The organism is Dialister succinatiphilus YIT 11850 (genome assembly GCF_000242435.1).
Classification (GTDB): domain Bacteria; phylum Bacillota; class Negativicutes; order Veillonellales; family Dialisteraceae; genus Dialister; species Dialister succinatiphilus.
Genome location: NZ_JH591189.1, coordinates 241849 through 282263, shown reverse-complemented (window position 1 = coordinate 282263; position 40415 = coordinate 241849). Strand labels below are relative to the sequence as shown.

General features: G+C 50.4%; 39 protein-coding genes and 2 tRNA genes. 3 read left to right on the top strand and 38 right to left on the bottom strand.

Going from position 1 to position 40415, the window contains the following annotated elements; translation table 11 throughout:
* Positions 1-201: hypothetical protein (locus HMPREF9453_RS12315; RefSeq protein ID WP_222859649.1), on the top strand; the 201-nt coding region annotated here is incomplete at its 5' end.
* A gap of 17 nt (positions 202-218) precedes the next feature.
* Here HMPREF9453_RS12315 and HMPREF9453_RS10150 read toward each other — a convergent pair.
* Both HMPREF9453_RS10150 and HMPREF9453_RS10145 read right to left on the bottom strand, forming a co-directional pair.
* Positions 219-1355 (bottom strand): alpha/beta hydrolase, encoded by a 1137-nt coding sequence (locus HMPREF9453_RS10150; RefSeq protein WP_008858509.1) that lies wholly within the window; start codon positions 1353-1355, stop codon positions 219-221.
* A gap of 18 nt (positions 1356-1373) precedes the next feature.
* Positions 1374-1856, bottom strand: coding sequence for a flavodoxin family protein (locus tag HMPREF9453_RS10145; RefSeq protein WP_050805675.1), 483 nt, complete (start codon positions 1854-1856; stop codon positions 1374-1376).
* A 127-nt stretch (positions 1857-1983) separates the two neighbouring features.
* On the opposite strand from HMPREF9453_RS10145, the gene HMPREF9453_RS10140 reads away from it, so the two are divergent.
* Positions 1984-3447, top strand: coding sequence for an ISLre2-like element ISDsu1 family transposase (locus tag HMPREF9453_RS10140; protein WP_008860474.1), 1464 nt, complete (start codon positions 1984-1986; stop codon positions 3445-3447).
* Positions 3448-3696: 249 nt separating this feature from the next.
* Here the strand turns inward: HMPREF9453_RS10140 and HMPREF9453_RS10135 are convergent, their stop codons facing one another.
* The 31 genes from HMPREF9453_RS10135 to HMPREF9453_RS09985 all read right to left on the bottom strand — a co-directional run bounded on the left by HMPREF9453_RS10135 (position 3697) and on the right by HMPREF9453_RS09985 (position 35421).
* Positions 3697-4578: a LysR family transcriptional regulator gene (locus HMPREF9453_RS10135; protein WP_008860473.1), complete on the bottom strand. Its 882-nt coding sequence runs from the start codon at positions 4576-4578 to the stop codon at positions 3697-3699.
* A 21-nt stretch (positions 4579-4599) separates the two neighbouring features.
* Positions 4600-4962, bottom strand: coding sequence for a DUF488 domain-containing protein (locus HMPREF9453_RS10130; RefSeq protein ID WP_008860472.1), 363 nt, complete (start codon positions 4960-4962; stop codon positions 4600-4602).
* A gap of 171 nt (positions 4963-5133) precedes the next feature.
* On the bottom strand, positions 5134-6747 hold the full coding sequence (gene groL / locus HMPREF9453_RS10125) for a chaperonin GroEL (protein ID WP_008860471.1): 1614 nt from the start codon (positions 6745-6747) through the stop codon (positions 5134-5136).
* Positions 6748-6779: 32 nt separating this feature from the next.
* Positions 6780-7061 (bottom strand): co-chaperone GroES, encoded by a 282-nt coding sequence (gene groES / locus HMPREF9453_RS10120; RefSeq protein ID WP_008860470.1) that lies wholly within the window; start codon positions 7059-7061, stop codon positions 6780-6782.
* A gap of 199 nt (positions 7062-7260) precedes the next feature.
* Positions 7261-8187 carry a UDP-N-acetylmuramate dehydrogenase gene (murB, locus tag HMPREF9453_RS10115; RefSeq protein ID WP_008860469.1) on the bottom strand — a complete coding sequence of 309 codons (927 nt, stop codon included), beginning with the start codon at positions 8185-8187 and terminating at the stop codon, positions 7261-7263.
* Positions 8184-8540, bottom strand: a complete 357-nt coding sequence (locus tag HMPREF9453_RS10110; RefSeq protein WP_008860468.1) for a YlbF/YmcA family competence regulator — start codon at positions 8538-8540, stop codon at positions 8184-8186. The genes murB and HMPREF9453_RS10110 overlap by 4 nt, the downstream gene beginning before the upstream one ends.
* A complete protein-coding gene (locus HMPREF9453_RS10105) occupies positions 8527-9036 on the bottom strand; it encodes a tRNA (cytidine(34)-2'-O)-methyltransferase (RefSeq protein WP_008860467.1) in 510 nt (169 codons plus the stop codon). Before HMPREF9453_RS10105 ends, HMPREF9453_RS10110 begins: the two co-directional genes overlap by 14 nt.
* Before the next feature lie 18 nt (positions 9037-9054).
* The gene (locus tag HMPREF9453_RS10100; RefSeq protein WP_008860466.1) at positions 9055-9456 is read right to left on the bottom strand and encodes a hypothetical protein; all 402 of its coding nucleotides are present in this window, start codon (positions 9454-9456) and stop codon (positions 9055-9057) included.
* 151 nt (positions 9457-9607) lie between these two features.
* Positions 9608-9949, bottom strand: coding sequence for a 50S ribosomal protein L19 (gene rplS / locus HMPREF9453_RS10095; RefSeq protein ID WP_008860465.1), 342 nt, complete (start codon positions 9947-9949; stop codon positions 9608-9610).
* A 311-nt stretch (positions 9950-10260) separates the two neighbouring features.
* Positions 10261-11463, bottom strand: a complete 1203-nt coding sequence (rpoD, locus tag HMPREF9453_RS10090) for an RNA polymerase sigma factor RpoD (protein WP_008860464.1) — start codon at positions 11461-11463, stop codon at positions 10261-10263.
* 273 nt (positions 11464-11736) lie between these two features.
* A tRNA-Arg gene (locus HMPREF9453_RS10085) sits at positions 11737-11813 on the bottom strand.
* 7 nt (positions 11814-11820) lie between these two features.
* Positions 11821-11896 (bottom strand) — tRNA-Pro (locus HMPREF9453_RS10080).
* Between the two features lie 460 nt (positions 11897-12356).
* Positions 12357-12791 (bottom strand): Holliday junction resolvase RuvX, encoded by a 435-nt coding sequence (gene ruvX, locus HMPREF9453_RS10075; RefSeq protein WP_008860463.1) that lies wholly within the window; start codon positions 12789-12791, stop codon positions 12357-12359.
* Positions 12788-13987: a DUF3084 domain-containing protein gene (locus HMPREF9453_RS10070; protein WP_008860462.1), complete on the bottom strand. Its 1200-nt coding sequence runs from the start codon at positions 13985-13987 to the stop codon at positions 12788-12790. Before HMPREF9453_RS10070 ends, ruvX begins: the two co-directional genes overlap by 4 nt.
* A 227-nt stretch (positions 13988-14214) precedes the next feature.
* Positions 14215-15300, bottom strand: coding sequence for an LptF/LptG family permease (locus tag HMPREF9453_RS10065; protein ID WP_008860461.1), 1086 nt, complete (start codon positions 15298-15300; stop codon positions 14215-14217).
* Positions 15301-15331: 31 nt separating this feature from the next.
* The gene (gene lptB, locus HMPREF9453_RS10060; RefSeq protein ID WP_008860460.1) at positions 15332-16054 is read right to left on the bottom strand and encodes an LPS export ABC transporter ATP-binding protein; all 723 of its coding nucleotides are present in this window, start codon (positions 16052-16054) and stop codon (positions 15332-15334) included.
* The gene (locus tag HMPREF9453_RS10055; protein ID WP_008860459.1) at positions 16051-16902 is read right to left on the bottom strand and encodes an LptA/OstA family protein; all 852 of its coding nucleotides are present in this window, start codon (positions 16900-16902) and stop codon (positions 16051-16053) included. The genes lptB and HMPREF9453_RS10055 overlap by 4 nt, the downstream gene beginning before the upstream one ends.
* Positions 16899-17444, bottom strand: a complete 546-nt coding sequence (gene lptC, locus HMPREF9453_RS10050; RefSeq protein WP_008860458.1) for an LPS export ABC transporter periplasmic protein LptC — start codon at positions 17442-17444, stop codon at positions 16899-16901. The genes HMPREF9453_RS10055 and lptC overlap by 4 nt, the downstream gene beginning before the upstream one ends.
* Positions 17441-18427 carry a lysophospholipid acyltransferase family protein gene (locus HMPREF9453_RS10045; protein WP_008860457.1) on the bottom strand — a complete coding sequence of 329 codons (987 nt, stop codon included), beginning with the start codon at positions 18425-18427 and terminating at the stop codon, positions 17441-17443. The genes lptC and HMPREF9453_RS10045 overlap by 4 nt, the downstream gene beginning before the upstream one ends.
* Positions 18428-18473: 46 nt before the next feature.
* Positions 18474-19007 carry a KdsC family phosphatase gene (locus tag HMPREF9453_RS10040; protein WP_008860456.1) on the bottom strand — a complete coding sequence of 178 codons (534 nt, stop codon included), beginning with the start codon at positions 19005-19007 and terminating at the stop codon, positions 18474-18476.
* Positions 19007-19978, bottom strand: a complete 972-nt coding sequence (locus HMPREF9453_RS10035; RefSeq protein WP_008860455.1) for a KpsF/GutQ family sugar-phosphate isomerase — start codon at positions 19976-19978, stop codon at positions 19007-19009. Before HMPREF9453_RS10035 ends, HMPREF9453_RS10040 begins: the two co-directional genes overlap by 1 nt.
* A 166-nt stretch (positions 19979-20144) precedes the next feature.
* Positions 20145-20987 (bottom strand): 3-deoxy-8-phosphooctulonate synthase, encoded by an 843-nt coding sequence (gene kdsA / locus HMPREF9453_RS10030; RefSeq protein ID WP_008860454.1) that lies wholly within the window; start codon positions 20985-20987, stop codon positions 20145-20147.
* Entirely contained in the window at positions 20984-21715 is a 732-nt protein-coding gene (gene kdsB / locus HMPREF9453_RS10025) for a 3-deoxy-manno-octulosonate cytidylyltransferase (protein WP_008860453.1), read from the bottom strand. The genes kdsA and kdsB overlap by 4 nt, the downstream gene beginning before the upstream one ends.
* A complete protein-coding gene (gene lpxK / locus HMPREF9453_RS10020) occupies positions 21712-22821 on the bottom strand; it encodes a tetraacyldisaccharide 4'-kinase (protein ID WP_008860452.1) in 1110 nt (369 codons plus the stop codon). The genes kdsB and lpxK overlap by 4 nt, the downstream gene beginning before the upstream one ends.
* Positions 22818-24140, bottom strand: coding sequence for a 3-deoxy-D-manno-octulosonic acid transferase (locus HMPREF9453_RS10015; RefSeq protein ID WP_008860451.1), 1323 nt, complete (start codon positions 24138-24140; stop codon positions 22818-22820). Before HMPREF9453_RS10015 ends, lpxK begins: the two co-directional genes overlap by 4 nt.
* 137 nt (positions 24141-24277) lie before the next feature.
* Entirely contained in the window at positions 24278-26062 is a 1785-nt protein-coding gene (locus HMPREF9453_RS10010; protein WP_008860450.1) for an ABC transporter ATP-binding protein, read from the bottom strand.
* Entirely contained in the window at positions 26052-27191 is a 1140-nt protein-coding gene (gene lpxB, locus HMPREF9453_RS10005; protein WP_008860449.1) for a lipid-A-disaccharide synthase, read from the bottom strand. Before lpxB ends, HMPREF9453_RS10010 begins: the two co-directional genes overlap by 11 nt.
* Positions 27188-28012 carry an LpxI family protein gene (locus tag HMPREF9453_RS10000; protein ID WP_008860448.1) on the bottom strand — a complete coding sequence of 275 codons (825 nt, stop codon included), beginning with the start codon at positions 28010-28012 and terminating at the stop codon, positions 27188-27190. Before HMPREF9453_RS10000 ends, lpxB begins: the two co-directional genes overlap by 4 nt.
* Before the next feature lie 494 nt (positions 28013-28506).
* Complete coding sequence (gene sstT / locus HMPREF9453_RS09995) at positions 28507-29766, bottom strand: serine/threonine transporter SstT (RefSeq protein WP_008860447.1); 1260 nt, start codon at positions 29764-29766, stop codon at positions 28507-28509.
* Between the two features lie 308 nt (positions 29767-30074).
* A complete protein-coding gene (locus tag HMPREF9453_RS09990; protein ID WP_008860446.1) occupies positions 30075-33503 on the bottom strand; it encodes a pyruvate carboxylase in 3429 nt (1142 codons plus the stop codon).
* A gap of 967 nt (positions 33504-34470) precedes the next feature.
* Positions 34471-35421, bottom strand: coding sequence for an L-lactate dehydrogenase (locus tag HMPREF9453_RS09985; RefSeq protein ID WP_008860443.1), 951 nt, complete (start codon positions 35419-35421; stop codon positions 34471-34473).
* 222 nt (positions 35422-35643) lie between these two features.
* Between HMPREF9453_RS09985 and rd the strand changes: the two genes are divergently transcribed.
* On the top strand, positions 35644-35808 hold the full coding sequence (gene rd / locus HMPREF9453_RS09980; protein WP_008860442.1) for a rubredoxin: 165 nt from the start codon (positions 35644-35646) through the stop codon (positions 35806-35808).
* A 46-nt stretch (positions 35809-35854) separates the two neighbouring features.
* Here rd and HMPREF9453_RS09975 read toward each other — a convergent pair whose 3' ends face one another.
* The 5 genes from HMPREF9453_RS09975 to tyrS all read right to left on the bottom strand — a co-directional run bounded on the left by HMPREF9453_RS09975 (position 35855) and on the right by tyrS (position 40077).
* On the bottom strand, positions 35855-36502 hold the full coding sequence (locus tag HMPREF9453_RS09975) for a hypothetical protein (protein WP_008860441.1): 648 nt from the start codon (positions 36500-36502) through the stop codon (positions 35855-35857).
* Positions 36503-36852: 350 nt separating this feature from the next.
* Complete coding sequence (locus HMPREF9453_RS09970) at positions 36853-37461, bottom strand: hypothetical protein (RefSeq protein WP_008860440.1); 609 nt, start codon at positions 37459-37461, stop codon at positions 36853-36855.
* A gap of 104 nt (positions 37462-37565) precedes the next feature.
* A complete protein-coding gene (locus HMPREF9453_RS09965; protein ID WP_008860439.1) occupies positions 37566-38267 on the bottom strand; it encodes a tRNA threonylcarbamoyladenosine dehydratase in 702 nt (233 codons plus the stop codon).
* The gene (locus HMPREF9453_RS09960) at positions 38267-38638 is read right to left on the bottom strand and encodes a VOC family protein (RefSeq protein WP_008860438.1); all 372 of its coding nucleotides are present in this window, start codon (positions 38636-38638) and stop codon (positions 38267-38269) included. The genes HMPREF9453_RS09965 and HMPREF9453_RS09960 overlap by 1 nt, the downstream gene beginning before the upstream one ends.
* 191 nt (positions 38639-38829) lie before the next feature.
* Positions 38830-40077, bottom strand: a complete 1248-nt coding sequence (gene tyrS, locus HMPREF9453_RS09955; RefSeq protein ID WP_008860437.1) for a tyrosine--tRNA ligase — start codon at positions 40075-40077, stop codon at positions 38830-38832.
* Positions 40078-40415 lie beyond the last annotated feature (338 nt).

Sequence of the window (40415 nt, the reverse complement as noted above, 5' to 3'; positions counted from 1 at the left end):
ATTGCATTTTCACTCCAAATTTCTCCAGTTTTTGTTATAATATCCATGAGGAAAGCCCTTTCTTTGTTTTATTTGTGCACGGAAATTATAACATTTCCACTCAAGGGGAGGCTTTCCTCTTTTATTGTTTCTGGAAAATTCCCCTACCGAGTAAAATTTTACACTAAGGAAAGAGAAAAATGGCTGCTTCCCTCCCCCTGATTTCTCTGCGCTCTTCATCACCCCAGGTACTTGTGGAAGAAGGCGGCGATTTTGTCAAAGGGAATCTTGTCCATGTTGTCATAAAGGTCTGTGTGGCTGGCACCGGGAACGATAAGGAGTTCCTTGTTGTTTCCTTTCAGTTTCTTGAACGCATCTTCCGAAAAATAACGGGAATGGGCTTTTTCACCATGAATCATGAGGACAGGGCTTTCGATTTCGTCCGCATAGGTCAGAAGAGGCATATTCATGAAGGACAGGGCACTGGTCAGGTTCCATCCGTCATTGGAGTTAGGAGACCGGGGATGATAGCCTCTCTTTGTTTTGTAATAGTCATAGTAATCCTTCACAAACTGAGGCGCATCTGCCGGAAGAGGATCTACCACACCGCCGTCTCTCTTGTAGTTTCCATTTCTATAATCCAGGGTTCTCTCTTCATTAAGGACCTTCCGTCTTTCCATTCTTTCCTTCTTTAAAAGACTCTGGTTCTTTTCATAGTCGAAATAGCCATTGGCAATCACCCGGCTCATATCGTACATGGTGGATGTAACGGTGGCTTTGATTCTTGTATCCATAGCCGCGGCATTCAATGCCATGCCGCCCCAGCCGCAGATGCCTGCAATACCGATTTTATCCGGATTCACATCGTCGCGGCTGGAGAGATAATCCACCGCTGCCGAGAAATCTTCCGTATTGATGTCCGGACTGGCCACATTTCTGATTCTGCCGCCGCTTTCGCCGATAAAGGATGGGTCAAAAGCCATGGTTAAAAATCCCATTTCCGCCAGCTTCTGGGCATAGAGACCTGCCGCCTGTTCCTTGACGGCACCGAAGGGGCCTGCCACAGCCAGGGCCGCCATTTTCCCTTTCCTGTTTTTCGGCATGTACAGGTCTGCTGCCAGGGTTATGCCATAGCGGTTATGGAAGGTGACCTTGGAATGGTCTACCTTGTCACTTTTGGGAAAGGTTTTGTCCCAGGTATCAGTGAGCTTCAGCGGTTCCTCTCCCTGCCAGGGAGTCGTAGAAATCCGGCGCACCCCGTTTCCCTTTTCTCCCTGGCTGTTCACATCGGCAGCCTCCGCCGTCATTACAGAGCCTGCCAGAGCAAGACCGGCCAGGGCAAGAATCATCCATTTTATCTTCTTTACATTTTTCATTCTGTTTTCTCCCTTGATTTATTGCACATGCATGCCAGCTACGAAGGCTTCATGAAGCTCTTTATGATTTTCAATATCTCCTGCCTCCGTCACGCCGCCGGCAAATACCACACCTGCCAGGCGGGACTTGGGGAAACAGTCAATCCAGCCGGTCAATCCGGAAATGGCTCTTTCCGGTGTATGGGGGTTGTCATCAGCTGCAGCCATCAGAAGGTATACATCCCGGAAATGGTATTCCTGCGGAAACAGGGGATTGCACCGATCCAGCAGAGTCTTCAGCTGTCCGCTGATTCCGTAGTAATAGATGGGCGTAGCAAATACCACCACATCGGCATTCCCTATTTTTTCGCAGAGAACCGCCCCGTCATCCTTCTGGTAACAGCGAAATGTTTTCTGGCAGGACAGACATCCGGTGCAGAATCCCAGCTTCCTGCCTGCCAGGGAAATCAATTCCGTTTCATTTCCTGCCTTTTCTGCTCCCTGTGCAAAAGCAGCTGCCAGCCTTTCTTAGTGTAAAATTTTACTCGGTAGGGGAATTTTTCCAGAAACAATAAAAGAGGAAAGCCTCCCCTTGAGTGGAAATGTTATAATTTCCGTGCACAAATAAAACAAAGAAAGGGCTTTCCTCATGGATATTATAACAAAAACTGGAGAAATTTGGAGTGAAAATGCAATAGGAGCAGTCATTTCTATCATCAAGGAATCTGATGATTCTATTGAGTCTGAAAGGAAGTTATCTCATTGGCTCGAAGAAATGAACTGTCAGCTTATAGCTATGGCTCTGGAGCGTATTGACGCGGAGCTGTATCAGATTTACAGGTCACAGGGGTGGCGTGTGGCGCGCCGGGACTCCCGGACGATTTACTGTCGCTATGGAGAGCTGACCTATACCCGAAGACTTCTGCAGAAAGATGGGAAGAGCTTCTATCCCCTGGACCGCAAAATGGGCTTTGAGCCCAGAAAACACTACAGCATGGGAATGATTGAGCGGATTGTCGAGGCTGTCGCAATTACCACATCTCGCAGTGCCAGCGAACTCCTGCAAAGCCTGGCAGGGATTACCATCTCCCATCAGTCCGTTATCTCACTCAAGAATTATGCCGGTAAGAAGGCAAAGGCTTACGAAAAAGCATTGGCAGAAGAGGAAAAGGTTGAAAAGCCGACACAGCCGGAAATTATAGCGATTGAAGGAGATGGAATTGTACTCAAGAACAAGGAGAAAGGCGGCGTTTCGGAAGTGCACCGCCTCCAGGTATATGAGGGAGTCAGGGAAAATGGCAACAGGACAGAACTGGTAGGACTTCGCTGCTTTGCATCTACCAGCAGGAAAGAACTTTTTGCAATGGTAAGAAGCTATCTGCTTGGGCACTATGACCTGTCTAAGACCACAGTGTTGTCGAATGGGGATGGAGGGTCCGGATACCAGTTTCAGGACTTTGAGCGAATGGTAGAAGGCTGCCTGGATCACCAGCACTTCCGCGACTGCTATCATGTGCATGAAAAGATCCGGAACCGGCTCAGCTTCTGCAACAAGGAACTGGTAGACCACATTATCCGAGAGCTTCACCGGACCGACAATATTATGAAACGGATTCCGGTATGGATGGACACTGCCCGGAGCTGCGCCCGAACAGAGGCGGATTTGGAGGAGGTAGACAAGCTGCAGAGCTATCTGGAGAGAAATGCTCCCTATATCTCCAGCCTGAGTCAGCGCGGCATCCATACAGAGATTCACCTGGGGACTGCAGAAACAAATCACCGGTTCTACAGCTATCGCATGAAGCGGCAGGGACGGAGCTGGTCCAGCGAGGGAATGGAGTGTATGGTTTGGGTATTGACCGCCCGGAAGAATAAAACACTTACAGCAGCTCTCCTGTACCATGCTAATGGGAAAAGCTACAAAAAGATGGATAGAGCCATGCACAAGGCTGCGGTGCAGACAGAGCGTAAAATCGCCCAGAATGTCCGGAGTGAGGCGCAGAAGCGTAAAATGAGAAACTATAGGCCAGGATGCCTGGAGGGGCGTATAGGCGTTTATGGAGCTTCTTCTTCACCAATGGGGAGACTGGCCAGAGCTATACAGAAATACTGATAAAACCGAAGCCACGGAGATAGTAATCATCGACAGTCAAATGAATTACCGAGGAAAACTTGACACTTACCCAGCCTTTCTGAATTGCTGTTCCTTCGCAGACTGGATGATATAATGATTACCTTTTTACCCACAAAAATACCTCCTGCCTTATCATGAAATCTATAGACTTTCTACGATTTCATTATAAGCAGGAGGTTTTTCAATAGCTAATGCCTGTTTATTTCAGTTGACCATGCCCATAAAGCATTATGAAAAGCAGCTCTCCATCCTCTCTTTCAGCAATTCCGCTGCTTTGGAAAGAAGGCGTCCTTTTTTCCATATGATGAAGTTACCACTGAATAAAGCGGGAATAAAGGGGCGGAATACAAGGTTCGGACGGAAATCGGTACCACAGGGGACGAGCCCTTCAAAAGTAATCATGCTTCCCAGCCCCTGCTCCACGAGAAACGACGCATTATAAGCCAGATTGTAAGTAGCTGCCACGGTGAGGGCGCTGTAATCCCCCATCCACCGCTGGATCTCATTTCGAGAGGTAAGCTGGGCTGACACAATCAGCGGTTCCTTCTTGAGATCCACTGCCCGGATGCCCGGTTTGGCTGCCAGCGGATTATCTTTCCTCATAATCAGGCCCCATGTATCCCGATGAGGCAGCTGGATATAGTTATAATCTTCCGGAGGCTGACTGCGGCAGAGAAGGGCAAAATCCAGGAGTCCCCTTTCCAGATAATCCAGTGACTGTTCACCGTTTCCACTTAAAAGATGCAGATGGATATCCCTGTACTGCTGAAGTACCGGCGCCAGAGCCGATATGACATCACTCACCGCTTCCGTTTCGCCGCTTCCCACATACACATCGCCGGCTATGGTTTCCCCCAGATGGGAAAACTCATAGACCGTCCGTTTTTCCAGCGCCATGATTTCCTCAGCTCTGGCTTTAAAAAGAACGCCCGCCTCGGTCAGTGCAATCCTTCTCTTCCCCCGTACAAAAAGGGGTGCCCCCAGTTCCTCCTCCAGCTCCCGCAGCTGCCGGGAAAGGGTGGGCTGGGTCAGATGCAGCCGGTCTGCGGCCTTTGTAATATTTCCTTCCTCCGCCACTGCCAGGAAGTACTTCATAACCCTTAATTCCATGGTATCTCCTCATCCTGTGTTTTACGAAAGAGCTTGTTCCAGAAAATGCTGCAGCACCACGGCCTGGTTATGTTCTCTGTCCCTGGCTCCATAGAGAAGAGTCACCCTGCCCTCCTTAAGATGGCTTTTCACCAGGGAAAGAAAATCCTCCTTTCCCGGATTATGATCCAGCTCCTGCAGATACTTTTTCCTGAATGTTTCGTATTTTTCCGGATCATGGCCGAACCATTTCCGAAGCTCCGAAGAGGGAGCCATGTCTTTGGCCCAAAGGTCCAGTGCCGCTTTTTCCCTGGAAATGCCCCTCGGCCACAGCCGGTCCGTCAGAATCCTGTATCCATCCGATTCTTCCGGACTTTCATATACCCGTTTCAACTGTATGTCCATAGTCAAGACTTCCTTTCATGCTCCTATTGTATCATGGTTTATAAAAGGAAAATGTGACGGCCGCAAAATTTTCGTTTTTCCGGAAAATCCGGTTACAAAAAGACTGTGAAACCATAGGTTCATGATTTCACAGTCTTTTTTACATACTACATGGTCTGATGATGAATCAGATTACATCATTCCACCCTGGGGCATAGGAGGCATAGCCGGTTTTTCTTCCGGAATATCGCCTACTACAGCTTCCGTGGTGAGAACGAGGGCGGCAATGGATGCTGCATTCTGCAGTGCGCTTCTGGTTACTTTAGCCGGGTCTACAATGCCTGCTGCCAGCATATCTTCATACTTATCTTCTGCTGCATTGTAGCCGATGCCGTCGCCTGCTTCTTTGACCTTTTCAGCTACGATAGCGCCTTCCAGACCTGCGTTGTCAGCAATCTGGCGTACAGGAGCTTCGATAGCATGACGAACCAGGTTCACGCCGGTCTTTACGTCCCCTTCTGCTTTGATGGAATCAAGGCTGCTCTGGATATCCAGGAAGGTTGTGCCGCCGCCGGCAACGATACCTTCTTCTACAGCAGCTCTGGTAGCATTCAGAGCATCTTCAATGCGGAGTCTCTTATCTTTCATTTCTACTTCAGTAGCTGCGCCTACTTCGATGACAGCAATGCCGCCGCTCATCTTAGCCAGACGTTCCTGGAGTTTATCTTTATCAAACTGGGAAACAGCTGCCTTGTACTGTTCACGGATCTGTTCCACTCTGTGTTTGATGGCATCCTTGTCACCGGCACCGCCTACGATGGTGGTGTTGTCCTTGGTGATACGGATCTGATGAGCAGTGCCCAGGTCATCCAGGGTTGCGCTCTGGAGCTTGCGGCCCATATCATCGGAAATCACATGGCCGCCGGTGAGGATGGCAATATCTTCCAGCATAGCTTTGCGGCGATCGCCGAATCCCGGAGCTTTGACAGCAGCGCATTTCAGAGTGCCGCGGAGTCTGTTCACTACCAGGGTAGCCAGTGCTTCGCCTTCCACATCTTCAGCAATAATCAGGAGTTCCTTGCCGGAGCGAGCAACCTGTTCCAAGAGCTGGAGCAGATCCTGCAGCATGTTGATCTTCTTGTCGGTAATGAGGATGTATGGGTTATCCATGACGCATTCCATCTTATCCGGGTCAGTTACCATGTATGGGGAGAGGTAGCCGCGGTCGAACTGCATGCCTTCTACTACCTTCAGGCTGGTGCCCATGGTCTTGGAATCTTCTACTGTAATAACGCCGTCGTTGCCAACTTTTTCCATAGCGTCAGCAATGAGGCCGCCGATGGTCTTATCAGCAGAGGAAATGGAAGCAACCTGAGCAATGGCTTCCTTAGTCTTTACAGGAACAGCCTTCTTCTTGATTTCATCTACAAGAACTTTCACTGCTTCTTCAATGCCCTTCTTCAGGACCATGGGGTTGGCACCGGCAGCTACGTTTCTCATGCCTTCATGAATCATGGACTGAGCCAGGAGGGTTGCAGTGGTGGTGCCGTCGCCGGCTACATCATTGGTCTTGGTGGCTACTTCTTTAACAAGCTGGGCACCCATGTTTTCAAAGGGATCCTTCAGTTCGATTTCACGGGCAATGGAAACACCGTCGTTTACGATGTTCGGAGCGCCGAATTTCTTATCAAGAACCACATTGCGGCCTTTCGGTCCCAGGGTAATCTTGACTGCATTAGCCAGCTGGTCAACGCCCTTCAGAAGAGCTGCGCGGGCTTCTTCATTATAAAGTACTTTTTTAGCCATTTATATCACTCCTAAGATTTGAAAACTAAAAATTAAAGAATAGCGAGGATATCTCTTTCAGCAAGAAGCAGGTATTTTTCACCGTCTTCATCAATATCTACACCGGAATATTTAGCAAAGAGCACATGGTCTCCTACTTTGACTTCAAAAGGAAGACGGGTACCATTGTCCAGCACTTTGCCGGAACCGATAGCCATCACTGTACCTTTCTGGGATTTTTTCTGAGCTGTATCCGGAATCAGGATTCCGCCTTTGGTCTTAGTTTCTTCTTCATCAACTTTAACGAGAACACGATCTGCCAATGGTTTTAACATGTTTATTCCTCCTTTGACTATTAGCACTCACTAGCATCGAGTGCTAACTTACTTTTCTATAATACATAACTTTTCTCAAAAATGCAAGTCCTTTATTAAAAAAAAATCATAGCCAAAAGAGACATACAAAAAGAACCGGCTCACAAAGCCGGTTCTTTTTGTATGTGGCCCCTGATTCCATAAAGGAACCAGTGACTCCTTATCTTTCCTGTTTGACCCCTTCACCAAGGATCCGCACATCCAGGGGTACGTGGATATGGTAATTGTCCATAATCCGCTTCTGCACTTCATGGAGCACTGCCAGTACATCCTTGCAGGAAGCGTGGCCGTTATTCACCACAAAATCCGGATGCTTGGTAGACACCTGGGCATCTCCGACGGAGAAGCCGATAAGACCGCAGTCCTTAATCATGGGTCCCACATGGTATCCCGGCGGACGGAGGTACATGGTGCCGGCGCTCCTCTTTTCCAGAGGCTGCTTGGTTCTTCTGGAAATCTGGTGTTCCGTCATGTTCCTCTTGATTTCATCAGCATTGCCCGGTGCCAGATGGAGCTTGGCCCCCACAATGATATCACCGTTATGCATGAAAACGCTGTCACTGTCGCCATAATGGAGATCATCCCATCCATAGGTACGGTCTTCCGTGCCGTCACTGGAAATGGTATACACTTCCTCCACCACGTTCTTCATCTGACTGCCGTAGCCGTTGGCATTCATGAATACAGCGCCGCAGAGGGTGCCAGGAATACCCACAGCCCATTCAAAACCTTTGAGGCTGTTCTTTTCCGCAAAGCGGGAAATGGTGCCGGTGCCTACGCCGCCCATGGCAGTAATCCAGGTTTCATGACAGGTCATGTCCTGCTTCAGACGGCTGGTGCACACCGTAATCCCCCGGATGCCCAGATCCGACACCAGAAGGTTGGAGCCGCCGCCGATAAAAGTGACGGGAATGCCCTCCTCATGAGCTTTAGAAAGGACCTTCTTCAGTTCCTCCGTGGTCTGGGGCATGACAAAGCAGTCTGCCGGTCCGCCGATGCCATAAGTGGTGTGGCGGTTCATAGGTTCATCCAGCTTGTACTGCCGTTCAGTTAAAATTCCATCAAGAAATGCTTTCCAATCTGTCATTGTTTATTCAGTTCCAATACATCCATACCCTGCGCCATTGCATCGGATACAATCTTCTGCAAATCCGCAGCTACCTGATTCCAACGGATAAATGCCTGGAGATATTCCTGGGCATTGCTGTTGTTGCTTACCAGAACAGCCAGCTCCTGCAGATGCTGGTAGCTGTCCTCGTCTTCCTTCTGTCCTGCCAGTTTGGCATAATCAGCTTTCATCTGGGCCATGATATATTCCTTCACCATTTTCCTGGCTTCCTCATCACCCTTGATCTTTTCAGCTGCCGCAGTCAAACGTTTCATTTCATCGCTTTCCTTGATGGCCCTTGCCAGATCATAAGCTGCATCATACGTATTCATGGGTGTCCCTGCCTCCTTTAAACAACCGGCCGCTTTCCTTCAAAAGATGGGGGAAACCGGTCTGCCTCAGTGCTTCCAGTGCCACAATGGCCACCGCGTTGGATAAATTGAGAGAACGGGCTTCTTCAATCATGGGAATCCGGATACAGTCCTCCCGGTGGGCCAGGAGCATATCCTCCGGAAGCCCTTTGGTTTCCTTGCCGAATACCAGCACATCATCTTCCCTGAAGGATACCTGGGTGTAGGCCTTCACGGCCTTGGTGGTATTGTAATAAAAATGATGGCCCTTCAGCATCCGTTCCACCGATGAAAAATCGGGATGCACATGAACCTCCAGAAGGTCCCAGTAATCCAGGCCCGCCCTTTTCAGATGCTTGTCATCAATGGAAAATCCAAGGGGTTCCACCAGATGAAGAGTCAGATGCTCCGCTGCGCAGAGGCGGGAAATATTTCCTGTATTGCCCGGAATTTCCGGCTCCACTAACACAATATGCATAGATATCCTTTCATGAAATCAGAAATAGCTTCCATATCGATCGCGATACTTGTCCACCTGCTCTCTTCCGCCATAAAATTTGAATGTTTTCGGTTTCTGTTTGCGGTAGGAAATCTGATAAATGGGGCCCACATCCAGTCCATTCACCGCAATGCGGTAAATGTTGTAATGGAATCCATCGCTCTTCTGGGGAACCGGAAGGCCTACAGCCTCTACCCCCTCATTAAAAGTAAACGCCGGCTCATAGTCCTTTGCCAGGAAACGGGCGGGATCAAGCTCCTCCTTCGTCAGAGGATCCGCCATTTCCACTTCCACCGTCAGCTCATCCACCACGAATACATTCTTTATTTTATTAGCAGAAACAGGCAGTACCATTCCTAAAGATAATAAGACTGCCGGAATGACATATTTATATTTCATAGGTTCCTCACTTATAAAATACCAAAACCCTGTGCCCTCCCTGCACTTTTACTATTCTATCACATCCGGGCAATGAGAAAAACAGAGGTCCATGAATAGAGTCTATTTTTTCCAATAAAAAAACTGCAGCAGCGCTGCAGTTTTTTTACCATTATTTTCTTTCCTTGATTCTAGCTGCTTTACCGGACAGGCCGCGCAGATAGAACAGTTTAGCACGACGAACAATGCCGCGGCGCTTCACTTCAATCTTTTCCAGACGGGGAGAATGAACCAGGAATGTTCTTTCAACGCCTACGCCGTAAGAAATACGACGAACGGTGAAAGTTTCTCTTACGCCGGCATTTTTACGGGCAATCACGATGCCTTCAAATACCTGTACACGTTCAGTCTTTCCTTCGACGACCTTTACATGAACTCTGACGGTGTCCCCCGGGCGGAATTCAGGAATGTCATTTCTGAGCTGTTCATTTTCCAGTGTTTCAATAATGTTCACGATCTTTTCCTCCTTCTCACAAGACATTCATGCCGATCGCTTTTGGCAGAGGACTGTCCAGACTAACAGTAGCATTGTATCATACTTTTTCTTCCATTGCAATGAAAAAGCAGGTACTTTGATGCTGAATGCTTGAATATTATACTACAGGAAACACAGAAAAGCCAGTGGAAAATCATTTCAGAAACCGGATTCATGAAGACACTCTGCGGCCCGACCTGCCAGGAGCTTTATGCCGATGACTCTTCGGGAATGCCATACGCACCCGCTGAAAAAAAGAGCCGTGCCCTTTCCGGCACAGCTCTTCTCCCTTACAGTCCTGCCATGGGCATGGCCTGTTTTTTCAATTTTTTCAGCGCTTTTCCTTCGATCTGGCGGATACGTTCGCGGGTGACGCCAAAGTGCTTGCCTACTTCCTCCAGCGTACGGGGCGTACCATCATCCATGCCGAAGCGGAGTGCCAGGACGCCTTTTTCCCTTTCTGTCAGGGTATCCAGCATCTTGTAGACCTGTTCTCTTCTCATGGTAGCTGCTGCTTCATCTTCCGGAGACGCCGTCTTCTGGTCTTCGATGAAATCGCCTAAATGGGAATCTTCCTTTTCACCGATTGGCGTTTCCAGGGAAATGGGATCCTGGGCTGCTTTCTTGGCTTCCCGGATTTTTTCCACACTGATGCCCATTTCCTTGGACAGTTCCTCATTGGTGGCTTCCCGCCCATGTTCCTGCAGGAACCGGCGGCCTACACGGTTCATCTTATTAATGGTTTCCACCATATGTACCGGCACGCGGATGGTGCGGGCCTGATCAGCAATGGAGCGGGTAATGGCCTGACGAATCCACCAGGTGGCATAAGTAGAGAATTTATAACCCTTGGTGTAGTCAAACTTGTCCACTGCCTTCAGAAGACCGATATTCCCTTCCTGAATCAGATCCAAGAAAGGCATGCCGCGGCCCGGATATTTCTTGGCAATGGACACCACCAGACGAAGATTGGCATTGGCCATTTCCTTCTTGGCAGCCCTTGCTGCTTCTTTCTCCTCCGGAGTGGCATCCTTCTTCTTGCCCTTTTCGATAATCTTTGCCAGGTTCATTTCCTGTTCTGCACTGAGCAGGGGATTGGCACCACATTCGCGAAGATAAAGCCGTACCGGGTCGCTGACACCGCCGGCAGCTCCATAATCAGCCTCTTCCGTTTCTGCTGTATCGGAAGAGTTCCAGTCCTTATCGCCTTCCAGACCGTCTTCTTCGTTTTCAAGAATCATTTCTTCGGAGAGATCATCATCATCTCCGTTGAAATCAGCCTCATCCGGCTCTCCTGCGTCTTCATCTTCATCATAAACGAGATCGATATTGTGTTCATGAAGAAGATTAAAAATCCCATCCAACTGTTTCTGTGTCAATGATTTTTCTTTTGTGAAACGGATGATTTCATTATATGGAAGATTACCATCCGCATTGACCCGTTCCTGCAGTTCCTTTAGCCACTGTGCAAGCTGTGCTGCCTTAGCTGCCAAATTAGGGACACCTCCTCAAACATTCCAATATGTTTTACAATATACATCTGTCAGGGAGCTTCTATATGATTGTTTCCTGCTTCCTCGGAAGCCTTTTATGAAATAGCCCGCCCTGTTTTTCTTAAGTTAGACTACAATGATACTCTACTAATAGAAAAAAATCAATAGAGAAAATATATTCCCCATAACAATAGAAAGGAGGCGCAGGCATTTTCAAAAAGCCTGCCCTCTTCCCTTCATGAAAAAAGCATTCCTTCCGGAATGCTTTTCTGCTGGTGACCCAGGAGGGATTCGAACCCACGACCCACCGCTTAGAAGGCGGTTGCTCTATCCAGCTGAGCTACTGAGCCATATGTATGGTCGGGGCAGCCGGACTCGAACTGGCGACCCCCTGCTCCCAAAGCAGGTGCGCTACCAACTGCGCTATGCCCCGTGACACTTAGATATTTTATTACATCTCTCCCATTTCGTCAAGAGGAAAAATGAGAAATATGGGTGAACCCGTTTCCTGACAAGTTGACTTGCCCTGCTCCTATGACGGATGGGAAACTGCTCGCAAAGGGTTTCCTATGGTGATGATTGCCAAAGTTCCCACGGCGGATGGGAAACTATTCGCGAAAGGTTTCCTATGGCAATGATTCGCCGTGTTCCCACGGCGGACAGGAAACTGTTCGCAAAGGGTTTCCTATGGCAATGATTCACAATGCCCTCATGCCGGGCTGGAAACTGGTGGCGAAAAGTTTCCTATGGTGATGATTGCCAAAGTTCCCACGGCAGATGGGAAACTATTCGCGAAAGGTTTCCTATGGCAATGATTCGCCGTGTTCCCACGGCAGGCAGGAAACTGTTCGCAAAGGGTTTCCTGTTGTAATAATAGCCCTGTTCCCCCCCGTCTACACCTTTCTGTGCCCCACATCTTCCGCTTTCACATGACCCAGGTAGATATTCCCAATAATCCAGGCCACATAGTCATCCACCGGCACGGGAATGGTGCGCATGCCCTCGGGAATGAGACGAGCCAGGCCTTTGGGGGGATGGTCTTTTCGATACCACTGCTCTCCCATTTCGGTGGTATATTTTTCATCCACCAGAATCACAGGGATATCCCTATCCATAGCCTGGAGCAGTTTCTCACTCCGTTCCTTCATTTCCCGGTGGCGGGTGCCGTTACCCATGATGAGGGCCCGGGGGGTGAAGGAAGAGAGGAGCTTTGCTATTTCTTTTTCATAGTTTTTTGTGGGAATCACTTTCTTCACCACCAGGCTGCCATCTTCCTCTACCACGGCGCAGCCCGTCTTATCCCTGCCCGGATCAACTGAGAGTATCATGGATTTCCATCCTTCCTGTCCACCCGTACGTCAATGAGGAGGGGCCCCTGGGAGTAGATATCCCTTCTGGCGGTGACGGTAAGTACGCACTGACCGCCGTATTCCTTCACCTTCTGGATCACGTCAATCAGCTCCTGTCCTTCCAGCACGCCTACATTGCCGGTAATGGGGTCCGGCAGCACGCCTTTGGACTGGGCATAGCGGTTCAGATCCTTCAGGAAACGAAGCACCTGGAGTTCATAGTTTTTAATATTCTGGTAAGCATCCAGGTTTCCGCGATAAATCGTTTCCCCTCTGCTGAAGATAAGGCGGTTGTCATGGATATCAAAGTCTACAATCAGTCTTTCACCGCGGATCAGATTCTGGGCTGCCACAATCCGGACCAGTTTCTTGTTCTTTGCTCCGGTGATTTCCTGGACGGCGCTGTCAAAATCGGCCTGGCTGATACGGACCAGGTTGGCATTTTCATCGGTAATGTTCATCTGCTGCTTCAGCATGTTGTTAATATCGTTCAGCACACTTTCCAGCACATGGGCTGCCTGATCCCTTGTCATGTTTTCGTCCACCGTAACACTGGTAAGCACCTGGCCTGCCTGCATGACCACCTGTCCTTCGCGGAGGGCATAAATATTTTCCAGAAGGGTTTTCTTTTCCTGGTTCAGGGTATGAATGTTGCTGCTCAGATCTTCCTTTGTTTTCTCCAGATCCCGGATTTCCGCAGCAGACCGTTCCACACCGGCCTTAGCTTCATCATAGGCATCCTGCACAGAAGAGAGTTCCTGTTCCATATAAATGCGCTGGCTTTCCACCCGATCCAGTTCCTTCGACGTTTCTTCCGATTTCTTTGTCACATCTTCATATTCTTTATTCCGGGCTTCCAGCTGGAGCTTTCCCTTTTCCAGTTCCCGGTTCTTCACCTTGATTTCCTGGTTCAGATCATTCATCCGGGTCTGCAGTTTGGACAGGCCAAAAAGAGCCACCCTCACATTTTCATTCACCACGGCCATGACAGCCACGGTGGAAAAGGAAATGAGTACGCCCGAAATAATGGTAACGATGACTGATGTATATTTAGGCCGGAGTCCGAAAAGAGTCATCCTTTTTTTGCCTACCTTGGAGCCGATACGGTCTCCCAGGAAGGCAATCACCCCGCCCATGACAATGAGGACAAGAAATATGGCGGCCCCTATAAACATGAAACTCCTCCTTCCCTTTCATTTGATCTGAAACTTATATCTCAGCAGAATCTTATTTTATTATACCGTTTTTTCTGCTTTTATGAAATACCGGTATGCAAAAGGTAAGGGGAATCGTGGTTTCCTATGGAGGCGATTCGCAGTATCCCCATGCCGGACAGGAAACTGGCTGCGAATGGTTTCCTTCCATGAAAAAAGAGCCGCAGGTGTTCCCACGACTCTTTCTTTTATTTATCTACTCGATGAATAAGCCAGCAGCCTGTGAAGAGGGCAATAAGGTTCGGCAGCCATACGGCCAGGGTGGCCGGCATGACGTGGCCTTTTCCCAGAGCTTCCAGGAAGGTCATAATGGCGTAGTAGAGGAAGATGATGACTACGGAAAGGCCAAAGCCGATGGAGGAGGAGGATCTCTGCTTCTGTACGCCCAGGGGAGCTCCTACGATGGCGAAAACGAAGCTGGCCATGGGGAGGGAGAAGCGGCGGTGCACTTCCATCATAATGGGAGTCGTATCCGCATGGGCTGCAGCATAGGCCTTCTTGGTCAGGAGCAGTTCGCGGATGGTCATTTCATCATAGTTTTTCTTTTCCTTCGGAATATCTTCCGGTGCCTGGGCATAGGGGATTTCCTGACGGTCAAAGTGCATCATGCGGTCCACACCGTCGCCGGTGAGGTCATAGATGATGCCGTCGTTCATAATCCATACGCCGTTTTTCCAGATGGCCTTGGGGGCATTTTCCACCCGGGTCACTTCTTCATTCTGGAATTCCTGGACCGTAATATTTTCCAGTTCCTTTGTAGCCGGATTGTACCGTCTTGCATAGAGCAGGTGAACGATTTTCCCATTCTGCACATCCCGCACCACCACATGGTCCGTGACGCCGGGATTGAAGTTCTTCTTGATTTCCGTGTTCAGCACATATTCATATTCCCGATTCGTCCAGGGCACCACATATTCATTGAATGCCACGGCACAGAGGCTGATGAAGAGGGAAAGAATGAATACCGGCGCTGCCAGCCGAAGGAAGCTCTGGCCGGAGGAGCGCATGACGATAAGTTCGCTGGAGCCGGACAGTCGGGAGAAGCACATAAGCGCGCCCAGAAGGACTGCCATGGGGAAGGTGTATACCACGATCCGGGGCAGTGCGAGGATAAAGATTTTAAGGGCGGAGACAGGGGATGCGCCGTATTTTGTTACGTAGCTTGCAATCTTTAAAAGGGTGTCCGCCCCCAGAAAGATGGCTGTAAAAGCTGCAACGCCGAAAAGAAAGGGCCCGAGAAATTCTTTTAATGTGTATTTGTCCAAAAGTCTCATCAGAATTTCCCTCCCTGATTGGTTGAATCTGTCATAAGCTGAAATTTTCCCCCAAGTAGAATTTCTTCGCCACCGGATTGACGGCAATTTCATCAGCCTTTCCTTGAAGAAGGATCTTTCCTTCCGAAAGGATATAGGCATTATCCACAATGCGCAGAGTTTCCCGCACGTTATGGTCGGTAATCAGAATGCCGATGCCCCTGGTTTTCAAATGCATCACTACGCTCTGGATATCTTCCACGGCCAGGGGATCCACCCCTGCGAAAGGTTCATCCAGAAGGATAAAGGCGGGGTCCATGGTCAGGGCCCTGGCGATTTCTACGCGGCGCCGTTCGCCGCCGGAGAGGGCATTCCCCTGGGTGTCTTTCACATGGCCGATATGGAATTCGTCCAGAAGGGCTTCTGCCTTTTCTTTCCTCTGGGCCGGGGTCAGTTCTTTTCTCGTTTCCAGAAGGGACATGAGGTTTTCCCATACGGTCATCTTCCGGAACACCGAGGCTTCCTGCGGCAGGTAGCCGATGCCGAACTGATGGCGCTTGTAGATGGGCATGCCCACCAGGGAGGTACCGTCTACGGTAACGTCTCCTTCGTCGGGCTGGATAATGCCTACGATCATGTAGAAAGTGGTGGTCTTGCCTGCGCCATTAGGGCCCAGAAGGCCCACGATGGTTCCCTGCTCCACTTCCACATTCACATGGTCCACCACAGTTCTTTCCCCATATCGTTTGATGAGATTATGTGTTTCTATCTTCATTTGCTGTCCCTGGTCTCCAGAGGAGCCCCGGCTTCTTCAGGCCGTCCTGCAATAGGAGTGGCTGCCGTTACCGGTCCCTGAGGCACACTTCCCGTGTTAGAGGAAGAGCCGCTGGTACCGGAGGTGCCTTCCGTGCTTCCTGTATTGGTAATAACGATGGTGCTTCTTCCTGTCGTTTCAACCACCTTATCCTCATCCCGGAGCACCAGTTCCGGTCCGGTGAAGGAATTGCCGTTCTGGTTCACCCAGGCATTGCCGGAAAGCACCAGTTTGCCATCAGTACCTTCTCTGCCGGTTCTTGTATAGACGGCCTCATCACCATAGCCTACAGCATTATGAAGGCTGCTGGTCAGGTTTACCCCGCCGGTGGCTACGACCTTGACCTGTTTCAGGTTGCCCTCGATATGAGGAGCTTCCAGAGTGCCATCGGGAGAGGAAAGATAGCCATTCCCCTCGATTTTTCCAAATCCCGTATCCGGGTTATACATGACGTCGTCTCCCTTCAGGGTACGGTTTTCCGCCCCGTCATGGAAATCAACGCTTCCCATGCCCCGGGCCGTCTTATCCTGATAGAGATACATGCGGTCTGCAGAAAGGGTGGTGGCCTCTTTTACATAACGGACGCCTCCTTCCAGGTAAGCGCTCCTGTCTTCAAAATGGTATTCGCCCTGGGCGCCGGTAATGGTGGCACCCTGGTTGGCATGGATCACCACGTCGCCTTTGGCGGTAACCACCTTTGTTTTTCCATCATAGGTCAGCACATCTGCCGTAATATCGTCGGCCATAACGCTTCCAAAAGCGCCTGCAGAAATAGCCAGCGCTGCCAGCGCCGTATATAAGAATCTCACTTTGCCCCCTCCTCTTCTGCCAGTTTTGCATGTCCTCTGGCGGTAATTTTCTGAAGGACCCGATCCGCATCAAACTCATCAGCAGTCAGTACCTTTCCATCCTTCTTGACCACGAAAGCCTTATCTGTGGAAAGGATATCCTTATTTCCATCGTAGGTCAGGTTTTCGGCATAAAGCTCTTCGCCATCCCTGCCATACCCTTCTACATTTCCTTCAATATAAACGGTTTTGGCACCGCGGTCAATCCGGCCCTTATCAGCCTTCAGGTGGAGTTCATCGCCATCTTTCATAAAATCGCCTTCCACCTGCTCCATATCAATAAAATTCTGGTCCTTGCTCACCGTTGCATGGCCTGCCTTGAAACGCCATACAATCTTGCCATCCTTTGTTTCCTTCACGTCGGAATTATGAAATTCAATGGACGGAGCGGAGGAAGAAGCAGTGTTCATACCCTTGTTATCATCTTTAAAGAGGAAATAAATGCCTGCTGCGAGCAGGAGTATGATTACCACAATCAGAATCAGATTCCGGTTCTTTTTCATTCCTTTCCTCCTTTGGTTTCGTTCCAGTCTTCAGCCATGCCGGATGCAAATTTTTTCTTGTCTTCCGGAGCCAGTTCATTATACATTTTAATCTTTCCCGGCCTTGTCCAGAACAGGTGCTGGAACCACAGCCAGTCTTCAGGATGTTCTTTGATGAAGGACTCCATGATGGAAGCCATTTTCTGGGAATTCCGGAGGAGATCCCCCTTCCTGTCTCCCGTGTCTTCGTAGTAGAAATGTTTTCCTACACAGATGGTATGGCCCCTCCCGCCCGGATTTCTTATGATGAAAATAGGAACAATGGGGGCTTTGAATTTTTTGGCAAATACCGCCGGTCCCTGGGGGAAGGAGAATACGCGGTTCATAAAAAGCACCGGTACCCCCACCTTATTTCCATCCTTATCGGAAAGGAATCCCAGAATATGGTTCTTTTTCATGGACCGGGCTGCGGCAATCATTTCATAGCCTCCCGTGCCGGTGAGGTAAATGTGCTGTCCCGCCATGGCCCGATAGCTGTTGATCATCTTCATCAGTGCATCGTCGGACTGCTTTTTACCGATGGCCGACGTATCATAGCCGTGAAGGGCCAGACCTGCGCCCAGCCACTCCCAGTTCCCCATGTGGGCCGTAAGACCGACAATGCCCTTTCCTTCCGCGTAGGCCGCTTCCAGATATTCAGGATGGTCGATTTTCACATAATCGTCGATATGGTCCTTCTCCCGGCATAAACGGGGCATGTAGAGCATTTCCATGGCCGACATGCCGATATGCTCATACACCTTCTGCAGCAGTTTTTCCGCTTCCGGACGAGAGACGCCAAGTCCAATCATGATCTGCCGGATTCCGCGTTTCTTCTGTTTTGCTATGCGGTTCATAATGCAGGGCCCCAAAAAGCGCCCGATGGCCAGGATACGGTCGTAGGACATGGAGCAGAGAAGACTGCTGATTCCCTTCAATATCCCGTAACGTACATTGAATAACATGGCTTCACTTCTTTCCGGAAAACTTAATCATTATATCCTGAGGATACTACTGTGAAACAGTATCCTGCTTCTTTCTATAGGAATCCACGGCTTCCTTCCAGCGCCCCTGGGTTTTCATCACTTTTTCAATAAACTCCCGGGCTGCGCCTTTTCCTCCCTGGCAGGAGGAAATAAAATCTGCCGCCTTTTGCACTTCCTTCACTCCGTCTTTGGGGCAGGCGGAAAAGCCGGCCTTTTCCATGAGAGGCAGATCATTCAGGTCATCTCCCATGTAAGCGGCTTCGTCCCAGGAAAGTCCACAGGTTTTCAAAAGGCCTTCCATGGCCTTCACTTTGTCTGCAACACCCATGAGGACGAAATCCACAGCCAGCTCTTTCCCCCGGTTTTCCACAATGGGACTCTTCCTTCCGGTAATGAAACCGGTGATATAGCCCATGCGATGGGCCAGGGCAATGGCCAGGCCGTCCCTGGCGTGGAAAATCTTGGAAATTTCTCCCTTTTCTCCCATGACCAGGTACCCCGGCGTCAGAGTGCCATCCACATCAAAAGCAATGAGCTTGATTCTTTCCGCCTTCTTCATCACATAACCCCCTGCTTGAGGAGATCTGTAATGTGGATCATGCCGATGGCCTTTCCCTCATCATCTGTCACAGGAAGCACCGTAATGGGATGAGGCCGGTGCTCTTCCATCTTGTGGAGCCCTTCGGCTGCCAGCTTTTCCTTGTGAATCACCTGGGGGTTCACGGTCATCACCGCATCCACCGGAAGGGACAGGAAATCCACTCCCTTCTCCAGGCCCCGCCGTACGTCGCCGTCGGTCATGAGCCCTTTCAGGCATCCTTTTTTGTCCACCACGGACACGGCGCCCAGACCCTTATCAGTCATGACGAAAAGGGCATCTTTCACGGAAGCGGTTTCCTGAATCAGCGGATTTTCTTCGCCTTTGTGCATCACCATTTCCACCGTCAGAAGGAGCTTTTTCCCCAGAGAACCGCCGGGATGGAAAATAGCAAAATTATCAGCAGTGAAATGGTGCCTTTCCATCAGGCATACGGCCAGCGCATCTCCCAGAGCCAGGGCAGCAGTGGTGGAGCTGGTAGGCGCCAGTCCCAGGGAGTCTGCTTCCTTTTTCACTCCTGCATCCAGCACGGCATCCGCATTTCTGGCAAGGGTGGAGCGGGGATTTCCGACAACTGCCACCAGTTTGGCGCCAATGCGTTTCAGGGAAGGAAGAATGTTCAGTACTTCTGCCGTTTCACCGCTGTTGGAATAGGCAATCACCACGTCATCGGCAGTCACCATGCCCAGATCGCCGTGAATGCCCTCTGCCGGATGAAGGAAAAAGGCTGGCGTGCCGGTGCTGGCCATGGTGGCTGCCACCTTCCTGGCTATATGTCCTGATTTGCCCATGCCCGTCAGCACCACCCGGCCTTTGGCATTTTCAATGAGATGGACTGCCTCTTCAAACTGGCCGTCCAGCTTATCCACCAGGGAAATGACTGCGTCCGCCTCATCGCGGAGCACTCGCGAAGCTGTTTCAATGACTGACATACTGCCTCCACAATGCTGTAAAAGAAAACAGGAAAAAGAATCTTCGTATCTTATTATTATACAATACTTTTTCTTTGAAATATATCAAATGAAGCAGGTTAAGAGGGAGAAAGGCTGACGGTCCCGGCCCCGGTCTTCATCGTCAGAGACTCACCAGCTCACTAATTCACTGACCGCCCAGTCCCTTTTCCTTATCCTTCCTGACCACCTGGTTAATGGCGATGAGATCTTTCAAAAGATCCTCCAGGGAAGAAAGGTAAAGCATGTTGGTAGAATCAGAGAGGCCTTCCGGCGGATTATCATGGACTTCCATGAAGAAGCCGTCTACGCCGGAAGCTGCCGCTGCCCGGGCCAGGTAGGGAATGAATTCCCGCTGTCCGCCGGTGGAGCTTCCCATGCCGCCGGGGAGCTGTACGCTGTGGGTGGCATCAAAAATAACGGGGTAGCCGAACTGACGCATAATAGGGAAAGAGCGCATATCCACCACCAGGTTATGGTAGCCGAAGGATGCTCCCCGTTCTGTCACTGCCAGGTTCGGATTATGGGCTTCTTCCATCTTTTCAATCACATTTTTCATGTCTTCCGGTGCCATGAACTGGCCCTTTTTCACATTCACCGGTTTGCCTGTCATGGCAGCGCCGTAAACCAGGTCTGTCTGGCGGCAGAGGAAGGCAGGAATCTGCAGCATATCCAGCACTTTGGATGCCGGAGCCAGCTGGGTCACATCATGGACGTCAGACAGTACCGGCACCTGCAGCTCCTTTTTAATATCCGCCAGGATTTCCAGGCCCTTTTCCAGTCCCGGCCCGCGGAAAGAATGGAAGGAGGAGCGGTTGGCTTTATCGTAGGATGCTTTGAAAATATACTGTACCCCCAGCCGTTCACAGATTTTCTTGATTTCCCGGCCGATCATGAGCGTGCGGTCATAACCTTCAATAACGCAGGGGCCGGCGATGAGGAAAAGCTTTTCCCCATCCAGTGTCAGATTTCCTACATGGATTGTTTTCATAAGTGATTCCTTTCAAAATACTCATTGGCTTTCTTCAGGTCTGCTTCTGTATCAATACCGATATCTTCGGTTTTGACGGAAATAACGCCGATTTTATAGCCCATTTCCAGGGCCCGCAGCTGTTCCAGGGATTCCGTCTTTTCCAGCGGAGTCTGTTCCATTTTGGCATAGGCCAGAAGGAAATCCCGGCGGTAGGCATAAATGCCCACATGCTTCAGCGGCGGTTCTGCAAAATCATGGCGGGGATAGGGAATCAGGGAGCGGGAGAAATAAAGGGCTTCTCCTTTCCGGTTAACCACCACTTTCACCGCCGACGGATCATCATACTCCTCTTTTCTGAGAGGGGTAGCCACGGTAGCCATGTCCAGATCTTCATGATCCATCAGGTCCTTGGCCAGCCCGTCAATCACGTCGGGGTCGATCAGCGGCTCATCGCCCTGTACATTCACAATAATATCATACTGCGGAAACTTTGCCGCCACTTCTGCCAGCCTGTCGGTGCCGGTGGGATGGTTTACGGAAGTCATCACCACGTGGCCGCCAAAGGCTTTTACTTCTTTTTCAATGTCTTCATGGTCTGTGGCCACGATGACCTGTTCCGGCACCTTGGCCAGAAGGGCTCTTTCATACACCCGATGCACCAGCGTTTCGCCGGCAATCATGCGAAGGGGCTTGCCCGGAAGCCGGGTAGAGGCGTACCTTGACGGAATAATACATACAGCTTTCATTTCAAATCCTCCCATTGCTTCCTTAAAACCGCTTCCCCCTCCGGAAAGGCCATTTCAATTTCCAGTACATACAGGGGAACGGCCGCTCTTTTGATTTCTTTCAGATTCATCATCTTCACTGCATCTTTTTCAGTGGTCACAATCATATCTGCGCCATACTTCAACGCTTCCGATATGACGTTTCTCAAATCCTCATCGCTGTAATGATGATGGTCATCATAGGCCATTTCACCGGTGAGGAAAAGGCCTGCCTCCCCGGCTGTTCTGGCAAAGGCCGCCGGATTCCCTATGCCCGAAACCAGGTAAGCCCTTTTCCCTTTCACCTGCGAAAGGGGGCCTTCATGGTTCCTTTCCATCCATTTCGCGAAGGCCACGGCCCTGGAAGGTCGGTGGCAGGCACAGATAACAGGAATGCCCGGCGCCAGCTTTTCCAGCCGGTTTCTGATTTCCTCCACCTGTTCCTCATTCACCTGGTCGCTCTTGGTGAGAATGAAAAGGCTGGCCCTTCGTAATGCATCCAGGGGCTCCCGGAGAAGCCCACGGGGGAGGGCATGTTCATAGCCGAAGGGATTGGTACAGTCAAGAAGCACCAGGTCCCTGTCCCTTTTCAGTTTCCAATACTGGAAACCGTCATCCATGAGAAGAATATCCGCTTTCAGCTTCTTTGCCTTTTCCACCGACCGCAGCCGGTCTTTCCCCACCAGTACCGGTACATGAGGCAGTTTCAGGGCCATCATATAAGGCTCATCCCCTGCCATGGCCTGGGAAACGAGGATACGTTTTCCGTCGGAAACAAGGCCGCCCTCTTTTTCAAGGCCGCTCCGGTAGCCCCGGCTGATAATGGCAGGATGGAAGCCTTCCTTTTCCAGCATGTCCGCCATTTTGATGATACAGGGTGTCTTCCCTGTGCCGCCGGCAGTCACATTGCCTACGGAAATGACAGGAATCCCGCAGTCTTCTGCTGATTTTTCTTCCGCCTCCCGGCGCTTCACCACCTGGGACAGGTACAGCTTTTCCAGCTTGTCCAGAAGAGAGAGCATGAGCCTCCCTTTCAGGTCCGGAGAAGGATTCTTCATCAGGCCGGTGACGTAATTTTCAAGACTCATGCGTTTTCCCTCAGTTTGATACCATATTCCTTCACCAGTTCTTCAAAGGAAGCAATATTTCTTTCTGTGGCCCCCTGATTTTCATGAACCACTTCCAATGCCGCTTCTCCCATTTTCTTCATTTTCTCCGGATTTCCCAGAAGGTCAAGAAGCGTGGTTTCAAAGGATTTCTCATCGGGGGTCATGATGCATACGCCCCGCTGGGAAAGGAGCTCAAAGATTTCCTGGAAATTGAACATATAGGGACCTACAAGCACCGGTTTTCCATGGGCTGCCGGTTCCAGGATATTATGGCCCCCTACTTTGACAAAGCTGCCTCCCACAAACACCACATCTGCCAGGCTGTAGAGCCGGCCCAGTTCACCGATGGTGTCCAGAATCACGATTTGAGCGCCCTTGCCGTCATCCTCATCCGTTCCCATTTTAGAGCGGCGAAGCACGGTGTAGCCCTGGTGTTTGATCATGAACCGCACCGAGGCGGCACGGGTAATTTCGCGGACTGCCAGAAGAAGGCGGGCATCCGGATATTTTTCCAGAACCTTTCCGAAGGTGCGTACCACGATCTCCTCTTCTCCGCCATGGGTGGAGCCGGCCACAATGATGGGGCCCTTCCCTTCAAAGCGGAATTCCCTTCTGAGCTTGGCCCGTTCCTCTTCCGACACTTCCGCATAGGTCTGGTCATACTTCGTATTTCCTGTAATAACCACCCTTTTGGGAATGGCTCCCATGGAAATAATGCGTTCCCTGTCGATTTTAGACTGCATGCAGAATTTCCGGATCTGCAGGAGCATTCTGGTGGTAAACCGCTTGATGAGGGAATAGCGGCGCATGGAGCGGCCGCTGATTCTGCCGTTCATCATCATCACCGGTATCTTCTTTCTCCAGGCCAGGCGGAGGAAATTGGGCCACAGTTCCGTTTCAATAAGGATAATGGCCTTGGGGTTTACGATATTTACAATCCGTTCCGTAATGACCGGCAGGTCAAAGGGAAAGAATATATGCCCGTCTGCTTCCGGGATAATGCGCTGGGCCATGCGGTGGCCTGTGGCGGTAACCACGGACACCACCACCATTTCCTGGGGATATTTCTTCTTCAGCTCCCGCACAATGGGGCTGGCTGCTACCACTTCCCCTACGGAAGCGGCATGAACCCAGATGGCATTGTGGTCTGCAATCTGCAGCAGCGTAGGCGTAGGCATGATGCCGGCACTCTGCTTCAGTCTGTCATAAAAACCTTCTTCAAATACAAGACGGTAAATCAGAAGGGGAATCTGGAGAATCCAGTAAGCCACCAGGCAGATGTTATAAAACCAATACAATGGGATATCTCCTTTGTCGGAACAATCAGGGGGAGAAGAGATTTGGGATTTGAGATTTGAGGGCTGAGGGTAGTTCTTGTTTCTTATGTCCAGCTGCCAATGTCTTGAAAAAACCGGGAAACTGGCTCACCAGCTCACTATCCCTCTTTCTTTTTGTCTTCCACCGAATCCTCTGCTTCTGTCACTTTGGCACTCATGGTGTAGAGGTCGTAGTAGAGACCGCCCTTTGCCATCAGTTCGTCATGGGTGCCCCGTTCGGCAATGACGCCGTCATTCAGCACCAGAATCTGGTCTGCATTCTTAATGGTGGAAAGCCGGTGGGCGATGACGAAAGCCGTACGGCCTACCATCAGTTTATCCAGAGCATCCTGCACCACTTTTTCACTTTCCGTATCCAGAGCGGAAGTCGCTTCATCGAGGATAAGGATTTTTGGATTTTTCAGGATGGCCCGGGCAATGGCGATACGCTGGCGCTGGCCGCCGGAGAGGATCAGTCCCCGATCCCCCACCCTGGTATCAATGCCGTCAGGCAGTTCTCTGATAAATTTCTCCGCGTTGGCAGAGCGGACAGCCGCCCATACTTCTTCATCGGTGGCATCCAGACGGCCATAGAGCACATTGTCCTTGATGGACGTATTGAAAAGAAGAGTATCCTGGGGCACCAGGCCGATCTGGTCGCGCAGGGACCCCAGCTCCGCTTTGCGGATATCCATGCCGTCAATATCGATTTCACCGCCGGTGATTTCATAGAACCTTGGAAGCAGGTTGGCAATGGTAGATTTGCCGGCCCCCGAGGGACCTACAATGGCAATGGTTTCACCGGGGTTGGCCTTGAAATTCAAATCCGTGAGAACCGGATGGCCTTTTTCATAGGCAAACTGTACATGCTTTGCCTCCACCAGGCCTTCCTTCACCACCAGCGGCTTTTCATCTTCATGGTTCTGGTCTTCTTCCTTTTCATCAAGAATGGCAAAGACCCTGTCCGCTGCTGCCAGAGACTTCTGGATATTGCCATAGCTGTCGGCAATACGCTTGATGGGGTTTGCCAGATTGATGGCATAAATCAGGAAGGCTATCAGCTCGCCGGCCGTCATAATGCCGTCAATGACAGACACGCCGCCGTACCAGATAATTACAGTAATGGCCAGGGCAGCCAGGAATTCCACCACCGGCGTAAGCTGGCTCTGCTGGCGAATAGATTTCACAGTGGCCTTGAAATTGTTCTGATTCACCTGTCTGAACCGTTTCGTTTCATAGTCGCAGCGGTTGAAGCTTCGGATGATGCGGACGCCGGAAATGGTTTCCTGCAGCATGGCCGTCACATCAGCCAGTCTTTCCTGCACGCTCCGGCCGGAGGAATGGAGTTTCCTGCCGAAGAATTTGATGGTCACCGACACCAGTGGCACGATGATAAGGCAGAGAATGGTGAGCTTCCACTGGAGGTAAATCATGGCGGCAAAGGAACCGATGAAAATGGCTCCTTCCTGTACCAGCATGATGAAATCGGTGGTCATGGCCGTCTGCAGGGCGCCAATGTCGTTGGTGAGGTTACTCATGATTTCACCGGTACGCCTTTTATCAAAGTAGGCAATGGGCAGCTTCTGCAGGTGCTCGTAGAGCTTGTTTCGTAAATCCCGGATCACCGACTGCCCGATGTACCCCATGAGGTAGCGGTGGGCAAAGGTGGTGGAGCCGCGGATGAAGAACACTACAATAATGGAAATAATAATCAGATAAAGCATGGTGAGGTCTTTGTCTTCCAATACCTTATCGATGACGTCCTTGATAATCCAGGGAACATAAAGATTGGATGCCGATACAGCCACCATACAGATGATGGATATAATCAGCAGCTTGATATAGGGCTTCAGAAATTTGAGAAGCCTTTTATAACTGTTTAATTTGCTTCGTTTATTTGCCATGAACCGCTCCTGCAGTCTTTATAATAAGCTCGGCCACCCGATGGACAGCTCCGCCGGATCCAAGGGCTTTCCGCACTTCCCGGATTTCTTCCACATTCTCTTCCCTTTTCTTTTCATCTTCCAGCCAGGGAAGGAGGATGGATACGATGTTTTCCGCATTGGCCCTGTCCTGGAGAAGCTCCGGCGTCACCTCCCGGTTCAGGAGAAGGTTGGGAAGGCCTGCATATTTTACATGAACCAGAAGATTGGCCAAAAACCAGGTAATCGGCGCCAGTCTGTATACCAGCACCGTAGGAAGCTCCATAAGAGCCGTTTCCAGAGTGGCTGTGCCGGAGGATGCCACGCAGACGGTGCAGATATGCATGAGATCATATTGATGACCCTCGGTGATTTCAATGGAAAGGGAGGTGTTTCCTATGATTCCCAAAAGCATGTCTTTGGGAATGGTGGAGGCCCGGGGAATAAAAAACTGGCACCTTTCCTTTTCCTCCAGCCTTTTCGCCGCCTCCAGCATCATGGGAAGAAGGCCGGCTACCTCATTTTTCCGGCTGCCCGGCATGAGGAGCACTCGCTTCCTGGAGGGATCTCCATGGAAATATTTCATGGCCTCGTCGAAGGACATGGAGGGCTTCACCGTATCCGCCAGGGGATGGCCCACAAAAGTGACGCGGGCCCCTGCTTTCCGATAGGCCTCTGCCTCAAAAGGAAATATGGAAGCCACCTGCTCCACATCCCGCACAATGTTTTTGGCCCTGCCCTTATTCCAGGCCCAGATGGTGGGCGCAATGTAGTAAATCACCGGGATTCCCAGCTCCTTTGCCACATGGGCCAGTTTCATGTTGAATCCCGGATAGTCCACGCACACCAGCACATCCGGCTTCTCTTCCACCATGGCTTTCTTCAGAAAAGCACGGAGACGGAAGAAGAAGGGGATATGGCGGATCACTTCCACCACGCCGATAATGCCCAGATTTTCTATATCATATATAATACGGACACCGCTCTTTCTCATGTCGGCGCCGCCCATGCCGAATATGTCCGCTTCCGGCATGATCCGTTTCAGCTCTGCCGCCACAGCAGCAGCATGCATATCGCCGGAAGCCTCTCCGGCAGACATCATTATTTTCATATCTTATCCTGTTCTACCGCAAGAATCACGATTCCCTTCCGGTCCGCTTCTGCAAGGACCGCTTCCTTTTCTGCAAAAAGGGTGTGCCAGGCCTCGATAGCCAGTACGGCGCAGTCTGATTCTTCCATGGAATGAAGGGTGGTCAGTCCCACGGCAGGCATGTCAAACCGGGTATCCTGGGAAGGCTTTGCCGTCTTTACCACCACCGCGCCGCCTCTGGCCAGACTTCCGCCCCGGCGGATGCAGGCATCGGTGCCTTCGATAGCTTCCACTGCCATGACAGCCTGGTTTTTCACCACCACTGTCTGTCCCAGATCCATGGCGCCGATGGCCTTGGCTGCCTTGAAGCCGAAAGCCACATCAGCCATCTGTGCCTCAGTGGGTTTCTTTTTCGTAAACACCTGGGGCCCCGGCATAAGAGGCTTTAAATACTTCGTCTGGTCAAGAACGGAAATGCCGTCCTTTGCCAGTTCCTCCACAATGGCCAGGGTCACTGTGTCGTCCTTGAAATTCATTTTTCTTAAACGGTTCAATACTTTGATGGCCCGAAGATCAGGGAAAGGATGGTTTTTAAAAAGCCACTCCTTCGTCACCTTGCCAATCATGGTGACTTCCTTCACCCCTTCGTTCACCAGGGTCTTAATCACCTTATTCAGCTTGAATGCGCTGATTTCATAATAGGCGTCTGCCAAATCTTTGAGACGGGGATCAATGCCCGGAATCACCGCAATGCATACCACCCGATAACCCTGGGATTTCACCGCCTCCGTAAATTCCACGGGAAGGGTGCCGATACCTGCCAAGAGACCGATTGTTTCCATAAAAACCTCCTGCGTCAACTCTTTTTATTTTATCATTTCCAGAGAAACCGTGCACTATGGAAGCTGTAAAAATACGATGATAAAACAGGCAGAAGGAAATATGTATATAGAATCCTGTCTATTTTATGATATTTATCAGGGAATGGCAAGCCCATTTCCCAAAGGAGAAATCCATGTCCCTTTACTGACTATAGGAATGGAGAGCCGAAAGGGCCCGGAAGGGTCTCCCCTCTCCCTGCCTGTTGTGCACACACCCTGTAAGGGACAGGTGAAGGAAAGGGGAAAACTTCCTCATATGAATCGGAACTCTCAAGGTACTGAATACAGAAACTCCTGAATCAAAACCTGCCATTTCCCTTTCTTCCGTCCCGCTGCCGGAAGAAGGAAGAAGTCCTGCCGGAAAAGGGCAGAAAATGATTCAGGAGTTTTTGCAGTGGATAAAAAAAGCTGTGAAAAAATGATTTACATTTTTTCACAGCTTTTTTATGGATCAATCAATGTTCGTCCTTTGGAACCATGTCAGATGCTTTCAGGGTACCATTCTTTCTGCGTTCTGCAAATTCTGCAGTGGCAGTGAAGAGCACGTCGCTGGAACTGTTGAGGGCGGTTTCGCAGGCATCTTCCAGTACGGAGATAATGAAACCTACACCTACCACCTGCATGGAAATATCATTGCCGATGCCGAAGGATGCGCAGGCAACCGGAATGAGGAGCAGGGAGCCGCCGGCTACGCCGGATGCACCGCAGGCACCAACGGTAGAAACGATGCAGAGCAGAAGGGCCGTAGCCATATCTACTTCAATACCCAGGGTATGGGCAGCAGCCAGAGCCAGCACGGAAATGGTAATGGATGCGCCGGCCATGTTGATGGTGGCACCCAGCGGGATGGAAATGGTGAAGGTATCCGGATTCAGTCCCAGTCTCTTGCAGAGGGACAGGTTCACCGGAATGTTGGCAGCAGAGCTTCTGGTGAAGAAAGCATAGACACCGCTTTCACGGATGGTGGTCCATACCAGGGGATAGGGGTTCCTGCGTACTTTGGCAAATACGATAAGGGGATTCATCACCAGGGCTACCAGGAAGTAGGAGCCGATGAGGACGCCCAGCAGCTGTACATAGCCCAGAAGAGCACCCAGACCTGCGGTACCTACGGAATCAGCTACCAGACCCATAATACCAAGAGGTGCGAAATGGATGACCCAGGTGACTACCTTGGTAATACCGGCGGCAATATCATTGAGGCAGGCCTTGGTGGTGTCTCCGGCACAGGTCTTCAGCGCAATGCCCAGGATAATAGCCCAGCCCAGGATACCGATGTAGTTGGCGTTCATCAGGGCTGCTACCGGGTTATCTACAATGCTTAAGATCAGGTTGTGAAGAACCTGCACAATGCCGCTTGGCGGTGCCAGTTTCGTATCCGGTGCCACCTGGAGAGACAGGAACGTAGGAAACAGGAAAGACATGGTTACGCCCACCAGGGAAGCCAGGAACGTACCAATCACATACAGTTCAATAATAGGCTTCATGCTGCCGCTGGAGCCTTCCTTCCTCTGGGCCATGGCATTCATGACCAGGAAGAATACCAGGATCGGCGCTACACCTTTCAGGGCTTTAACAAAAAGGTCACCAAAAATCTTGACCACCGGAATAGCCGGCGGGAAAAAGACGGCAATGCAGATACCAATCACAAGACCTACGGCTATCTGCTTGATGAGAGACACCTTGCCAAGGATGCTCTTAATCTGGCTTAACACGATAAACTCCTCCTCCAATGAAATAAAATCCCATTTACTCCCATTTGGAAACACCGGTCGAAACACCTCAGATTCCACTCCTAAATAAAACCTGAGTCAAACCGTGATTTCCATACTCCCAGTTTATTCCCCATGTATTCTAAATAGTATACCCTGCCGCACCTGCCATGGCAAGTGCGAAAACCATATATGATTAAAAGGTACACCATTTAGTTCATGCTATGCCGCCTTATGATTTCTGCATGCGGCAAATATCTGAAAAAGCCCTGTACTCATTATGAGCCAGGGCTTTTTATCAGAAAAATCAGTTATTCAATGACCATGAGCAGGTCTCCCGATTCGATTCTCTGTCCTGCCTTCACATGAATTTCGGAAACGATACCGTCCACCGGAGCGGTAATGGTGGTTTCCATCTTCATGGCTTCCGTCACGATGACCGGTTCGCCCTTCTTCACAGAAGCGCCTTTGTCTACCAGAAGCTTCACCACGGAGCCGGAAAGGGTAGCACCCACTTCACCGGCAATATCCTTGTCCGCTTTTCTGGCACTGACGGCACTTTCTGCCACATGTTTGTCATGAATCTTGATTTCCCGGGGCATGCCGTTCAGCTCGAACTGGATTTCCCGATTGCCTTCGCCGTCAGGTTTGGTAATATTGTCCAGTTTCACAAGCAGCATCTTGCCTTCATCAATGTTCACCCGGATTTCTTCACCCGGCTTCATGCCGAAGAAATAGGTCGGTGTATCCAGAATGGAAAGGTCACCGTACTTATGGTACCGTTCCATATAGTCACTGAATACCTTCGGATAAATGCAGTAGGACGATACATCTTCTTCCCTGGTGGGAATATGTTTCTCCTTCATTTCCATCTTCACTTTGTCAAAGTCCACATCGGCAGGATGACTTTCCAGATGCGGCTTCTGTCCGCGAAGGATGATTTTCTGCAGCTTCTCCGGGAAACCGCCGTAGGGGATGCCCAGTTTGCCATCGAAGAAATCGACCACGGACTGCGGGAAGTCCAGGGTTTCCCCTTTTTCATAAATATCTTTTTCTGTCAGATGGTTCTGTACCATGAAGAGGGTCATATCCCCTACTACTTTAGAAGACGGGGTGACTTTGATGATATCGCCGAACATCATATTCACTTTGGCATACATGCGGCATACTTCCGGCCACTCCTGCCCAAGGCCTACGGCCGTTGCCTGCTGGCGCAGGTTGGAATACTGTCCTCCCGGCATTTCATGCTGGAATACGGTGGTGTTCGGGCTGGCCATGCGGGAATCTACGCCGGCATAGTAGGGACGTACGCCCTGCCAGTAGCGGTCGATGGTTTCCAGCGCATCGATATCCAGCTTCGGCTGACGGGGATGGTTCTGCAGCGCATAGTACATGGCGGTCATGGAAGGCTGGCTGGTGCCGTTGGAAAGAGCGCCGGTAGCCACATCCACAATATCTACCCCTGCATCTACGGCTTTAGCATAGGAGTAGAGGGTGCAGCCGCCGCCTTCATGGCTGTGGAGGTGGATAGGCAGATCCACTGCATCCTTCAGAGCGGAAATCAGGGCATAGGCTGCTTCCGGTTTCAGAAGGCCTGCCATATCCTTAATGGCGATAATGTTGGCACCGGCATTCTTCATTTCCTTTGCCAGGTCCGTATAGTACTTCAGAGAGTATTTCTGACGGCTGGGGTCCATAATGTCGCCGGTGTAGCAGAAGCAGGCTTCTGCAATCTTATTCTTCTTCCGTACCTCATCAATGGATACGGTCATATGGTTCAGCTGGTTCAGGCAGTCGAAGATACGGAATACATCAATGCCATTATCGGCAGCCTGGTCGATGAAATGACGGACCACATTTTCCGGATAGTTGGTATATCCTACGGTATTGGCGCCGCGGGTCAGCATCTGGAAAAGAATATTCGGTGCGGCCTTCCTCATCTGGCGGAGTCTGTCCCAGGGGCTTTCATCCAGGAAACGGTAAGCCACGTCGAAGGTAGCGCCGCCCCAGTTTTCAAAGGAGAAAAGCTCAGGCACATGGACAGCCGTATAATGGATGGCCTTCATAATATCATGGGTCCTCACGCGGGTAGCCAGCAGGGACTGATGGGCATCACGGTACGTGGTATCCATGAACATGACTTCCTTGCGATCCAGTACCCACTTGGCAAACTTCTCCGGTCCCAGTTCATCCAGAAGCTGTCTGGTTCCCTTCGGTGCTTCTTCCTTGGAAGCATCCAGCACCGGAAGGGGAGCAAAGTCCGGTTTTTCCTTATGGCCGGCGCCGGCATAGCCGTTCACCGTGATATCGCCGATGTAGGAAAGAAGCTTGGTGCCCCGGTCGGAAATCAGGTCCGGCTCCTGCAGGAGCCAGGGGTTCCGGTCAATATAGTTGACATCGCATTTCCCTTCCTGGAAATCCCGGGTACGGAGCATATTCTGCAGGAAGTAAATGTTGGTCTTTACGCCGGAAATCCGAAATTCATCCAGGCAGCGGAGCATTTTGTGGATGGTATCCTTCGGATGGAGGGCATGGGCTGTAACCTTAACGAGAAGAGAATCATAGTAAGGGGTAATGACAGCCCCTGCATAGGCAGTGCCTGCATCCAGACGGATACCGGGGCCGCCGCCGGAGCGGTAGGCAATGATTTTGCCTGTATCAGGCATGAAATTATTCTGCGGATCCTCGGTGGTAATACGGCACTGGATAGCCACGCCTTTGTACCAGATATCCTGCTGCTGGCCAATAGCGATTTCCGGACTGTCGATGGAGTACCCTTCGGCAATCAGAATCTGGGTCTTCACGATATCCACATCGGTAATCATTTCCGTTACCGTATGTTCTACCTGGACTCGGGGATTGACTTCGATGAAATAGAAATGCTTTTCATCCTGGTCTACCAGGAATTCCACAGTACCTGCATTGAGATAGTGTACATGTTTCATGAGCTTCACTGCCGCATTGCAGATCTTCTGGCGAAGTTCCACAGGCAGGGACCAGGCCGGTGCCATTTCGATGACCTTCTGATGACGGCGCTGGATAGAGCAGTCTCTTTCGAAAAGATGAACCACATTGCCCTGTTCATCACCCAGAATCTGTACCTCGATATGCTTCGGGTTCATAATGCATTTTTCTACATATACATCATCATCACCGAAAGCCATTTTGGCTTCGGACTTGGCCCGGTTGTAAGCCTCTTCCAGATCCTCCATGCGGTCCACGTTGCGGATACCGCGGCCGCCGCCGCCGTTAACAGCCTTGATCATAATGGGGAAGCCGTTCTTTTCTGCAAACTCCTTCACTTCCTCAAAGCTCTTCACCGCTCCCTTAGAGCCGGGGATCATGGGAATATCTGCTTTTTCAGCCTGGATACGGGAATTTACCTTATCACCGAACATCATCAGATGTTCTACCCGCGGCCCGATGAAAATAATGCCTTCCTCTTCGCACCTTTTGGCCAGCTTGGCATTTTCAGCCAGGAAGCCATAGCCCGGATGAATGGCATCCACATCATGTTCCTTGCAGATACGGATAATATCTTCAATATCCAGATAGGCATCAATCGGTTTATCCCCTTCCCCTACCAGGTATGCTTCATCAGCCCGGTTGCGGTGCAGGGACAGAATATCTTCTTTGGAATAAATGGCTACTGTGCGGATTCCCAGTTCGCTGCAGGCGCGGAATACGCGGATGGCGATTTCGCCTCTGTTGGCCACCAGGACCTTACGAATATGTCTCATACAATCCTCTCCTTTAAAATCGGTTTCCTTCAGGGAACCGTAAAGCTGTCAGCAGGAAGGCCCTTCAACCATAAACAGGGCTTTCCCTTTGGGTTATATGTAACATTGTACTAAGGGGCTTTTCTAAAATCAATAGCCCTCTATAAATTGGTATCGATTTACCTATCGATTCATGAAACAAATAAGTTTATAGATTTAAAATAAATATGAATTGATGGTTTTATCCATATTTTTATCTATGATTTCCACTCTTAATAACCTATATGTAATTATTTTAAGACGTAAAATCCCAAAAATATCTGCTTTTATATCTACATATCTATTAGTTTGCAGGCGCTGCATCTCTAGTCAATGGATAGCAGAAGAAATAGACGAGAAAAAGTCTCCCCTCCTCTTCCTCATGAATCCCGAGTTTCATAATAAAAGGACTGTCCTCACCCCGTCATTTCGACCGAAGCGAAGCGGAGTGGAGAAATCTCACACCGAAGCAGGGCGTACCCCATGATGGCAGGAGATCTCTCGGCTCAGCGTTTCAATAAACTCCAAAGCCTTCCCCCCCATATCGGCAGGTCCCCCGCTCGGGATAAGGATGTCGATGAGCAGCATCCAGTCATTTTCAGGGGGATCAACTGATCAAAATGCTGCCCCTCACCCCGTCATTTCGACGGTCGGAGCGGAGTGGAGAAATCTCACACCGAAGCAGGGCGAGCCCCATGGTGGCAGAAGATTTCTCGGCTCAGCGTTTCAATAAACTCCAAAGCCTTCCCCCCCATATCGGCAGGTCCCCCGCTCGAGATGACGATAGCATCAGGCAGCCTATCATCATATGTGATAAGCCAAAAGGGGCTGTGAAAAAATGGTAATCATTTCTTCACAGCCCCTTTTGAGAAAGCTTCATGCCCGGCCAAGTCCGCCAAAATCAAAGACCTGGAAATTCCCATTTCACCACGGAAGGGTCGTCCCCTTATCAGGGCAGGAAGCGGTTTCCTCTCTCAATATTCCGATGAATCGTATCGATGCATTCTTTGAGCCGCTTCATCTCATTGTCCGGAAGATCATACTCCAATACTTCCTCCACCCCATGGATACCGATGACTGCCGGCACACCGCAGAACACATCCTGTTCCCCGTATTCACCCCGAAGTTCTACAGAACAGGGAAGAATCCGTTTTTCATCATGGAAAATCGTCCTCACCAGCGTAGCTGCCGCCGATGCGATGCCGTACTCCGTACACTGCTTGCCCTGGTAAGTCACCCAGCCGCCTTTAATGGCCTTTTCCTGCACCTTGTCCTTATCAAAGAGGAAGCGGGGATCTTCCTCCATCTGCTCCAGCGTCTGGCCGTAGAAATTGACCTGGGACCAGGGAACCATCTGGGCACTGCCATGTTCCCCCATCATAAAGGCAAAGAAACCCCGGGCATCCAGACCTGTCTGGTCCGAAATAGCATGAATCAGGCGGGAGGAATCAAGAAGAGTTCCCGTACCTACCACCCGTCCCCGGGGAAGTCCGGAAAGCTTGGCAATCAGGTGGGCGATCACGTCACAGGGATTGGTAATGGTAACGAAAATCCCGTCGAATCCGGCCTCCATCACCTTCGGCACATAATCCGCCACCTGGCGCACACTGTTTTCCAGCTCATCATCCCGGTTCCCTGTAGCACAGAGGCTCACATCTCCCACTGCATTTACAATCACATCACAGTCCTTCAATCCTGCATAGTCAGTCACCCGATACACCACATGATTGGGCATGTACATGACCGCATCATTCAGGTCCTGACATTCACTGATGGCCTTCTGCTCCTTCACATCGCAAAGAAGGATTTCATCAGCAATCCCCATCATACCCAGGCAGAATGCCGCATGGGCACCTACATGCCCAAGGCCTGCCACACCTACTATTCTTTTCTTAGCCATATGAAAACCTCCTTTAAAACCCTATCCAAAAGATAGATAGTATTGCTGAAAATATATCATAAGACTTATTTAAAAGTCAACAGGAAAATCAATCTTCCCCGTGAAAAAATTTACAAGATGATCCGGCCTCTCCCTTCCCTATAAAAGCTATGGTATAATACATACAGATTGATGGCTCTGCCATATGTGTGTCCTGCAGCGTGCAGGAGAACGGAGGATACTATGAAGAAGTACATTTGCAAGATCTGCGGATGGATTTATGATGAAGCCCAGGGTGATCCGGATAACGGAATTGCGCCGGGCACCAAGTTCGAAGATCTTCCGGCTGATTACATCTGCCCCATGTGCGGCGCCGGAAAAGATGAATTTGAAGAATATGAAGGCTGATTGTTGAAATAAAAAGACCCCGCTTCTGCGAGGTCTTTTTTCTTTCCTACCGGTTTTCCGCTGTTCTTTCCTTTTCCTCTTCCTTCACCCGGTCTGCATAGGCGAAAACCTTCTCTTTGATTTTAAGCTCCATGCTGCCCGGGCTATAGGGTTTTCCGTAGTTCATACCGGTCACATCGGCATAGGCTAAAGAAGCCTTTTTCCTTGTCAGCTCTTTTCCATTCCGGTCATAATAAATCACAGGGCTGGCGATGAAGCAGTCCTTTTCGCCGAAATCGACCAGGAAAAGGGAATAGGCTGCCTCATCCCGGTCCACCTCGCCATGGCTGCTTTCTTCCACGGCTCTGGCGCCGGCTTTGGTAAATTCATTTTTCACCGTAGCCGTCACCCGCCGCTCGCCCTTACGGGTGGTATCCTTCATGGTGTCCTGGTCGAAATAGATACTGCCGCCGGAGCTTTTCGCCACGCCTACCCACTGCAGGTTCTCCAGGGCTCCCATGGCATTTTTATAACGGTTCTTCTTTCCGGAAGAACGTTTCACCACGGCCGGCTTTGTTTTCACCGTAGTGGAATGGGAAATGCCGCTGGAAAGGATACGCCCCAGAATAGAAGCGCCATCAAAGGCCTTTGCCTCCGCTCCCGGAGGAAGGGCCAGAAATGCCGCCAGAATCACTGCCATCCACTTTTTCTTCATCGGTCTCACCTCTACATCATCTCTCCTCTTTGATTATACTCCCTCTGCTGATGGAGCGCCTGTGCCAAAGGAAATGCACCTTTACGAAAAAGACCGGCTGTCATCAAAAAAGGGCTGTGAAAAAATGGGAATCATTTCTTCACAGTCCCTTCTTATTACATCCCTATCATAATATACGACCTGCCACCATGGAGCCTCCTCCCTTCGGCGTGAGATTTCTCCGCTCCGACCGTCGAAATGACGGGACGGGGCAGAGTACTTGTCAATTCGTGCCTTGTAAACTAAATCTGCTGTCCCATTGTCTACCCATCTGACCGGAGCTCCATCATTTCCTCACAGTCCCTTTTCTTTCAGGAATTCGTGATTCTTACAAATCCGCCGCCGAATTTGGTGTGTTTCAGCCAGTTCCCCAGATTGAACACATGGGCTGTCCCCTCATCCCAGAGGGTGCAGTAAATGCCGTCGTCCCTTTCTTCCATTTTCACCAGAGGCATCCAGTGCCAGTGGTAGGGAATAGGCTCTCCGCCGCTGTGGAGATTCAGGAAACCGATGGGGCAGTCTGCTTCCAGTCCTTCCCTGATGAAGGCTGCCACTTTGGGAAGCTTGGGTGCCAGAAGACGGATGGAGGGAATAGGCAGGGCTTCCACCTTTCCCTTGAGTCCCCTTTCCTGCATGTAGGCGGTCAGGCCCTCCTTCAGCCAGCGGGTCTTATAGAGGCCGTGCATGCGGGGCGTCGCATATTTCCAGATATCCAGCATAATGGCCAGGGCCTCTTTTCTGGTTTCCACTTTTCTGCCCTGCTGCCTCCGTTCAATATAGGCAGCCATCATACTGCCGGCCGTGGGGCCGCAGCCTGCCAGCTTCTGCCTTTTTTCCGGATACCATTCCTGGTTGTACCCCAGCACATCTTTTCCATTTTCCTGAATAGTCACCCAGTCGGGATGACGGATTTCAACCATATTGTTTTCCTTTCTCAGGGAAGCGCCACGAAACAGTGCACTCTTTGATTCCTGCAGTCCCTACAAGCCATAGGAAAGCAGCCCATGCATGTATCGGTGCTTCCTCAGGTAATGTTTACTTCTTTCAAAAGATTTCTAATCACATAGCCTGCCATCATCATGCCCGACACCGGCGGCACAAAGGAAGTGGAGCCCGGTGCATGGCCTTCACCGATGGGCTTATGAGGCAGTTCCTTGGAGTATACCACGGTCAGATGACGTACCCGGCGCTCCTTCAGCTCTTTGCGCATTTTCCTTGCCAGATGGCACACAGAGGTCTTATTAATATCTGCAATCTGCAGCATTTCCGGGCGGAGCCGGTTGCCGGTACCCATGGAGGAAATTTCCGGTATTTTCAGTTTGTAGCAGATTTCTGCAATGGACACTTTAGCCGGCACATCATCAATGGCATCGATAATGAAATCAGCATGGAGATTTTTGATGAAATCCTCATCTCCCGGCCGGTAATACACAGCCAGCGCTCTGGCATCGCAGGCAGGATTCACCCGGTGCGCTCTTTCCACCATGATATCCGCCTTGTTGCGGCCCAATGTGGTGCGGTCTGCCACCAGCTGGCGGTTCAGGTTGGAATCTTCCACCGCATCCTTATCAATAAAAATCAGATGGCCCACACCGGCGCGGACCAGTGCTTCTGCCGCATAGGAACCGACGCCGCCGATGCCGAAAACGGCCACAGTCTTTGTGGAAAGAAAATCAACGCCCTTTTCACCGATAATGCGGGCGGTACGTACAAAAATAGGGTCCATCACATATCCTCCGGAATAATTTCAATCCAGTATCCGTCGGGGTCATTAATGAAATAAATGCCCATGGCCGGATTTTCAAAGCAGATGCATCCCATGGCCTTATGCTTTTCGTGAGCCGCCTTCATGTCATCCACATCAAAAGCCAGATGGAATTCGTTATCCCCCAGATTGTAGGGTTCCTTCCGGTCCCGAAGCCAGGTCAGTTCCAGCCGGTGCTTCGTTGCGCCATCCCCCAGGTAAGCCAGAATAAAGGAGCCGTCCGGAGCCTTGTACTCACCTGTTACCTTGAGTCCCAGGGCTTCTTCATAAAAAGCGATACTCTTCTTCAAATCGAGCACGTTGAAATTGTTGTGGTTAAACGAAAATTTCATATTTCTCTCCTTTTCAAATATAGAAACTTCAATACATTACAGTATATCACATGACAGGACTAGTTCAAAGAGTTCTGTGCCCGTCAGGTATGAAAGGTTCGGCGGGTTTAGAGCTGGCAGCAGCACAATAAAATTATGATTTTCCCAAAAATAAAAAGCCCTCCTGGAGGAGAGCTTTTGACCGGCATGTTTTATTTCACTTCGATGGAAAAGTAATTCTTCTTGCCTTTTCTAATGATGATGAATTTGCCATCGGTGTTTGGATGAGCGGTGACATCAGCTTCGATATCGCGAATCTGTTCCCCGTTCACCCGGATGGCGCCGTTCTTCACATCTTCCCTTGCCTGGCGCTTGGATTTTTCCACGCCGCCCTGCACCAGAGCTTCCACGATATTAATCGGTGCTTCATGGACTTCGCCGCCCTTGGTGTTGCGGAAAGCCCCTTCGATTTCATCGCCCGAGAGCTCCTGGATGTTGCCGGAGAAGAGAGCCTGGGTCACCTTTTCTGCCTGGGCCAGTCCTTCTTCGCCGTGAACGAAGCGGGTCACTTCTTCAGCCAGCTTCCGCTGAGCGCTTCTGTGTTCCGGATGTTCTGCCACTTCTTTTTCCAGTACGTCGATTTCCTCATGGGAAAGGAAGGTGAAATACTTCAGATACTTCACCACATCCCGGTCATCCTGGTTGAACCAGAACTGATAGAATTCATAGGGGGACGTCTTCTTCGGATCCAGCCATACCGCACCGCCGGCGGTTTTACCGAACTTGGTACCGTCTGCCTTCAGCATGAGGGGGATGGTGAGGCCGAAGGCATCATGCACATCTTCCGTCTTTCTGAGAAGTTCTACGCCGTTGGTAATGTTGCCCCACTGGTCAGCGCCGCCGATCTGGAGCTGTACATTGTACTTGTCATAGAGCATTTTGAAATCAATGGACTGGAGAATCTGGTAGGAGAATTCGGTGAAGGAAATCCCTGTTTCCAGACGGGAAGCCACCACTTCCTTGGCCAGCATGGTATTGATATTGAACAGCTTGCCATAGTCACGAAGGAATTCCAGAAGGGAAATTTTGGAAAGCCAGTCATAATTGTTCACCATGGTGAAACCATCTTCGCCGAAAAGTTTCTTCATCTGGGCTGTGAGACATTCTGCATTATGCTGGATGGTCTCCTGGGACTGGAGCACCCTTTCTGTCTTCCGGCCCGAAGGATCGCCGATGGAACCGGTGCCGCCGCCAATAACAATGACCGGATGATGACCGGCCAGCTGGAAACGCTTCAGAATCATGAATGGAATCAGATGACCGATATGCATGCTGTCGCCGGTGGGATCAATGCCGCAGTAAAGGGAAATGGATTTTTCCCCTACCAGCTTGTACAGTCCTTCCTCATCGGTCTGCTGATTGACAGCGCCACGCCATTTCAGTTCATCAATAATATTCATCGAACTCCGCCTTTCTTCATTCAATATCTGTCTGATTAGATTCAATATGTAACAACTATAACACAATTTTTAATGGATAGATATGGAGAACATAGTTTCCTATATCAGTATGGGATGACAGGAAAGTTTCCATCTCAAACTTCGCACACGGAAAACATCCCGTATGCCTTGATAAATCAGCTTGAACTGAATGTCGAAAGCCATTCACGCACACTTCTGTGCACGCAGACGACTCATCCAAAGAGCGGGCAGATCGTTCAGGAATCGTTCCAAGAGCGATTCGACCAGCAAGACTTCTGACGGATATTCTGCCCGAAGCTGCTCCGCAAACTCCTGCA

Excerpts from the sequence above, each read along its gene's own strand:
- HMPREF9453_RS10150 (WP_008858509.1), bottom strand. The coding sequence starts at position 1,355 with ATGAAAAATGTAAAGAAGATAAAATGGATGATTCTTGCCCTGGCCGGT.
- HMPREF9453_RS10140 (WP_008860474.1), top strand. The coding sequence starts at position 1,984 with ATGGATATTATAACAAAAACTGGAGAAATTTGGAGTGAAAATGCAATA.
- HMPREF9453_RS10135 (WP_008860473.1), bottom strand. The coding sequence starts at position 4,578 with ATGGAATTAAGGGTTATGAAGTACTTCCTGGCAGTGGCGGAGGAAGGA.
- HMPREF9453_RS10130 (WP_008860472.1), bottom strand. The coding sequence starts at position 4,962 with ATGGACATACAGTTGAAACGGGTATATGAAAGTCCGGAAGAATCGGAT.
- groL (WP_008860471.1), bottom strand. The coding sequence starts at position 6,747 with ATGGCTAAAAAAGTACTTTATAATGAAGAAGCCCGCGCAGCTCTTCTG.
- groES (WP_008860470.1), bottom strand. The coding sequence starts at position 7,061 with ATGTTAAAACCATTGGCAGATCGTGTTCTCGTTAAAGTTGATGAAGAA.
- murB (WP_008860469.1), bottom strand. The coding sequence starts at position 8,187 with ATGACAGATTGGAAAGCATTTCTTGATGGAATTTTAACTGAACGGCAG.
- HMPREF9453_RS10110 (WP_008860468.1), bottom strand. The coding sequence starts at position 8,540 with ATGAATACGTATGATGCAGCTTATGATCTGGCAAGGGCCATCAAGGAA.
- HMPREF9453_RS10105 (WP_008860467.1), bottom strand. The coding sequence starts at position 9,036 with ATGCATATTGTGTTAGTGGAGCCGGAAATTCCGGGCAATACAGGAAAT.
- HMPREF9453_RS10100 (WP_008860466.1), bottom strand. The coding sequence starts at position 9,456 with ATGAAATATAAATATGTCATTCCGGCAGTCTTATTATCTTTAGGAATG.
- ruvX (WP_008860463.1), bottom strand. The coding sequence starts at position 12,791 with ATGATACTCTCAGTTGATCCGGGCAGGGATAAGACGGGCTGCGCCGTG.
- HMPREF9453_RS10070 (WP_008860462.1), bottom strand. The coding sequence starts at position 13,987 with ATGTTTATAGGGGCCGCCATATTTCTTGTCCTCATTGTCATGGGCGGG.
- HMPREF9453_RS10065 (WP_008860461.1), bottom strand. The coding sequence starts at position 15,300 with ATGAGACTTTTGGACAAATACACATTAAAAGAATTTCTCGGGCCCTTT.
- lptB (WP_008860460.1), bottom strand. The coding sequence starts at position 16,054 with ATGAAGATAGAAACACATAATCTCATCAAACGATATGGGGAAAGAACT.
- lptC (WP_008860458.1), bottom strand. The coding sequence starts at position 17,444 with ATGAAAAAGAACCGGAATCTGATTCTGATTGTGGTAATCATACTCCTG.
- HMPREF9453_RS10045 (WP_008860457.1), bottom strand. The coding sequence starts at position 18,427 with ATGTTATTCAATGTACGTTACGGGATATTGAAGGGAATCAGCAGTCTT.
- HMPREF9453_RS10040 (WP_008860456.1), bottom strand. The coding sequence starts at position 19,007 with ATGAAGAAGGCGGAAAGAATCAAGCTCATTGCTTTTGATGTGGATGGC.
- HMPREF9453_RS10035 (WP_008860455.1), bottom strand. The coding sequence starts at position 19,978 with ATGTCAGTCATTGAAACAGCTTCGCGAGTGCTCCGCGATGAGGCGGAC.
- kdsA (WP_008860454.1), bottom strand. The coding sequence starts at position 20,987 with ATGAAAACAATCCATGTAGGAAATCTGACACTGGATGGGGAAAAGCTT.
- kdsB (WP_008860453.1), bottom strand. The coding sequence starts at position 21,715 with ATGAAAGCTGTATGTATTATTCCGTCAAGGTACGCCTCTACCCGGCTT.
- lpxK (WP_008860452.1), bottom strand. The coding sequence starts at position 22,821 with ATGAGTCTTGAAAATTACGTCACCGGCCTGATGAAGAATCCTTCTCCG.
- HMPREF9453_RS10010 (WP_008860450.1), bottom strand. The coding sequence starts at position 26,062 with ATGGCAAATAAACGAAGCAAATTAAACAGTTATAAAAGGCTTCTCAAA.
- lpxB (WP_008860449.1), bottom strand. The coding sequence starts at position 27,191 with ATGAAAATAATGATGTCTGCCGGAGAGGCTTCCGGCGATATGCATGCT.
- HMPREF9453_RS10000 (WP_008860448.1), bottom strand. The coding sequence starts at position 28,012 with ATGGAAACAATCGGTCTCTTGGCAGGTATCGGCACCCTTCCCGTGGAA.
- HMPREF9453_RS09990 (WP_008860446.1), bottom strand. The coding sequence starts at position 33,503 with ATGAGACATATTCGTAAGGTCCTGGTGGCCAACAGAGGCGAAATCGCC.
- HMPREF9453_RS09985 (WP_008860443.1), bottom strand. The coding sequence starts at position 35,421 with ATGGCTAAGAAAAGAATAGTAGGTGTGGCAGGCCTTGGGCATGTAGGT.
- rd (WP_008860442.1), top strand. The coding sequence starts at position 35,644 with ATGAAGAAGTACATTTGCAAGATCTGCGGATGGATTTATGATGAAGCC.
- HMPREF9453_RS09975 (WP_008860441.1), bottom strand. The coding sequence starts at position 36,502 with ATGAAGAAAAAGTGGATGGCAGTGATTCTGGCGGCATTTCTGGCCCTT.
- HMPREF9453_RS09970 (WP_008860440.1), bottom strand. The coding sequence starts at position 37,461 with ATGGTTGAAATCCGTCATCCCGACTGGGTGACTATTCAGGAAAATGGA.
- HMPREF9453_RS09965 (WP_008860439.1), bottom strand. The coding sequence starts at position 38,267 with ATGGACCCTATTTTTGTACGTACCGCCCGCATTATCGGTGAAAAGGGC.
- HMPREF9453_RS09960 (WP_008860438.1), bottom strand. The coding sequence starts at position 38,638 with ATGAAATTTTCGTTTAACCACAACAATTTCAACGTGCTCGATTTGAAG.
- tyrS (WP_008860437.1), bottom strand. The coding sequence starts at position 40,077 with ATGAATATTATTGATGAACTGAAATGGCGTGGCGCTGTCAATCAGCAG.